Origin of the sequence: Polynucleobacter sp. 73C-SIWE (genome assembly GCF_018882465.1) — a bacterium.
GTDB lineage: Bacteria > Pseudomonadota > Gammaproteobacteria > Burkholderiales > Burkholderiaceae > Polynucleobacter.
This window is the reverse complement of the sequence record NZ_JACVOK010000001.1, coordinates 114,982-172,050: the sequence shown is the minus strand read 5'-3', so window position 1 is coordinate 172,050 and position 57,069 is coordinate 114,982. Positions and strand designations below refer to the sequence as shown.

Here is a 57,069-nt window from a genome sequence, read left to right as displayed (position 1 = left end):
GCTTGTGTAGTGCAAGATAAATTGGGCGCTCATACCGCCTGCGCTGCATTTGATGTGCAAGCGGTTTGCGCTGGCTTTACTTACGCTCTCGCTATTGCGGATGCTTTTATTCGCTCTGGTTCATTTAAAAAAGTACTGGTGATTGGTGCTGAGACTTTCTCTCGCATTTTGGATTTTCAAGATCGCGGCACTTGTGTTCTGTTTGGCGATGGTGCTGGTGCAGTAGTGCTAGAAGCCTCCAAAGAGCCTGGCATTCTTTCTACGGCTTTACATGCTGATGGCAGTCAACGCGATATTCTCTGCGTGCCTGGCCGTGCTGGTAATGGTGAAGTGCATGGCTCTCCATTCATGACGATGGATGGTCAAGCAGTATTTAAATTAGCCGTAAAAGTATTGGAGCAAGTAGCGCACGAAGCCTTAGAGAAGGCCAATCTCAAGCCCGAACAAATCGATTGGTTAGTGCCACATCAAGCCAATATTCGCATCATGGAGGGTACCGCCAAGAAGATGGGTATGTCCATGGATAAAGTGATTGTGACAGTGCATGAGCATGGTAATACTTCTGCCGCATCAATTCCATTGGCTTTAGATGCTGGCGTGCGCTCTGGTCAAATTCAACGTGGTCAACATCTTTTACTTGAGGGTGTTGGTGGTGGCTTTGCTTGGGGTGCAGCAGTTCTCAAGTACTAAGAGTTTATTTTTTAGTGAATTAACAATATGACATTTGCATTCGTATTCCCTGGCCAAGGTTCTCAATCTGTCGGTATGCTCAATTCGATTTCTGAGCGCCCTGAAGTACGTGCAACATTACAAGAAGCCTCTGAAGCTTTAGGTGAGGACGTTGCCAAATTAATTGCTGAAGGTCCTGCAGAGGCCTTGTCCTTAACAACCAATACTCAACCAGTAATGCTGACTGCTGGCGTGGCTTTTTACCGCGCTTGGCTGGCAGCGGGTGGATCAGCTCCTAAGGTAATGGCAGGTCATAGCCTCGGTGAATACTCGGCCTTGGTCGCTGCTGACGTCATTTCTTTTAAAGATGCAGTTCCGTTGGTACGTTTTCGTGCAGAAGCAATGCAAAGCGCAGTACCAGTTGGCACGGGCGGCATGGCCGCTATTTTGGGTTTAGATGATGCTACGGTAATTAAAGTCTGCGCAGAAGCCAGTGCTGCTGCTGGCGGTGTTGTAGAGGCTGTCAATTTCAATGCGCCAGGACAAGTGGTGATTGCAGGTGCAAGTGATGCTGTAACGAAGGCGTGCGAGCTATTGAAAGCTGCCGGTGCTAAACGCGCATTACCCTTGCCTGTGTCTGCACCATTTCATTCTTCTTTGCTGCAGCCTGCTTCTGAAAAGCTCAAAGGTTATCTTGCAAATATTGAATTCAAAACACCGACAATCTCCGTGATTAATAACGTTGATGTTCAAATCTTGAATGATCCTACCGCCATTAAAAACGCATTAGTGCGTCAAGCTGCAAAACCTGTGCGCTGGCAAGAAACCATTCAAGCAATGGCTGAGCAAGGTATTACACAAGTAGTGGAGTGTGGCCCTGGCAAGGTTTTAGCAGGTTTGACTAAGCGCATTAATGAGCATGTTATTGGGCTACCCATCTTCGATGAAGTCAGTCTCAATGAGGCTTTGGCTGCAGTGAAATAATTCCAATATCAAAAGACACTCAAGAAATAACGGAAAATAAATATGAATCTCGATTTAAGCGGACAAATTGCCTTAGTGACTGGTGCCTCGCGTGGCATTGGTCGGGCGATTGCAGATGAATTGGTTAAGTGTGGCGCCAAGGTGATTGGCACGGCGACATCTGCTGATGGTGCGAAAGCAATTGATGCACGCTTAAAGCCTTCGGGTGGTTGTGGTTTAGTTTTGAATGTCACCGCACCAAATGCTTGCGAAGAAATTATTGATCAGATTGTGAAAGATCATGGCGGTATCAATATTTTGGTTAATAACGCTGGCATCACTCGCGATAACTTGGCAATGCGGATGAAGTCCGAAGAGTGGACGGATGTGATTGATACCAATTTGAGTTCAGTGTTTCGTTTATCTCAGGCTGTTTTACGCCCCATGATGAAGGCACGCAGTGGTCGCATCATCAACATCACCTCCATCGTTGGTCACATGGGTAACGCAGGACAGGCAAATTACGCTGCTGCAAAAGCAGGCGTTTCTGGTATGACCCGTGCTCTGGCTCGCGAAATTGGCAGTCGGAATATCACCGTCAATTGCGTAGCCCCTGGATTTATTGATACCGATATGACCCGCGCCTTGAGCGAAGATCAGCAAAATGCCCTCAAAGTGAATATTCCACTATCCAGATTGGGTAGTCCCGAGGATGTGGCTCAGGCAGTGGCATTTTTGGCCTCTCCGGCGGCTGGCTATATTACGGGTAATACCCTACACGTCAATGGTGGACTCTATCTAGCCTAACGGCAAAGCAAGGATTTGGTCGTTTTTGGGCGAATTTGCTAATTCGGTCCACCAAACTGATAAAATCCTTTTCATCGTTTTTTACAACCCCTGGGGAAATTAATGGACAACATCGAACAACGCGTTAAGAAAATCGTCGCTGAGCAATTAGGCGTCGCTGAAGGAGATATCAAGAATGAATCTTCTTTTGTGAATGACCTGGGCGCTGACTCTCTTGACACTGTTGAGCTGGTAATGGCATTGGAAGATGAATTCGGTATCGAAATTCCTGATGAGGAAGCCGAAAAGATCACCACAGTTCAGCTCGCGATCGACTTCGCTAAATCAAAAGCTCAGGGTTAATTCCCTAGCTTAGGTATTACTGTGTCAGCATCAAATGGCCGACGCCGGGTAGTAGTCACCGGTCTTGGCCTCATCTCACCTGTTGGTAATTCAGTTGATGTAGCTTGGTCTAATTTGCTTGCGGGCAAATCAGGCATTGCTACCATCACTAAATTCGACCACGCTCCACTTAGCGTTCATTTCGCTGGAGAGGTGAAAGATTTCAATGTCGAAGAATATGTTTCTGCCAAAGAAGCTCGCCATATGGATACCTTTATCCATTACGGTATCGCTGCTGGTACGCAAGCTATTCGCGATAGTGGTTTAGAGATTACTGAGCAAAATGCCGAGCGTGTAGGCGTTATGGTGGGCTCAGGGATTGGCGGTCTGCCAATGATTGAGGAAACTGGGGCTGAGCTCTTGGCTCGCGGCCCTCGTCGCATCTCCCCATTCTTTGTGCCAGGCTCAATCATCAATATGATTTCTGGGCATCTCAGCATTTTGTTTGGCCTTAAGGGTCCAAACGTAGCTGCAGTGACTGCCTGTACAACAGGTTTGCATAGCATTGGTTTAGCTGCACGCTTAATTCAGTATGGAGATGCTGATGTGATGGTGGCTGGTGGTGCTGAGTCAACTATTTCTGCTTTGGGTGTTGGTGGTTTTGCTTCAGCAAGAGCGCTTTCAACACGCAATGATGATCCTGCAACTGCTTCACGTCCTTGGGATAAAGACCGTGATGGCTTTGTTCTAGGTGAAGGTGCTGGCGTGATCGTGCTTGAAGAGTATGAACATGCAAAGGCACGCGGCGCAAAAATTTATTGTGAGCTGCTTGGTTTTGGTATGAGTGGTGATGCGTATCACATGACTGCACCAAATATGGATGGTCCACGTCGTTGTATGGTCAATGCCATGCGCGATGCAGGGTTAAATCCCGATCAAATTCAGTATCTCAATGCGCACGGCACTTCCACACCTTTGGGTGATAAGAATGAAACTGATGCCATTAAAGCGGCTTTAGGCGATCACGCTAAAAAAGCCCTGATTAATTCCACCAAGTCGATGACTGGTCACCTCTTAGGCGGCGCAGGCGGTTTGGAGTCTGTTTTCACCATTCTGGCCCTTCATCACCAGAAATCCCCACCCACCATCAATATCTTCAATCAAGATCCTGAGTGTGACTTGGACTACTGCGCCAATACCGCCAGGGATGTGAAGATTGACCATGCAGTCAAAAACAACTTTGGCTTTGGTGGTACTAACGGCACCTTGATTTTTGGTAAGCTGACCTAATATTCTCTTTATCTCCATTTTTTGGTTTTTACCAAGTAGGTCCATAGCATCATGAAAAAGTACCTTATCGCGCTCTTGACTATTTTGAGTCTTGGGCAAACTGCATTTATTTCCACTGCTTCTGCACAAAATCCTCGGGTAACGATTCCAGATTTTGCGGATTTGGTTGAGCGTGCCAGTCCTGCCGTGGTCAATATTCGGACGACTGAAAAAGTCGCGGTGCAACAAGCTCAAGGCGGCATCCCAGGAATGCCCGAGGAGCAAGCAGAATTCTTCCGTCGTTTCTTTGGAGTGCCGATTCCAGGTATTCCAAGTACGCCTAAACAGGCGCAACCTAATTCCGGTAAACCACAAGAGGCTGATCGTGGAGTGGGCTCTGGTTTCATTATTGAATCCAATGGTTTGATTCTCACTAATGCACACGTTGTTGAAGGTGCCACTACGATTTATGTCACCTTGACTGATAAGCGCGAGTTCAAAGCTAAGCTCTTAGGGATGGATAAACGCACTGATGTAGCAGTAGTCAAAATTGATGCGCGCGACTTACCAAAACTGCCATTAGGTGATTCTTCTAAAGTGCGAGTCGGTGAGTGGGTTCTCGCAATTGGCTCACCTTTTGGTCTTGAGAACACCGTAACAGCAGGCATTGTTTCCGCGAAGAGTCGTGATACAGGTGACTACTTACCCTTTATCCAGACTGATGTGGCTGTCAATCCCGGTAACTCTGGTGGCCCGCTGTTAAACACGGCCGGCCAAGTCATCGGCATTAATTCACAAATCTTTAGTCGCTCTGGCGGTTATATGGGGATCTCTTTTGCGATTCCGATTGATGAAGCAATGCGCGTTGCTGAGCAGTTGCGCACTAACGGAAAAATGACACGAGGTCGTATTGGTGTTGCTTTAGGTGAAATGACAAAAGATGTTGCTGAGAGTTTGGGTTTAGGTAAGCCTCGTGGCGCATATGTGCGTAACGTAGAGCCTAATGGTCCTGCAGCAGTTGGCGGCATTGAGGCGGGTGATGTGATCCTGAGTTTTAATGGACGCGACATTAATAGATCTACAGATTTGCCACGTATTGTTGGTGAAACCAAACCAGGGACCACAGCTACAGTGCAAGTTTGGCGCAAGGGCAGTAATCGTGATTTAACGGTTACGGTTATTGATACTGAGTCAACCCAAGCGGCTGCTAAAAAGTCAGATGCCCCTAGTAATAATGGCAACAGTACGAATGCCTTTGGGGTGGTAGTAACGGACTTATCGGACACCAAAAAGAAGGATCTGAATATCAAGGGTGGCGTTGAGGTCACTGGTTTGGGTGATGGTCCTTTGGCTAGAGCAGGAGTCCGTCCTGGCGATGTGATCATTCGAATTGCGGATGCAGATATCACTGGGGTAAAGCAGTTTGAGAGTCTTGTTAAAGGCCTGGATACCAATAAGGCTGTTCCAGTCTTTATACGCCGTTCTGACGGTACTTTGATCATCCCTGTACGGCCAAAATAAGCCCTTTTTAGGCAAATAAATGGGGTTCGGCGCCTTTTGGGCGCCACCCATTACAATCACTTTAAGACGACTTTTTGCAGCGCATCATTGTGGTGCGTTCTGACAAGGCGTTTTTTGAATGAGCTATTAAGACGCTATGGATTTAATCCGCAATTTCTCTATCATCGCCCACATTGATCACGGCAAATCTACGCTTGCGGATCGCATTATTCAACTTTGTGGCGGTCTCTCAGATCGCGAAATGGAAGCCCAGGTTCTCGATTCGATGGATATCGAACGTGAGCGCGGTATCACTATTAAGGCCCAAACTGCAGCTCTAAATTACAAAGCTAAAGATGGCAAGATCTATAACCTGAACCTGATTGATACCCCAGGCCATGTGGATTTCTCATACGAAGTTAGTCGTTCCTTATCTGCTTGCGAAGGTGCTTTATTGGTAGTAGATGCTAGTCAGGGTGTCGAAGCACAAACGGTAGCGAATTGCTATACCGCAATTGAACTTGGCGTTGAAGTGGTACCTGTTCTCAATAAGATTGATTTGCCCCAGGCTGATCCTGAGCGCGCTATTCAAGAAATTGAAGATGTGATTGGTATCGATGCAACGGATGCGGTCACCTGTTCAGCAAAAACGGGTTTAGGTGTGCACGAAGTGATCGAAGAGATGATCCGTCGTGTGCCGCCACCGAAAGGCGATGCGAACGCCCCTCTACAGTGCCTCATTATCGATTCATGGTTTGATAATTATGTTGGTGTGGTGATGTTAGTGCGCGTTGTGAACGGCACACTCAAACCCAAAGACAAGATTACCTTGATGGCCAATGGCTCAAGCCACCTAGTTGAACATGTCGGTGTCTTCAGTCCGAAGTCAGTGGACCGCCCTGAGTTAAGTGCCGGCCAGGTGGGCTTCATCATTGCTGGTATTAAAGAATTAAAGGCGGCAAAAGTGGGTGATACCGTTACCCATACGACAGGTCAGCAAGGGCGCACTCCTGCTACAGCACCATTGCCTGGATTTAAAGAAGTGAAGTCCCAAGTGTTTGCCGGTTTGTATCCAGTTGAAGCGAGTGAGTACGATCAACTGCGTGAATCACTTGAGAAGTTAAAGCTCAATGATGCATCTCTCTTATATGAGCCAGAGGTTTCTCAGGCTTTAGGTTTTGGATTTCGATGCGGCTTCCTAGGTCTGCTCCATATGGAGATCGTGCAAGAGCGCTTAGAGCGCCAGTACGGGATGAATCTGATTACTACGGCTCCAACCGTGGTGTATCAGGTACAGCAATCTGACGGCACGATGCTAATGGTAGATAACCCATCAAAGATGCCTGAGACCAGTAAGGTCGACATTATCATGGAGCCGATTGTGACCGTGAATCTCTATATGCCTCAAGAGTATGTGGGTTCGGTGATTACCTTATGCGTTGGCAAGCGGGGCATTCAGACGGGGATGAACTATTTGGGTCGCCAAGTGCAGCTCACTTATGAATTACCGATGGCAGAGATTGTGTTGGATTTCTTTGATAGGTTGAAGTCAATCTCTCGCGGCTATGCCTCGATGGATTATGAATTCAAGGAATATCGTCCCGCTGATGTAGTCAAGGTAGACATTTTGATTAACGGTGACCGGGTTGATGCCCTATCGGTGATTGTCCATAGGAGTAATAGTCAGCACCGTGGTCGTGAGGTAGTCTCCAAGATGCGCGGGATCATTCCACGTCAAATGTTTGATGTGGCTATTCAGGCGGCTATTGGTAGCAATATTGTTGCCCGTGAAAACGTGAAAGCTTTACGTAAAAACGTATTGGCTAAATGCTATGGCGGTGATATCTCTCGTAAGCGTAAGTTATTAGAGAAGCAAAAAGAAGGTAAGAAGCGCATGAAACAAGTGGGTAATGTGGAAATTCCACAAGAAGCTTTCTTGGCTATTTTGCAGGTGGAAGATTAATGAACTTTGCTCTGATTCTGTTGATCTTGGTCGTTCTGACAGGTATTGCCTGGGTTGCTGACAAGATGTACTTTGCCCCACAAAGACGCTTGGCTGGTAACGATCGCATGCCTTTGTGGCTGGAATATACGGCTGGTTTCTTCCCGGTCATTTGTGCCGTATTTGTGTTGCGTTCTTTTATTGTCGAACCTTTTAAGATCCCATCTGGCTCGATGATCCCCACTTTACAAATTGGCGATTTCATTTTGGTAAATAAATTTACTTATGGCATTCGTCTTCCAGTGATCAATCAAAAAGTATTTGATCTCGGAACTCCTCAGCGTGGCGATGTGGTGGTATTTCGTTACCCACGTGATGAGTCTGTCGATTACATCAAGCGTGTAGTAGCTCTGCCTGGTGATGTAATTACTTATCAAGACAAGCACCTCACAGTGAATGGCCAGCTATTGCAATACAGTGGGGGCGATTCTTATCTTGATCCGGAGAATATGCGCTATGCCAAGCGCTTTAAAGAAGCTTTCCCTGCGGATTTGGGTGGTAATCGTCATGAAATCTTGAATGATCCTGATCGTCCTGCAACAGTCTTTCCGACAGAGCGTTTTCCGGGCTCAGACTTTTGCCAGTACCAGCAAACTGGGCTCACTTGCAAAGTTCCACCAGGACATTACTTTGCGATGGGCGATAACCGTGATAACAGTGCCGATTCTCGCTATTGGGGTTTTGTGCCAGATAAAAATATTGTGGGCAAAGCCTTCTTTGTCTGGCTGAACCTAGGTAACTTAGGTCGCATTGGCGGCTTTGAGTAAGAGATCATGAACGCGCGCGCCGTTATCGAAACCGCACCCTTGCAAGAGCATCTTGGCTATACCTTTAAGAAGCCTGAGCTTTTGAATCAAGCCTTGACTCACCGCAGTCATAGCAAAAAGAATAACGAGCGCTTGGAGTTCTTGGGCGACTCCATTCTCAATTGTGTAGTGGCTGATTTACTTTATGAGCGTTACTCTGATTTGGATGAGGGCGATCTCTCTCGTGTGCGCGCCAACCTTGTGAAGCAACAGGCCCTATATGAGATTGCACAAACCTTGTCTCTCTCCGACTATCTCCGTTTGGGGGAGGGTGAGCTCAAGAGCGGCGGCTTTCGCCGTCCTTCAATCCTGGCAGACACTTTAGAGGCAGTTACTGGCGCGATCTTTTTAGATGGCGGATTTGATGCAGCAAAAGCATGCTTGCGCAAACTCTATTCGGCAATCCTGGCACAAGTTGATCCAAAAACTTTAGGTAAAGACGATAAAACACTCTTGCAAGAATGTTTGCAAAGCTATCAATTACCTTTGCCGACTTATAACGTGACTGGCACCACTGGCGCAGCGCATAACCAGCAATTTGAAGTGGAATGCTTGATTCCGAGTTTGAAAGTGTCGGTAAAGGGTGAGGGCGCCTCACGTCGAGCTGCAGAGCAATCTGCTGCCAAGACTGCTTTACTAGCAGTGCTCAAAGCATTGCCACAAGAATCTCGTAAACCCAAGAAAACTCGGTCGGCTAAGAAAAAAGCAGCCAAAAAAGAAGTGACCGAAGAGCAGTTAAATCTTAAGCTGAAGGGCTAATCGTGTTTAGATGCGGCACTATCGCTATTGTTGGGCGTCCCAATATGGGCAAATCAACACTGCTAAATGCCTTGGTTGGTCAAAAGATCAGCATTACCTCTCGTAAGGCGCAAACCACTCGCCATCGTATTTTGGGGATTCAGAATCGTGAAGAGGCGCAATTTATTTTTATTGATACGCCAGGCTTTCAGACGCGTTTGATGAATACGCTGAACAAAGCACTAAACCGCACAGTGACAACTGCCCTGCAAGACGTTAATGTTGCTTGCTTTGTGGTTGAGGCGGGTTATTTTGGTGAGGACGATAAGAAAGTTTTAAAACTACTGCCCGAGGATTTGCCGGTAGTACTGGTTCTCAATAAGCTCGATCTTTTTAATAGTCGCTTTCAAACTCCTTCCGAACGCGATCAGGCATTACTCAATTTTATGAAAGACATGTCGCGACCATGGAGCGAGCTGGGCGGCCACGAGGATCAGAAGTGTGAGTTTGCAGAAATTGTGCCGATGAGTGCTAAAAGTCCTGGTGACGTACAAAGACTCTTAGATGTATTGGAGGGCTATCTGCCTGAAGCAGAGGCTGTCTACGATGGCGATACCATTACCGATCGGAGTGAGCGCTTTCTTGCTGCTGAAATTCTGCGAGAGAAGGTTTTCCGTTTTACAGGTGAAGAATTACCTTACACTTCTACAGTGGTGATTGATCAATTTAAAATGGATGGCAAGATGCGCCGCATTGCTGCAACCATTTTGGTGGATCGCGATAGCCATAAAGCCATGATTATTGGTCAAAAAGGCGAGCGTCTTAAAAAGATCTCCACGGATGCGCGGATTGATATGGAAAAGCTCTTTGACGGCAAAGTCTTTTTAGAGACTTGGGTCAAGGTGAAACGTGGTTGGGCAGATGATCGCGCTGAATTGCGGGCGCAGGGTCTGGAATAAATTCTCATGGCCTCGATTCGCGTTGCTGACGAGCCTGCTTTTGTATTGCATAGCATTCCCTATAAAGAGACTAGCTTAATTCTGGATGTCTTTACTCGGCAGTATGGCCGTATGGCTTTGATTGCTAAAGGTGCAAAGCGTCCACACTCTACTTTACGTCCTGTACTGCAACGCTTTCAACCGCTACTGGTTTCTTGGAGCGGCAAGTCAGAGTTGCGCACTCTTACAAAATCCGAGTGGGTAGGTGGCATGCCTTCCTTAGTTGGGGATGCGTTACTTTGTGGTTTCTATCTCAATGAGCTATTAGTAAAATTCTTGGCGCGTGAAGACGATTACGAAAAACTCTACGATCGCTATACAGAGACTATTAATTCCTTATCGAATCTGGAGTTTGAATCCAAGGGCCTAGAAGAAATTCTGCGCCCATTTGAGTTATCACTCTTGCAAGAGACAGGCTATGCAGCTGCCTTGGACCGCTGTGTTGAGACTAACGAGTTGCCAGACGCCAAGACTCAGTACGTCTATCAGCCTGAACGCGGTGTTCGCCCCGCACAAGGCGATGACCCCGGACATTGGCCAGTGTTGACTGGTAAATCACTGCTTGCAATTGCAGCCGGGGATTTTTCAGACCCAGAAACCTTGTCTGAGAGTAAGCAATTGATGCGCTTCCTGCTTGGTTTGCACTTACAAGATCAGGTTTTGACCACTAGACAAATTCTGATTGATCTCAAAAAAATCTAGTAATCTACAGTTATGACAACCCAAGCCCTAGAACTCGGCATCAATATCGATCACGTCGCCACCTTGCGCAACGCCCGTGGGACAGTCTATCCAGATCCGATTAGGGCTGCACTGCTAGCAGAGGAGGCGGGTGCTGATTTAATTACTCTGCATTTGCGCGAAGATCGTCGACATATTAAAGACGCTGATTTGCTGGCATTGCGCCCGCTCATTAAAACGCGGATGAACCTCGAATGTGCAGTGACTCCTGAAATGTTGAATATCGCTTGCAAAGTAAAGCCGCACGATGTGTGCCTGGTCCCCGAGAAACGGGAAGAGGTTACAACTGAAGGTGGGCTGGATGTGATCGGCCACTTTTCTGCTGTGAAAGCAGCTACTAAGCAATTGCAAGATGCGGGTATTCGGGTATCGCTGTTTATTGATCCTGAAGAAAAACAATTACAAGCCGCAAAGGATGTTGGCGCTACCGTAGTGGAATTGCATACTGGGCGCTATGCGGATTTATCTGGTCCAGATCAGATAAAGGAGTTAGAGCGTATCCGTAAAGCAGCACAATTTGGAAAGCATATTGGCTTGAGGGTGAATGCTGGTCATGGCTTGCATGAAGGTAATGTCATGCCCATCGCTGCTATTACTGAATTATCTGAGCTGAATATTGGTCATGCCATTGTTGCTGAGGCAGTATTTAAAGGTTGGCAAAAAGCAATTACTGATATGAAGACTCTGATGATTCAGGGTCGAAAAAACGCATAAAGTAAATATTACAAATGATCATTGGTATTGGTACAGATATCCTGCAGATTGAGCGCTTACAAGCCGCTTATGATCGGACCAATGGCCGCTTGGCTGAAAGAATTCTGGGGCCAGATGAGATGTTGGTCTTTAAGCATCGTCTTGCCAGAAATCACAAGCGGGGGATTGCCTTCTTAGCAACCCGCTTTGCCGCTAAAGAGGCGTTCTCCAAAGCAATTGGTTTGGGGATGCGTATGCCGATGACGTGGCGTTCATTGCAAACCTTAAATGAACCTAGCGGTAAGCCTATAACCTCGTATTTAGGCACGCTCGCCAAATTTATGGAAGAAAAGAATTGGGAAGCACACGTTACCGTGAGTGATGAGCAAGATATGGCGATCGCCCATGTCATCGTTACTCAAAAGTAATAATCAGAAATACAGAATTGATCAAGAGGAAGAGATGAGTAAAGCCACTATGAACCCAGGACCAGTGACATTGGATGTGGTTGGCCAGGCCTTAAATGCCGAAGATCGTCGTCGCATCCTTGATCCTTTGACTGGTGGCGTCATTCTGTTCGGTAGAAACTTTGCCAACCGTAAACAACTCACCAAACTTACTGCGGATATTAAAAAGTTACGTCCTGATGTTTTGATCTCCATTGATCATGAGGGTGGTCGGGTGCAGCGCTGTAAAACAGATGGCTTTACCCATCTTCCAGCAATGCGCAAGTTAGGTGAGCTATGGGGTGCTAAGAGTCATTCAACTCATGCTGCCGAGTCTGCAGCGCTTGCCATGGCGGCTGCTACTGCCTGTGGCTATGTTTTAGCTGCCGAGTTACGTGCATGCGGTGTGGACTTTAGTTTCACGCCAGTACTGGATTTGGATTTCGGTCGTAGCGGTGTGATTGGTGATCGTTCCTTTAGTCGTGATCCCCAAATTGTGTTTGCCTTGGCGAAAAGCTTGAATGAAGGTCTACGTTTAGCGGATATGGCTAACTGTGGCAAACATTTTCCAGGTCATGGTTGGGCAGAGGCGGATTCTCATGTAGCGATTCCAGTAGATGAACGTTCTCTATCTGAAATTCTGAATAATGATGCCAAGCCATATGAGTGGTTAGATCTCAGTTTGACAGCAGTGATGCCGGCCCATGTGATTTATCCGAAGGTGGATAGCAATCCCGCAGGCTTTTCTAAGATTTGGTTGCACTCTATCTTGCGTCAAGAGTTGGGGTTTCAGGGTGTAATCTTTAGTGATGATCTCTCAATGGAGGGTGCGAGTGTTGCTGGTTCTGTAGTGAAGGGTGCTGAGTTGGCTCTAGAGGCTGGTTGTGATGCCGTTCTGATTTGTAATCGCCCGGACTTAGCTGATCAATTACTGGCAAAGCTCAAAGTTACTAAGACCAAGCAATCAGAGTCTGCTAAGCGTCTAAATCGCTTGATACCAAAGTCAGCCGCTTTATCCTGGGATGAGCTACAAGGTGAAGCGGAGTATCAACATGCTAAAGGCTTGTTGAAGCAAATGAAGCTCATTTAGTAGGCTTTATTTACCTGAAACTTTTTGCCACTCTGAAATAACGTACCTCTTTACCTCTTCGCCTTGCTCTCTAGCACAAATAATTTCGTTTACATTCACAGATTGATAGATCTTTTGTAGTCGCAAAATATCTTTATGTGCTGTGTAATTGGGAATCCAAGATCCCCAAAAAAAGCCTAGCTCTTCCAATGCTGAATATGCACTTGCAGCTGCGTCTTGTTCAATGGGCAAATCTAGATAAACAGTAGCCAAGCTTAAAGCTTCAATTTTCTTCAGTTCTGCCATAACCATCGGAATTAAATCCTCTCCGATATGGCTAATACTAATATTGGCAGTTTGATCCAAAGAATCAGTCTTAGTCTTTAGCTTTGTGCTTCCTGAGCCTTTAGTGCTTGAAGTCTGAATGTCACGAGTCATATTCAAACTTTCAACCAGGTCTTTTAAATGTTCAGTATGTTGAGGAGGAGAGTAAATGGTATGGGGGTGGTCTTTTAATAGGAGGTAAAAAGCCAATAAAGACATTCGGGTGTCGCTAAAATTTTGTAAGCCTTGCATAGAAAAGCTAGCTGGAACGTCCCCAATGAAAAGACCAGTTTCTTTCGCATCAAAGGCGATCATTTCATGCTGGCTGTATGGATGATTCGTAACGCATTCAGTCCAAAATCCGGCTAGCCCTAAAGATTTGGCGATCTCAATACGTTCTTTTGCAATGGATTCTGCAATATGGTGTCCCCTATAGTTGGGGTCAACCATCATCTTCCCCGCCTCCGGAGACGTGTTGTGATGGTCGTCAAAAGTTAATGCGCAGTGTCCAATAATTTGACCATCATCGAGCTTGGCAACGACAGAGTGCAATAACTTTGCGAGTACTGCCTCTTTTAGTTGTACTGGGTCATACATCATTGGATTGGTATAGCTATCACCATAACAACGTCGTACACAATCAATTAGGCGAGGAATATCGTCCAGCTCAAGCGGTGCGACCTTAGGTGTGAAATTGGTATCCATATTGCGATCATTATGACCTTGAATCTAATAATAAAAAAGCCCGGCGAACCGGGCTTTTGTGTAATGAACGAGATACTCAGTATTTAATTAGTTAGCGCGGCTACGGTATTCACCAGTGCGAGTATCGATCTCGATCTTGTCGCCAGTATTACAGAACAAAGGAACCTGCAATTCATAGCCAGTAGCCAGTTTTGCGTTCTTCAATACTTTGCCAGAGCTGGTATCGCCCTTGACTGCTGGCTCTGTATAAATGATTTCGCGAACGAGTGAGTTTGGCATTGCGACTGATAGCGCCTTGCCTTCGTAGAACACTACTTCACAAGGCATGCTTTCTTCGAGGTAATTCAATGCATCACCCATGAACTCAGCTTCAACTTCGTATTGGTTGTAGTCACCATCCATGAATACATACATAGGATCAGCGAAGTAAGAGTAGGTGCAATCTTTTTTCTCAAGGATCACAACATCAAACTTGTCATCAGCCTTATAAACACCTTCATTGGGCGCGCTGGTTAACAAGTTCTTAAATTTCATTTTCACAACGGATGAGTTGCGGCCTGAGCGGCTGTATTCTGCTTTTAAAACGACCATGGCATCGGTGCCGATCATGACTACGTTACCAACGCGGAGTTCTTGTGCTGTTTTCATCTTGCTATTCCTGGGTGCAGAGCTATTTTTCTGCGGTTTTTATCAAAAACAAGATTGTAACCGCCCGCAGGCCTTTACTGCAGGGCTTAAGCTATAAAGCGCACTAGGCGTGCGGCTAGACCACCATCCCCCTGTGTTTTGAGGATGTGGGCGCGCCAAACCTTGGAGTGGCTATCCCACGTTTCTAGTGATTTAAGCCACTGACTGGGCATGGCCCAGGTCATTGCAGCAATCGTGGCCAATCTGAGTTCTTGATTCGCATTATCTAGATATAAATCTAAGAAAGCGGCTAATTTAATTTCATGGGCCCGATCCTCTTGAGGATAGATATGCCAAATAAATGGTTTACCAGCCAGTTGAGCACGAATAAATGAATCTTCACCGCGAACAATATTGAAATCACACTGCGACAATACCCAGTCATATTCATCTTGCGACACAAACGACATGGAAAGAAGTTGTATGTTTGAGGGTAGTGCTATGGTTTTTTCACCATAGAGATTGAGAAGCTCAGCATGGCCATGAGTCAACAGTACATCGACATTCTCACCAATGCCAGCTAAGTCCTCAAGCCATTTGCGCAAAGGAGCTCCAGGGTAGCAAAAAACGCTCATCCGTTTTGCTCCAGGTCGAAGTTTTAACCAGATGGACTTTAAGCTCTGGGGAATAAGATGGGCAACCTGCCCTCCCTCTAGCGGGATAGGATCTAAAAGCAAGCCACCAGCATCCTCCTGAAATCCTGGGAAGAAAAAATACTTAGGAATGCCGTGAGATTGTGGCGATGCCTTTGCATGAAATTCTGCGACCCATGGTTCAGCACTGAGATACTCTAAATTAATGATGATCGGTTTGATTGGGGCAATAAACAGTCCAGCAAGATAACGTTCTGGTAAATCACAGCCAAAGGCTTCAATCACGACATCTGGTGTTTCAACGGGGTGACGGGCATTGCTATAGCTAGCCTCCCAGGGTTGGATATCAATTTTGTGTCCCAGCGCTTCATCGCTGCCAGAAGCGAGTAAATTAAGGGTTGGTAAGTCATCGCAGAAAATACGGACTTGTTGGCCATGAAGACTTGATAAGCTTCGGGCTAGACGCCAGCAAACACCAGCATCACCATAGTTATCTACGATTTGGCAGAAAATATCCCAACGCATGAGCAATTCTTCTTTTGAAAACCTTCAGCAAGACGTTAAACGGCTACCCGGATTGCCGGGGGTGTATCGCTTCTTTGATGAAGCGGGGCATATTCTGTATGTTGGCAAAGCACGCAATCTCAAAAAACGCGTCTCCAGTTATTTTCAAAGCAAACAACTTTCACCGCGTATAGCACTCATGGTGGGCAAAATTGCCCGCTATGAAACAACAGTAACACGGTCCGAAACCGAAGCCCTCATTCTAGAGAACAACCTGATTAAAGAGTTGGCTCCGCCATTCAATATATTGTTTAGAGATGATAAGTCTTACCCCTATGTAATGTTGACGGGCCACCAGTTCCCAAGGTTGGCATCTTATCGAGGTAAGGTGGATAAACGTAATCATTATTTTGGGCCGTTTCCAAATTCTTGGGCGGTGCGTAATAGTGTGCAGATTTTACAAAAGGTATTTCGTCTACGTACCTGTGAAGACTCTGTATTTAAGAATCGAAGTCGGCCATGTTTACTGCATCAAATTCATCGCTGTAGCGCCCCTTGTGTTGGTAGGCTCAGCGTAGACCAGTATGGCCAGGATGTGGCTCAAGCAGCGCGCTTTCTGGAGGGTGATCACAGTCGCGTGCTATCAGAGCTCGAGATAGAAATGCACGCCCATAGTGAAGCCATGGAATTTGAAATGGCGGCAGTACTACGTGATCGCATTACTGATCTTTCAAGTGTTTTACAGCAGCAATCTATGGATACAGTCGCCGAAGGTGAGGGTGATGTAGATGTGATTGCTATCGCGCAAATGGAGGGAATGGTTTGTGTGAACCTGGCAATGATCCGTGGCGGACGTCACCTGGGTGACAGGGCTTACTTCCCTAAGGGGTTGCGGACTACTTCAGGCGAGCTTCCATCGCCTCCAGAAATTCTGGAAGCTTTTATTGCACAACATTATTTAGAAGAAAAGATTGATGAGTCAGAGCCTGGTGCAACAACGAATTTAATTCCGCCAGTATTAGTGCTAAACCATGCATTGCAATCCATTAGTGACGATGTCTCTAAGCTAAGCGATGCTCCACCGGAAGACTTGCATGAGTTATTAAATGCGCAGGCTGGTAGAAAAATTACCTTCTTGCATCAGCCGCAAGGTCAGCGTCGTCATTGGCTGGCAATGGCTGAAGGCAATGCCAAGATTGCTTTAACGAAGCGCTTGGTAGAGACTGGCGGTCAATTAGCGAGAGCGCGTGCGTTGGCAGATATTTTGGCGCTTGATATAGAAAGTCTTGAGCAATTGCGCATCGAATGTTTTGATATTAGTCATACCTCTGGTGAGGCCACTCAAGCTTCGTGCGTTGTATATGCCAAGAATGCAATGCAATCGAGCGAATATCGCCGCTTCAATATCAATGACATTACGCCGGGTGATGACTACGCAGCAATGCGCCAGGTACTGCAAAGACGTTATGCCAATTTTCAAGAGCTTCCTGTAGATAAAATTCCGCAAGTGATTTTGATTGATGGTGGCAAAGGGCAGGTCGAGATGGCAAGACAAGTTCTGACTGAATTCGGCATGGATGTGGGTTTAATTGTGGGCGTAGCTAAAGGCGAAGGTCGTAAAGTTGGCCTTGAGACGCTGATCTTTGCTGATGGACGTCCGGCCTTGGAGCTTGGTATTGATAGTGCTGCTTTATTGTTAGTTGCCCAGATTCGTGATGAGGCTCATCGTTTCGCAATTACGGGCATGCGTGCTAAACGAGCCAAGGCAAGAACCGTATCCCGTTTGGAAGAAATCGAAGGTATTGGTGCTAAAAGACGTCAAAAGCTATTAGCCCGCTTTGGCGGCCTAAAGGGTGTTGCTAATGCCAGTATTGAAGAGATAGCAAGTGTAGAGGGGGTATCACTCACTCTTGCTGAGCAGATTTATCGTCAACTGCATTAATAAACTAGTCTCTCACTTGGTTTATGCTTGACGTATGCCGTTTAATCTTCCCATTGCCCTAACCTGGTTACGTGTTGCAGCAATTCCATTGCTGGTGGCAATCTTTTATTTGCCTGGTGCCTGGTTAACCCCGTTTGAGAAGAATGTCATTGCAACCATCATCTTTGTATTTGCTGCGCTCACAGATTGGCTGGATGGATTTTTAGCCAGACGTATGCATCAAGAATCTGCCTTTGGACAATTTCTAGATCCAGTGGCGGATAAGCTCATTGTGGCAGCTGCACTGCTAGTCTTGCTGAATATGGATCGCGTTCAAGTATGGGTTGCTCTCATCATTATTGGCCGAGAAATTACGATCTCTGCTTTGCGAGAGTGGATGGCTTTATTGGGTGCCGGCAAAAGCGTTGCTGTGCACATGGTTGGAAAATTAAAAACAACCGCACAGTTGGTCGCAATTCCATTTTTGCTACTGAATGACACTTTGTTTGGTTGGTTAGATTGCGCCAGAATCGGCACTTGGCTAATTTGGGTGGCTTCATTTTTAACGCTTTGGTCCATGTTCTATTACATGAAAAAGGCCTTGCCGCAACTGGCAGGCAAAATTGATTAAATCTCAAAAAGCCCAGCTAGATAAGGTTTTAGAGCGTATTTGAATAAGGCTGTTTTTGGCTTTCAAGGCCAATAATGCTTTCTCTGGGATTGTTTGTTAAACTACTGCCCTGTTATGCGGGAATAGCTCAGCTGGTAGAGCGATACCTTGCCAAGGTATAGGTCGGGAGTTCGAACCTCCTTTCCCGCTCCAAGTTCGATGGGAAGCCCTCAAAAGCTTCCCATTTTTGATTTGAGTATCTGTGGCGCGTTGGCCGAGTGGTTAGGCAGGAGCCTGCAAAGCTTCGTACGGGGGTTCGATTCCCTCACGCGCCTCCAGTAATTTCGCTTGACGAAATGGGGGCATCCCCTAAAATACTTTCCAGTAATGTAAGCAATACTCGTTAACTACATAAAGCGAAAAATGATCAATATTCATGCCCTTAAAGTCGGAACACTTGCATTGTTCTTATCTGCTTTATTGGGCGCATGTGCTAGCTCTGGAGACTCTCCTACTGGGACTGCTAATGAGGTTCAGGAAATTCAGACTCAGTTACTAGGTGATATGCCATTACCAGCAGGCTCAAAAATTATTGGCGCAGATTCCTTAATCATTGGTCGTGGTGATAACTGGGTAGGTCGTGTAGTGTTGTCTGGCGTTCAAACACCAACAGACATTTATGCTTTCTTTCAGTCTGAGTATCCACGTGCAGGATGGACGACTGTCAGTGCAGTGAAATCTAAAACGAGTATTTTGGTTTTCACAAAAGGTGATCGTACGGCTACAGTTGAATTAAATGAGGGCTCATTGACTGGACCAAAAACGATTATTACTATTACCTCCTCGCCAAAGAATGCAAACGTAGTTGCACCAAGCCGCAAGTAACCAATTAGTCGCCGATTAAAAAAGGCCTCCACTGGAGGCCTTTTGCTTTATGTGGGTTGGCTTACAACCCTCCGGCCCGAATGAGGCCAACGGCTTGGCCTTCAATAGCAAAGTTAGGCTGACGCCCATCTACCAGAATGTTCTTGAAGTCTGGATTCTCGGCTTGTAATTCAATCACCATGCCATTCGCTGTTTTCTTTTGTTGCCAGCGCTTCACGGTTACCTCATCATCGAGACGGGCAACCACGATATCGCCATTGCGAACCTCTGTTGTTTTGCGAACAGCTAAATAGTCACCATCTAAAATTCCAGCATCACGCATGCTCATGCCAACTACTTTTAATAAGTAGTCAGCACCTTTACTAAACAAGCTCGGATCAATAGGAACTTGTTTTTCAATATGCTCTACAGCCATGATTGGTGATCCAGCAGCAACACGTCCAATGAGTGGAAGAGTGAGTTGCTGTAATGCGCCCGATGGCAATGACATCTGGCGGTATTTATTAGTGTGATGCGTTTGATTAAAACGCTGCGGAATACGAATGCCACGAGATGTGCCGGGTGTTAGTTCGATATACCCTTTTTTTGCTAATGCACGAAGGTGCTCTTCTGCCGCATTGGCAGATGCAAAGCCGAGTTGAGTAGCAATTTCTGCGCGAGTGGGTGGTGAACCGCTCTCATCGATCGCCTTGGTGATTAATTCCAAAATCTCATTCTGGCGTGAAGTGAGCTTGGGGAGGGCCGTTAGCTCCTCTGGAAAATCGACTGTATTTATGTCCATACTGGGATTGTATACAGCACTATTTGATAATTCAAGCACTTTTGCTAGGGGGATAATGGAGAAATGAGCTCCAAACTAAATTCGCTGGAAAAATCACCCCATATCTTAGTTTTGGGAATGGGCGGCACCATTGCTGGTTTAGCCCCAAACCCAGCCGATCAGCCATTGCAATATCAGACTGGACAGGTGGAGGTGGAGTCTTTACTGACGCATATCGAATCTGCAGTTCCAAAGAGCCTCAAGCTCGTATCTAAGCAAGTAGCCAATATCAACAGCCAGAACCTGACGGAGGGCTTATTAAGTAATCTTGGCGAAGTTGTTAGGGCTTCCCTTGCTAATACCGAGGTTCTAGGGTTAGTGATTACTCATGGAACAGATACGATTGAAGAGACGGGCGTCTTTTTACAGCTTACCTGCGGTAATTATGCTCAAATTTTAGGCAAACGGGTGATCTTAACCGGCGCCATGTTGCCATCAAACGCAGCTCAAGCAGATGGTCCTTCTAACCTATTGGATGCCATTCGCTGGGCATCAACCCCTTTGGATAATTGCCCTGGTGGTATTTATGCAGTGATGGATGGCAGGGGCTGCATGGCGATGGATTTAGCTAAACGACATGGCACAGCTCTGAACGCACCGATTCAAGCCTCTCCTAGTAGCTCGGTTGGCTTATTTAATCCTTCATGGCTTTGGGGTGTGAAGGCTAAACAGGCAGCCTGGACGGAAGATTTGCCTATCCCTAAGGGCGATGAATGGCCATGGGTTGAGATCTTGACGAGTCATGCGGGTGCACGTGCTGAGACGATTAATATCTGGCTCAATTCTAGGGTCAAGGGCTTAGTCCTGGCTGGATCAGGGATGGGTGGCTTGCATGATGCCTGGAAGGATTCTCTGATAGCAGCTGTAAAACAGGGTGTTGCGCTCGTGAGAACCACTCGAACCGGAGCTGGAGCTACCTTGAGTGATATTCCCGAAAAAGATCTAGAAGGATGCTTGGCATCCGGTACTCTTTCTGCCCCCAGAGCCAGAATTGCGCTTCAATTAGCTCTGAATGCTGAAAAACAGGCTCAATTAACTAGTAAATCCCTGACTTGGCAGGATTTTTTTGCTAGAATAGCGGTCTTGCCTGAGTTTAGGTAAGCGCTGAAAAGCGGCATTAAAAGTGTTGTAGCAGTACCTACAATTTGTTACTACCTTGTCACACTGGCGCTAACTTTAAAAACCATCGAAAGTTAGCAAGACGCCCAGGTGACTTCATCCTTAAGGAGTGTTAGATGCGTCATTATGAAATCGTCTTTATCGTCCATCCGGACCAAAGCGAGCAAGTGCCTGCGATGATCGATCGCTACAAAGCTACATTAGCAGCTGCGGGTGGCAAAATCCATCGTATGGAAGACTGGGGTCGTCGTCAGATGGCTTACATGATCGATAAACTTGCTAAAGCCCATTACGTTTGCATGAACATTGAGTGCGACCAGAAGACTCTGGAAGAGCTCGAGCATGCGTTCAAATTTAACGATGCTGTTTTGCGTCACCTCATCATCAAGACTAAGAAAGCAGAAACAGAGCCTTCCATCATGATGAAAGAAGTGCAACGTGAAGAAGCGCGCAAATCAGCTCAAACCGAAGCTCCTGTAGCGGCGGAATAAGTTAGAAATTTGAAGAGGAATACACAGACTAGAAAACGTATCAGAGAAGCGGAGCGGCGTTGAATCATTTCACCCTCACTGCAATCTTGGTATCTAAAGACGCGATTCGATTTACACCAGCAGGAATACCGGTGATGCATTGCCAGCTAGAACATAGCGGCCAGGCAAACGAGGTAGGAGTGGCAAGGAAAATTCAGATGAGTGTTGAAGCCATCGCAATTGGTCCAATACAAAAGGATCTAGAGCAAATGGATTTAGGAACTGAGGCAGTGTTTGAAGGGTTCTTAGCACCGAAGACTCTACGTAATCAAAGACTGGTTTTCCATATTAACCATATTCAATTGAAAAATTAAAGAGGAAATCATCATGGCGTTTGGAAAGAAACCCGATTTCAAAAAGAAACCAGCTCAGAACCCATTGTTCAAGCGTAAGCGTTATTGCCGTTTCACAGTTGGTGGCGTTGAGCAAATCGACTACAAAGATGTAGATACATTGAAGGACTTCATTGGCGAGAACGCCAAGATCACTCCTGCTCGTTTGACAGGCACAAAAGCAAAATATCAGCGTCAGTTAGACACTGCTATCAAGCGTGCTCGTTTCTTGGCTTTATTGCCATTCTCCGATCAACATAAGAAATAATTGGGAGCCCTCAATGCAAATCATTCTTTTAGAAAAAGTAACAAACTTGGGCAACCTCGGCGACGTAGTACGCGTTAAAGACGGTTTCGCTCGTAACTTCTTAATCCCACAGCGTAAAGCTCGTCGTGCAACTGAAGCAGCTATTGCTGACTTTGCGGTTCGTCGTGCTGAGTTAGAAAAATTAGCTGCTGAGAAATTGGCTGCTGCACAAGCGGTTGGCGCAAAGCTTAAGGACTTGGTTCTCGAAATCGGTCAAAAAGCAGGTGTTGACGGTCGTTTGTTTGGTTCCGTAACCAACCACGATATTGCTGATGCTCTGAAGGCTAAGGGATTTGCGATTGAGAAATCTTCAATTCGCATGCCTACTGGCCCGTTGAAAATGGTTGGTGATCACCCTGTAGCGGTTGCTGTTCATACCGATGTAGTGACTGATATCACCATTCGTGTAGTTGGCGAGCAAGCTTAAGTTTTAAATCTGTAAACTAGCCTCATGGCTGAATCCCGTTCACGTTCCGTTACGCTGAATCCCGGCATGATGGGTTCTGGGGATGCAGTCGTGCAGGCTTTAAAAGTTCCGCCGCATTCTGTAGAAGCCGAGCAATCCTTGCTCGGTGGTCTACTGATCGATAACACCGCTTGGGATCGCCTGGGTGGCGTGTTAACTGATAAAGATTTCTATCGCCCTGAGCATGCTTTGATCTACAAGGTCGTTGCGCGTTTGGTTGGCGACAATCATCCTGCTGACGTTATTACTGTTCATGATGCAATTAAATCTGAGCAGGGTGGCGATTTGGTTAGCGTTGATTACCTCAACTCATTAGCCCAAAATACTCCTAGCGCTGCCAACATTAAAGGCTATGCTGATATTGTTCGTGACCGCAGTATTTTGCGCCGCTTGATTGAAGTTTCAGACAACATTGTTAACTCAGCTTTTGTTCCAGAAGGTCGTTCCGTTAGAACACTTCTGGATGAAGCGGAGTCTCGTATCTTGCAAATTGGTGAAGAGGGTAGTCGCAAAGCAGATTACCTTGAGATCGAGCCACTCTTGCGCTCAGTTGTTGCTCGTATTGATGAGTTATACAACCGCCAAGGTGGTAGCGATATCACTGGGATTGCCACAGGCTTCATTGATCTAGATAAGCAAACGAGCGGATTACAAAAAGGTGATTTAGTGATTGTTGCTGGAAGACCTTCAATGGGTAAGGCGCAACCACTAGATGCAAAAGTGAAAACGGTGGATGGTTGGAAGTTGATGGGCGATTTGCGTTTTGGCGATCGTCTCGCTTCTGTAGATGACCAGCATTCCATGGTGACAGGTATTTACCCGCAGGGCATTAAGCAGATATACGAAGTTACTTTTGCTGATGGTCGTGTTGCTGAGTGTTGCGATGAGCACCTATGGCGTGTGATGTATCGAGATTGGTCTGAGCCACGTGTTATCAATACTGTTCGCTTAATGGAAATGCTGCAGTGTGTTCGGTATAAGAATAGATTATGGATAGACCCTGTCTCAGGTGATTTTGGTCACTCGAATGAATTGCCGATTCATCCGTGGGTTTTAGGAGCATTGCTAGGTGATGGCACTCTAGCGCTATCCCATGGTTCAGTTATGTTTTCAACTAAGTCACCTGAACTTGTAGAGCGCATGAATTTGCTTGCGAACTATGAGATGGAGCTGGTTCATGCAAATGCGTACGACTGGAGATTAGTCTCTAAAGCCAGAATCGCTGTAAATGGGGAGCGTCAAGCAGTTCCAGAGAATTATTTTAGGTCTGCGCTACAAGATATAGGTGTTCTGGGTTGCAGAAGTTTTGATAAACATATTCCCGCTACTTATCTTGAGGCCAATAAGAATTCTCGTCTCGCATTGTTCCAAGGCCTGATGGATACGGATGGCTGGATTGAAAAATGGGGTTCCATTCGCTATTGCACTGTCAGCAAACAATTGTCTGAAGACGTTGCATCTTTGGCTAGATCATTGGGTGGTTTTTGCTCAATAGCATCTAAACAGTCTAGCTATACCTATAAGGGTGAGAGGAAGCAAGGTCGTTTATCTTATGTTTTGAATATGAGCTTTAGTTCAGGGTTTGAAGCTTTCACTTTGTCTGAAAAGAAAGAAAGATTAAGGTTAAGCTGGGATCGACAACGTAGATTGACATTCAAAAGCATTGAGCCATCTAGAGTTGCTCAAGCTCAATGTATCTCAGTAAGTCATCCCGATAGAACCTATGTTACTAATGATTATGTTGTGACTCATAACACTGCATTCGCCCTAAATATTGCTGAAAATGTAGCGCTTGCAGAAGGCTTACCAGTCGTAGTGTTCTCTATGGAGATGTCAGGTGAGCAATTGGCGTCACGTCTTCTGGGTTCAGTAGGGCGCGTTGATCAATCTCGTATGCGTACTGGCAAGTTGCAAGATGATGAGTGGCCACGTGTTACTGATGCGATTGCCCGTTTAAGTAATACCCAGATTTTGATTGATGAGACTGGTTCTTTATCCAGCTTAGAGTTGCGTGCACGCGCACGTCGTATCGCCAGAAACTTTGGCGGCACTCTTGGTTTGGTAGTGATTGACTACTTGCAGTTGATGAGCGGCTCTGGTTCAGAGAATCGGGCAACGGAGATTTCTGAGATCTCTCGCTCCCTCAAATCTCTCGCAAAAGAATTGCAGTGCCCAGTCGTTGCACTCTCACAGTTAAATCGTGGTCTTGAGCAGCGTCCTAATAAACGTCCTATCATGTCTGACTTGCGTGAGTCAGGCGCGATCGAGCAAGATGCTGACTTAATCATGTTTATCTATCGTGATGAGGTATATCACCCGGATACGACAACTGATAAGGGTATGGCTGAGATCATTATCGGTAAGCAGCGTAATGGCCCAATTGGTACAGTGAGATTAAGTTGGCAAGGTCCGTATACCAAGTTCGATAACTTGGCGATGGGCTCAATTGGGTATTCTTCCGGCGGTTACGAGCCGTTCTAAGAATAGTTAAAGACAAATAAAAAGCCTCGCGATGTGAGGCTTTTTATTTGGGTCAAAGGAAATCATTTCTTTGCGTCTGCTTCACATTTCTTTATAAATGAATCTTTAGCTGCACCATATAAAGGTTTTCCATCTTTACTGAGCGCCTTAGCAGCACAGCCAGAGTCAGGAGCCGCTTCACCCATACATTTCTTTATGGAAGCCTCTTTGGCGGCGCCGTAAATAGGTTTGCCATCTTTACTGACAGCTCTTGCTTCACATTCGGCTTGAGATAGTGCAAACGCTGGCGCCGCTAGAGTCAAGGCAAGACCCAGGGCAATAATTATTTTTTTCATCTAGATTCCTTTTAGGTAAGCATTTCATTAAAAATGAATTCTCTAAATCCACTGTAATTAAATTTAGTCTCTTTGTGAATCTAGGGAAAGTGCTATGTACCCCAAGGAGAATGTTTACTTGAAACGCCTTGCCTCAGTAAATTTAGCAGCCCAATAAGGTGAGGTAATGTAATCGAGGCGAACAGTTCCGCCTGCGCTAGGGGCATGCACAAAACGTCCTTGCCCAACATAGATTCCAGCGTGTGAATACTTTTCCCCAGTGGTATTAAAGAACACTAAGTCGCCTGGAGCTGGCGGCTGACCCTCAATACTTTGACCTTTAGTGCTCATCAGTTGAGTAGTCCGCGGTAAATTGATCCCAGCCGCTTTGTTATAGACATAGACGATTAGGCCACTGCAATCAAATCCACCTTTTGGATTATTGCCACCATAGCGATAAGGGACATCCACCAAGCCAAGCGCTGCAATTGAAATATCTTCAGCGCCTACGCTCGTATCTTCCTTAAATTGTGAAACTTTATTCGCGCTTGATTTTGTGCTGATGGAGCTGCATCCGCTTATAGCTAAGGCGCAAATAAAAATGCCGCACCCGACAAGAGTGCGGCATGAGACGGATTTCTTAGAGTGCGTCAGCAGCATGATCCGCAAGACGTGAGCGCTCACCGCGCGCCAGGGTAACGTGGCCACCATGGCGCCAGCCTTTAAAGCGATCAACGACATAGGTCAGACCAGATGAGCCTTCAGTTAAGTAAGGCGTATCAATCTGCGCAATATTACCTAAGCAAACAATTTTAGTTCCTGGGCCCGCGCGGGTTACCAGGGTTTTCATTTGCTTGGGCGTTAAGTTCTGCGCTTCATCAATAATCACAAACTTACTGACAAAAGTTCTGCCGCGCATAAAGTTCATACTTTTCACTTTAATACGGGAGCGGATGAGTTCTTGGGTTGCAGCACGACCCCATTCACCAGCATCATCGTTGCGTTGCAGAACTTCGAGGTTGTCATCAAATGCACCCATCCATGGCTGCATTTTCTCTTCTTCGGTTCCTGGCAGGAAGCCAATGTCTTCCCCAACCGGAACAGTAGCGCGGGTAATGATGATCTCGTTATAGCGCTTGCTATCGAGTACTTGCTCAAGGCCTGCCGCAAGAGCCAAGAGGGTCTTGCCAGTTCCAGCTTGACCCAATAGCGTTACGAAGTCGACATCTGGATTCATGAGCAAGTTCATCGCGAAGTTTTGCTCACGGTTACGCGCTGTTACGCTCCACACATTATTTTTCTGGTGTGAGAAATCCCGTAGAGTTTGTAAGAGGGCTGTTTTGCCATTAATTTCTCTGACGTGTGCGTAAAAAGGTGTTGAACCGTCGGGATTTTCTTGATAAACAAATTGATTGACCAACATGCTTGGCACAGCAGGGCCAGTGACTCTATAAAACATCGTGCCAGACTTAGAGTCTGACCAACTTTCCATATCCTTGCCATGTTTTGGCCAGAAGTCTGCTGATAGGGCCATGACTCCGGAATACATCAAGTCACGATCTTCTAATACTTGGTCATTGAAATAATCTTCGGCAGGCAAACCTAGTGCACGCGCTTTGATGCGCATATTGATATCTTTGGATACCAGAACGACTTCTTGGCCATTACGAGTCTTTTGTAGCTCGCTCACGACTGCCAAAATCATGTTGTCGCCCTTGCCTTCAGGAAGACCTTCTGGCAAAGCTTGAGTAGATAGCTTGGTTTGGAAGAAGAGGCGACCCGAAACATCTTGGTTACCAAGCTTATTCAGTGGAATACCTTCATCTAAGGTACCGCTGGTGCCGGCAACCAATTGATCTAAAGACCGGCTGACAGTACGAGCGTTACGGGCTACCTCAGTCATCCCTTTCTTATGGTTGTCCAGCTCTTCAAGCGTAGTCATTGGTAAGAAAAGATCATGTTCTGAGAAGCGGAACAAAGAGCTAGGATCATGCATGAGCACGTTCGTATCCAATACGAATAGGCTTGGAGGTCCAGTGCGAATGACGCGCTTAGGTTTAGCTGGCGCAGCAGCCTTATGCTCATTCCGAGCAGGCTCACGATCAGCTTTAATTTTCTCAAGGGCTAGCTCTGCTGCAGACAAATCCTCTTCTGCATCATTAGCCCAATTAGAGGCTTCCATCACTACTGGTTTTGCTGGTGCGGGACGTTTCTTTAAATCTGGAGTGTCTTTGCGACTGAGTTTTACTTGATCAGCAATTTGAGTTGGGATGGGTGGCAGTGGCATGGACTCTCCTAAAAGAAAAAACCGCCAAGCGGAGTGCATTGACGGTTTATTACGAAACTAGTTGCAACTGGGACTAAAAAACGGAGGGGGTTACTCCCCGAACCTGTTCTGAAATATTCAGGTTTCTGATTCAAACGGATTGTCAGACTTTCCCGTCGTTTACGGTGCATATGACTTTACTTTACCCCAAATTTTGGGGTTTGCAAGCACCTCAGAACAAATTTTTGTAAAAATTATTTAGTTGCTTGGGCTGCCTGTAATACCTCTGTCACATGGCCTGGTACCTTAAGGCCGCGCCACTCTTTAACAAGCTTGCCAGAGGAGTCAAATAGGAAGGTGCTGCGCTCAACGCCGCGAACTTGCTTGCCGTACATATTCTTCATTTTCATGACCCCAAAGATCTGACAGAGTTTTTCTTCAGTGTCGGCAACAAGCTCAAAAGGGAGTTGTAACTTACTGCGGAAGTTGTCATGTGATTTGAGGCTATCTCGGGAAACTCCTACCACTAAAGTATTGGCTTTCGTGAATGCTTCAATGTTGTCACGAAATTCACCGGACTCGGCTGTACAGCCAGGAGTCATATCTTTTGGGTAAAAGTAAAGAACCAACTTTTTACCTTTAGCTGAAATTGGAGAAAAGGTCAGTCCCGATGTTGCGGGAATAGCGCACTGAGGCATAGATTGACCGATAGCTACTGTCATGATGATCCTTTGTTATTGTCTCTAGGTTTTATTAACTTGCTGCATGATTCTGAATAATTAATTCACCACTGCGATTGGGTATTTCACCCCAAGTCAGTGGCAGTACGGCTATTTTATCGAGTTGATTGGTGGCCTTCCAAGATTGGTGCAGCTCGCCCATGGTGACTAGGTCGTGGCCTTGGTTTAGCCATCCAGCTAATAGCTGTTCAAATGCTGGCAATAGCTTCTGGCCCTCAAGTTCTGCATGCAGAGTGAAGACTTGATCATTGGGATTGCTTTGGGTGATTTCTAGGAGTTTTTTAACTGCACCAAACTCATCTGCGCCATCAATGCCAATCAGTTCATCAAAAGTTGGCAGTGTAGTTGGGTATTGCACGTGCTTCGCTTTACTCGATGGCAAGGCCAATCGATAAGGCACTAGATTTGGCTCGGCCCTGCCATCTGAGGAATAAGTAATACCCCATTGATCGAGTTGTTCAAACGCAGCTTCATTCATTTGCCAACCAGCGGCACCATAAGTTACTGGTGCATGACCAAAAATTTCTATAAAGCGATCCCAGCTTTTTTGCATCATCGCTTTAGTCCATTGAGAATCTTGAGTGCGGACTGCGTCTTGCCAGGCAACATGGTCCCAGGTGTGAATGCCAGTTTCATGCCCGGCTTTATCAATCGCGCGCATTTCTGCTGCAGCCTTCTTGCCAATATCGGGTCCGGGGATAAGAACTCCATAGAGCAGAGTCTTAATCCCGTAGTGTTCTACAACAGAAGTACGGCTAACTTTTTTCAGAAAGCCCGGACGAAAGACTCGCTTGAGTGCCCAGCCAGTGTGGTCAGGGCCAAGACTAAATAAGAAAGTAGCCTTCAGGCCAAAACGTTCTAGGGCACGGGCTAAATTGGGTACACCTTCTTTAGTGCCGCGTAAGGTATCAACGTCTACCTTGAGAGCAATCTTAGCCATGAACCCTTGAACTTATTAACTTATTCTTTATCAACTAAAGAGCGGGCTTTTTCTACATCCTGACGGTAGGCTTCAAAAATATTCTTGAGAGCATCGCCCATCGTAGTAGTAGGCCTCCAGCTCAACTCACTCATGGTGTTGTCAATCGCTGGCACACGATTTTGCACGTCTTGATAGCCTTCGCCGTAATATGCGCCGGAAGTGGTTTCTACAATCTTCACTTCATTTGCGGTCTTTGCGTATTCAGGAATGCTGCGCGCAATCTCTAGCATTTGATTGGCTAGTTCACGAACAGAATGATTGTTCTTTGGGTTACCGATGTTATAGATCTTGCCATTGGCAACACCATCTTTGTTATCAATAATGCGCATCAATGCATCGATACCATCATCTATATAAGTGAAGGCGCGTTTCTGAGCACCGCCATCTACTAAGTTAATTGGCTCACCGCGAACAATATGCCCTAGGAATTGAGTTACCACGCGGGATGAACCTTCTTTTGGTGTGTAAATGCTATCTAAACCAGGGCCAATCCAGTTGAAAGGGCGGAAAAGGGTAAAGCGTAAACCTTCCATGCCGTAACCCCAGATCACGCGATCCATCAACTGTTTAGAACACGCATAGATCCAGCGTGGCTTATTGATGGGTCCATAGACCATATTGGATTTGGCAGGATCAAACTCGCTATCCTCGCACATGCCATAAACCTCAGAGGTTGATGGAAACACCAAATGTTTTTTATATTTAACAGCAGAGCGCACGATTGGAAGGTTCGCTTCGAAGTCGAGCTCGAATACTTTCAAGGGTTGCTGAACATAGGTTGCAGGAGTGGCGATAGCAACTAAAGGCAGGATGACATCACATTTACGAATGTGGTACTCAACCCATTCTTTATTGATAGTGATATCACCTTCAAAAAAGTGCATGCGTGGATGATTGACTAAATCGCCTAGACGATCGTTTTGCATATCCATGCCATAGACATCCCAATCGGTTGTCTCCAGAATGCGCTTAGAAAGATGGTGACCAATAAAGCCGTTAACACCAAGAATGAGTACTTTTTTCATCTTTACTGCCTCGTTTTAATCTAATGTTGTTGCTACTTATTTGTTGGCTGGGAACCATTCCAGGACTTCAACTACCTGGCGATCACCGCAAATGCCGAATACCCGATTATCAACCACTTGGATGCCTTGAACACTAAGATCCAGATTGGCCGGGAGTGGCCCTTTGAGGCTGGTTCTGGCTACCGTCATGGTTTGGCCTTGATAATCTGTGAAGGCGCCTGGATAAGGGGGTGCAACAGCTCTTACTAGGTTGTGGACCTGAATTGCCTTCTGATCCCAGTGAATTTGCCCATCCGCAGGCTTTCTGCCACCAAAATAACTGCCTTTTTGGAGCTCATTTGGTTTGCGGGGCACATTGCCCTTAATCAAGTTGGGTAGTGCCTCATGGATGACTGCTACTGCTGCTTGACTCACCTTGCTAAAGACATCGGTAGCCGTTTCGTCGGGGCCAATGCTCACCGCAGATTGACCAACGATGTCGCCGGCATCTGGTTTAGCTTCCATGATGTGTAAGGTTGCGCCAGTTTGCGTTTCTCCATGCAAAATTGCCCAGTTCACTGGAGCACGGCCGCGATACTGGGGTAGTAGTGATCCATGCATATTCAAGGCAGCAATCTTGGCGCAAGCCAAAATCGGGGCAGGAATCATGTGACGATAGTAAAAAGAAAAAATGTAGTCTGGTGCTAGTGCTTGTAGTTTGGGAGTTAAATCAACCAATTCAGTTGCGCTAGGTGTGATGTAAGGAATATTTTTTTCTTGGCACAGTTTGGCAACACTACCGAACCAAACATTCTCATTGGGGTCATCTTGATGGGTAACCACCAGATCAACTTGGATGCCTGCAGTTAATAAAGCTTTAAGGCAATTGAGGCCAACATCGTGGTAAGCGAAGACGACTGCGTGCAATTATTTTTTCTCTAAAACAGTTTGCACAACGTAACGTGGACGATTACGGATTTGTTGATAGATTCGGCCAATATATTCACCAAGAAGACCAAGGCCAAAGAGCATGACGCCAATCAGGAAAAAGGTTAAAGCGAAGAGGGTAAAGACTCCCTCAACCTCAGCACCCAAGACGAAGCGACGTACTAAGAGGTAAGCAAAGAGGCTGCCTGCAGCAAGCGATAACAACATGCCCAGAATGGAGAAAATCTGTAGAGGCATGATGGAGAAGCCAGTTACTAAATCAAAGTTCAAGCGAATGAGTTGATAGAGGCTGTACTTAGACTCACCAGCAAAACGCTCTTCGTGTTTGACAGTGATTTCAATGGGGTTCGCTGCAAAGGTATAAGCAAGCGCTGGAATAAAAGTATTGTTTTCATCGCATTGACGTACTAAGTCAACGATACGACGACTATAGCCGCGCAACATGCAACCCTGGTCCGTCATTGTGATACGGGTAATGTTTTCACGTAAGCTATTCATAGCGCGTGAAGCAAATTTTCTAAAGAAACTATCACGACGATCCGCGCGAATAGTGCCAACGTAATCGTGACCCTTTAATAGTTGCTCAGTTAGAGCATCTATTTCTTCAGGAGGGTTTTGCAAGTCCGCATCTAGAGTGATGATGTATTCACCTTTAGCGTATTCAAAACCGGCCATGATGGCCATGTGTTGACCAAAATTACTGTGGAATAAAACAGCGCGAGTAACGTCTGGGCGCAGTTCAACTTGCTTGGCTAAGATTCCTGCTGAGCGATCTTTGCTGCCGTCATTTACAAAAACGACTTCATAGGAAATATTGCGCTTGGCAGTGACGCCATCCAAAGCTGGGTAGAGGCGATCAAATAGGGCTTGTAGGCCGTCTTCCTCGTTGTAAACGGGAATAACAATACTGAGCTTTGGGTTAGCAACTAAATTTGCAGTCATGCCGCAATTTTGCCTGATTCTTGGGGCTTAGCCCAATTAGGCTAGTTTTTAGAGTGTTTCTTGAGGATTCCAAGCAATCCACTGGCTATACGGCCAATATCTTCATCTGCCATTCCTGGGAAAAGTGGGAGAGTAAGAATAGAGCGGCCAATACGTTCTGCTATTGGCGTATCACTCGTTTTATAGCCTTGATTTTTATAAAGGGTAAATCCAGTAATGGCTGGATAGTGCACCCCTGTGCCAATGCCTAGATCCTTTAACTCAGTCATGACTTGGGCGCGATCACAATTTAATTGCTCCAGTGGCAACACTACTTGAAACATATGCCAATTACTATCTGTGAAATTTTCTACCGGTAGTTCTAATTTGAGACTTTCTAATCCAGCCACTTTCAATCCCGCACGAATAAGATCAAAGTATTGGCGAGCAAGCGCTGCACGACGTGTTTGATAGGCAGGTAATTGCTTTAATTGCTGAATTCCAATCACCGCATTCACATCTGTTAAATTATCTTTGCCACCAAGCACATCAACGTCCATTCCATCCATGCCTTGACGAGTTAAACCTTGCAGACGAAATTTTTCAGCAAGTTTGGCTTCATCTGCATTGTTGAGGACTAGGCAGCCACCCTCTACAGTACTGAGATTCTTATTGGCTTGGAAGCTAAAGCTCACTAAGTCACCGAAGCTACCAATCTTCTTACCTTTCCATTGAGAGCCAAAGGCTTGAGCGGCATCTTCAATCACGCGTAGATTATGCTGCTTCGCTAGTGAGTAGAGTTGGTCCATATCAACTGGTAGGCCAGCCAAATACACGGGCATAATCGCTCGTGTATTAGGAGTGATTGCTGCCGCAACTTTATTGAGATCAATATTGCGTGTAACAGGATCAATATCAACAAAGACTGGTTTTGCACCAACCCCTAGGATGACATTAGAAGTGGCCACCCAGGAAATCGGCGTAGTAATGACTTCATCACCTGCGCCAATACCAGCAACTTGTAGTGCAATTTTCATTGTTGCTGTGCCGTTAGCAAAGCAGCGTACAGGGCGGCCGCCAAAGTATTCACTTAGGGTTGCTTCAAACTCTGCCAACTTGGGTCCCGAAGTTACCCAACCAGAGCGCAGTACTTCTGAAACAGCATCAATGGTTTCTTGATTGAAGCTGGGGCGGGTGAAGGGAATAAAGTTTGTCATGTAGACCTATATTACCGCGTCACATTCGTTGCATCGGGATGTTTCACAATCACTCTACGGGAATCACGATCTACTTCTTGCATGGGCAAATTTAATTCTTGGAGTGCCACATACTGCTCTGGGACCATCAAGGCGTAAGCGCTTGGATCCTCTTTCCAGCGGGTAATGAAGGCATCCAGGGTAGGCATCCAAAGCTCAGGCTCTTGGTTGACACCAAATCCAAGCTCATCCGGGGATTCAACCATGATCATTGTCCTGCCAAGATAAAAAGGCACAGTGTGATCTAAGAGGCGAACAGAGTAGAAGTTAACCTTCTCTGGAATGGATGATTTCACTCGATTGACAAGATCAATACCAGAAACTGCACGACCCAAGGTTTCATGACCTGTTCCAGCGATGATGGCGCAGAGAAAAAATCCACAAGCAAAACTCACAATACTTTGAATGCCATTGCGTTTGCTTTGCCAAGATGCAAATACACTAAATAGTATGAGTGCAATCAAAGCAGCAATTACCCAGTAAGTATACTGAGCGTAGGCTTCAATCTCATCAGGTCTTGCTTGTTTGCCAATATCAGACAGGAAGAAAAATCCAACACATCCCAAGATTGCAAATCCGATGGTTTGCAATTTCCAAGGAAGCTCCATGGAATTGATGTGTGCTAGCAATTGATCTAAACGATTACCGATTAATAATGCGAGTGCCGGAAAAATAGGAATGATGTAGCCCGGTAATTTAGAGCGTGAAACACTAAAGAAGGCGAAGATCACAGCAAACCAACATACCAACAACCAGCCACTGGAGAAGTCGCGACGACGCTCACCCCATGCTTGCACAATCGAGCCTGGGATTTGCAAAACCCAAGGCAGTATGCCAATCAATAGCAATGGTATGAAGTAGTAAATCGGGCCTGTTCTGCTATGGGCATCCTGAGTAAAGCGCTGTAGGTGCTCGTGAATAAAGAAGAACTCTAGAAATTCAGGATTACGCTGAGCAACCAAGATAAACCATGGCGCTGTTACTGCCAGAAACAAAATCGTGCCGCTGAACAAATGTAAGCGCGTCCAGATTTTCCAATCCCAAGTACTAATAGAGTAAGCAACAAACACCATTGCTGGAATCGCAGCACCAATTACACCCTTAGAGAGTGTTGCTAGTGCCATGAAGATCCAGCAAGCCCACATCCAATTGCGGCAACTAGATTTATTGCCTGCAGTTTGTGCCAACAATAAGCTGCAAAGCGCCGCCACTAAAAAAGAAGAGAGCCCCATGTCGAGAGAATTAAAGTGGCCGCTAATAACCCACATTGGGCTGGATGCGAGAACAACAGCAGCTAACCATCCTGCTCTAGCGCTGTAGATGCGGGCCCCAGTAAAGCCGATGAACAAAATTGTCAGAAAGCCAGTAAGGGCGGCCCAAAAGCGCGCTTGCCAATCACCAATACCAAATACTTGAAATGCTGCTGCAGTTGCCCAAGCTTGAAGGGGCGGTTTCTCAAAATACTTATAGCCGTTATAGCGCGGTGTTACCCAATCGCCAGTGACCAACATCTCTCTGGCTATTTCTGCGTAACGCCCCTCATCGGATGGAATGAGGTGGCGATAATTCAGTGTGCCAAACCATAAAAAGGCATAAATCATGAACAGCAATAAAATTTTGCCGGGATGCAGTGCTGAAGACTGTCGAATTTGTCCAAACTGCATTAGTTTGGCTCCACGATTAAGGCCAGTAGAACTTGACGTCCTTCGCCCACCAAAATGTTGTAAGTTCGGCAAGCTGCCTGAGAATCCATGATTTCAAAGCCAATTTTGGCCAAAATCAGAGATTTGAGGAGTTCAGGCTTAGGAAAGCGCTGTTTATTGCCTGTTCCAATCAGAATTAATTCAGGCTTGAGATCAACCATTTGCGCGAAATGGGATGCATCTAGGTCTTCAAATGACTGGACTGGCCATTCAGAAATTGCCCCGTCAGAGCTCAATAAGACAGCATGGGCATATGGGGTCTGGTTGATCTCGACGTAGCCATCTCCATAGCCGGTGATCGTATTGGCTCCAGAATGGGGGTCAGATTGAAGCTTCAAGTGGACTCTCTGTCATAATTATGTGGATTATAGCTAGCTGTTTTTTCCAAGATTTCAAGAACTTACCCTTTAATTTATTGTGAAGCCTATCCAAAAGTCCAAAAAACTCGATAACGTCTGTTACGACATTCGTGGGCCTGTGCTTGAGCTCGCTCAGCGCATGGAGGAAGAGGGCCACAAAATCATCAAATTAAACATCGGAAACGTAGGGGTTTTCGGTTTTGATCCTCCTGAAGAAATTCAGTTGGACATGATTCGTAATTTGAGCAATGCCTCAGCATATTCTGATTCCAAAGGTATCTTTGCTGCTCGCAAAGCGATCATGCAGTATTGCCAAGAAAAAGGTATTCAAGGTGTAGCACTGGATGACGTGTACACCGGCAATGGAGTTTCTGAACTCATTGTACTTTCAATGAATGCATTATTGAATGATGGCGATGAAGTATTGGTTCCTGCACCTGACTATCCGCTGTGGACTGCTGCAGTAAGTTTATCTAGTGGCACTCCAGTTCACTATCTTTGCGATGAGTCAAAAGACTGGGCGCCAGACTTAAATGATCTGCGTAAAAAAATTACACCGCGTACTAAAGCGATTGTGGTGATTAATCCAAACAATCCAACCGGTGCAATTTATTCAAAAGAAGTATTGCTTGAGATGGTAAAAATCGCTCGTGAGCATGGTTTAATTTTGTTTGCTGATGAGATATACGACAAGATGTTGTACGACGCAGAGAAACATATTTCTCTTGCATCCCTATCTACTGATGTGGTCACCATTACTTTCAATGGCTTATCCAAGAACTACCGTTCCTGCGGCTACCGTGCCGGCTGGATGGTAGTTTCAGGTGACAAAGAAATGGTGCGTGACTATATCGAAGGTCTCAATATGTTGGCCTCGATGCGCCTGTGTGCAAACGTGCCCGGTCAGTACGCAATTCAAACAGCACTTGGCGGTTACCAAAGTATTGACGACTTGGTAGGTGAGGGTGGTCGCTTAGCAAAGCAACGCGATCTTGCATGGAAGCTCATCACTGCTATTCCCGGGGTGACTTGCGTTAAACCAAAATCTGCTTTGTATTTATTTCCAAAGTTAGACTCTGAGGTTTATCCAATTGAGGATGATCAACAGTTTGTTGCCGATCTTCTCAAAGAAGAAAAAGTATTATTAGTACAGGGCTCTGGTTTTAACTGGGGTAAGCCTGATCACTTCCGCGTAGTGTTCTTACCTCATGAAGATGTGCTCACAGAGGCGATTGGTCGCCTTGCGCGTTTTTTAGAGCGTTATCGTAATAAGCATGGCCGTAAGGCTTCTCCAACTGCAGCAAAGGCATCATGAAACCGATTCAAGTAGGTCTATTAGGTATTGGCACCGTTGGTGGTGGCGTATTCACAGTTCTCGAGCGCAACCAAGATGAAATCACCCGTCGCGCTGGTCGCGGCATTCGCATTAATACAGTTGCTGATCTCAATGTAGAGCGTGCCAAAGAAATCGTTCAAGATCGTGCGCAAATTGTCAATGACGCTCGCGCCGTCATTAATAATCCTGAGATCGATATCGTCGTTGAGCTCATCGGTGGCTACGGTATCGCTAAAGATTTGGTTTTAGAGGCTATTGCTGCAGGTAAGCACGTTGTTACGGCTAATAAGGCCTTGATCGCCGTCCATGGCAACGAGATTTTTAAAGCCGCTCACGCTAAAGGCGTCATGGTTGCATTTGAAGCTGCAGTTGCTGGGGGTATTCCTATTATTAAGGCCTTGCGTGAAGGCTTAACGGCTAATCGTATTGAATGGATCGCCGGCATCATTAACGGTACAACCAATTTCATTCTCTCTGAGATGCGCGACAAAGGTTTGGACTTCGCAACAGTTCTCAAAGAAGCGCAACGTCTTGGTTACGCTGAAGCAGACCCAACATTTGATATTGAGGGTGTTGATGCTGCTCATAAAGCAACCATCATGAGCGCAATTGCATTTGGTATTCCAATGCAATTTGATAAAGCACATATCGAAGGTATCACTAAGTTAGCCGCAATCGATATTCGTTATGCCGAGCAATTAGGCTACCGCATCAAGTTGTTAGGTATTGCTAAGAAAACTCCAACTGGTGTTGAGTTACGCGTTCATCCAACTCTAATTCCAACGAAGCGTTTGATTGCTAACGTTGAAGGTGCTATGAATGCTGTACAAGTATTCGGTGATGCTGTAGGCACAACTTTATACTACGGTAAAGGTGCTGGTTCGGAGCCAACTGCGTCTGCCGTAATTGCTGACTTGGTCGATATCACTCGTTTGCTGAGCGCAGATCCTGAACATCGCGTGCCATACTTGGCTTTCCAGCCTGATGCTGTTCAAAATACTCCAGTACTACCTATCGGCGAGATCACTACCAGTTACTACTTGCGTATGCGCGTAGCTGACCAAGCGGGCGTATTGGCTGATATCACTAAGATCTTGGCTGCGCATGGTGTTTCAATTGATGCGCTCTTACAAAAAGAAGCTGATGAGGGTGAAAGTCAAACTGATTTAGTTGCCTTAACGCATGAGACTAAAGAGAAAAACATGCTTGCTGCTATCAAAGAGATTCAAAATCTCAAAACGGTAGATGGCGAAGTGGTGAAGATTCGTTTAGAAAATCTGTCTTAAGTAAAACTGATGCGTTACCAATCTACTCGTGGCAATAGTCCACAACAATCCTTCTTAGAAATTCTCCTGGGTGGATTAGCGCCGGACGGCGGCCTGTATTTGCCAACGCAGTATCCACAAGTCACTCCTGCACAGTTGGATTCTTGGCGTGGCCTAACTTATGCTGATCTTGCATATGAAGTCTTGAGCCTATATTGCGATGATATTCCTGAGACTGATTTACGTGCACTCTTGCGCAAAACATATACCGAGCAGGTTTACTGCAATGGTCGCCCTCAAGATAATGCCAAAGACATTACACCTTTGCATTGGTTGGGTGAAGAGCATGGCACTCGTATTGGACTTTTAAGTCTTTCAAATGGTCCCACACTGGCTTTTAAAGACATGGCCATGCAATTGTTAGGCAATCTTTTTGAATATGCCCTGAAGCGTGCTGGTCAAAAACTCAATATTTTGGGTGCCACCTCTGGTGATACTGGTAGTGCCGCCGAATATGCCATGCGCGGTAAAGAGGGCGTCAAAGTATTTATGCTGTCTCCGCGCGGCAAGATGAGTTCCTTCCAGTCAGCGCAAATGTATTCCTTGCAAGACCCTAATATTTTCAACTTAGCGGTTGCTGGAGTATTTGATGATTGCCAAGATATCGTTAAAGCGGTTAGTAATGATCACGTCTTCAAGGCCAAGAGCCAAATTGGCACCGTGAATTCCATTAATTGGGGCCGGGTAGTTGCTCAAGTGGTGTATTACTTCCAAGGTTATCTCTTGGCTACCAAGTCTAGCAATGAGAAAGTTTCATTTACTGTGCCATCAGGTAATTTTGGTAACGTTTGCGCTGGTCATATTGCTCGCATGATGGGTCTACCAATCGAGCATTTGATTGTTGCAACTAATGAGAACGATGTACTTGATGAGTTCTTCCGTACTGGTGTATATCGCGCACGCAAATCTGCTGAGACATTACATACCTCTAGCCCATCAATGGATATTTCTAAGGCAAGCAACTTTGAGCGCTTTGTATATGACTTCATGGGTCAGGATGGCAAGGCTACTGCAGCCATGTTTAAGAAGGTAGATGAGACCGGTGGCTTCGATATATCGAAGAATGCTGTCTTTAAAGAACTCGGCAAGTATGGCTTCCAGTCTGGTCGTAGCACTCATGAAAACCGCCTCGAGACTATTCGTGATATCGACAAACGCTATGGCGTAATGATTGATACTCACACTGCGGATGGTGTCAAAGTGGCGCGCGAGCATTTGCAAGCAGGTATTCCGATGCTGGTATTAGAGACTGCGCTACCAATTAAGTTTGAAGAAACCATACAAGAAGCCTTAGGCCGTCCAGCTGAGTGCCCATCTGCATTTAAAGATATTAAGTCCAAGCCACAGCGTGTAGAAAATATTGATGCTGATGTCAATCAGGTCAAAACATTCATCACAACGCATCTTAGTTAATACATAAGCTCAATGCCATGACTAAGCCTCCAATGTTGACTGCCCAGCAGGCCTTGGACCATTTGCTTTCTCATGCCAAGCCAGTATCCGAGACTGAAAGTGTTCCAATGCAGGCGACATTAGGTCGCGTTCTCGCAGAAAACGTCAATAGCCTTGTTGATGTACCTCCACTTGATAACACCTCGATGGATGGCTATGCGGTACGAACAGCTGATACTCAAACTTCCGGAAGTATTTTAAAAATTGCGCAACGTATTCCGGCGGGCTCGGTTGGAACAGAGCTCCAGGCGGGAACTGTTGCCCGTATCTTTACTGGTGCACCAGTTCCTCCGGGTACTGATGCTGTAGTGATGCAGGAAGATTGCGCCATCCCTGAGGGATCGACTGATCAGGTGCAAGTCAATGTCGTACCCACAGCAGGGCAATGGATACGTCGCAGAGGTGAAGACTTAACAAGCGGTAAAACCGCCTTAACTGCAGGAACCTTTTTGCGTCCGCAAGAGTTAGGGGTTGCTGCATCTGCTGGCTTAACTCACCTAAACGTTAAGCGCAGAGTGAAGGTAGCTGCATTCTTTACGGGTGACGAGTTAGCCCTGCCTGGTGAGCCACTGAAGCCTGGCGGAATCTATAACTCTAATCGCGACACTTTACTGGCTTGTCTTAAATCATTGGGGTGTGATGCAACGGATTTAGGAATTGTTCCTGATCGGCTAGATGCAACGAAAGCTGCATTACGCACAGCAAGCAAAGATCATGATTTGATTATTACGTCTGGCGGTGTATCGGTTGGTGAAGAGGACCACATTAAACCTGCAGTGACCGCTGAAGGTCGATTGGATTTATGGCAGATTGCCATTAAACCTGGGAAGCCTTTGGCGTTTGGTGCAGTCCGTAAATCAGAAGAGCCGAAAGATGGTGAGGCATGGTTTATTGGTTTGCCTGGTAACCCAGTCTCCAGTTTTGTAACTTTTTTGCTATTTGTAAGGCCATTCATTCTGAAGCTACAGGGTCGAAATAGTGCACCACTCCAGTCTTACACAATGCGTGCGGATTTTGATTGGTTAAAAGCCGATCGTCGCAATGAGTTCTTGCGCGTCAAGCTCAATGGCAATGGCGGCTTAGATTTATTTCCCAACCAAAGCTCTGGGGTGCTCACTAGCGCCTCTTGGGGTGATGGTTTAGTGGATTGCCCGCCAAATCAGCCCATTAAATCTGGTGAGCTAGTGAAGTACATCCCTTTTGATGCACTTCTTAAATAATCGGTTTACGATTCCTTTATGAAACTTGAATTACGATTTTTTGCCTCTTTGCGTGAAGCCCTTGGTGTTTCTCAGGAAAACATCGTCATACCTGATAGCATCAAAACGATTGCAGATCTCAGGGCTCATTTAGTTCAACGCGGTCATCCTTGGTCTGAAGTATTGGCTCAGGGCAAAGTATTGCGCTGCGCTCTGAATCAGGTGATGGTTGATGCGAGCACTCCCTTGCAAGAAAATGCAGAGGTTGCTTTTTTCCCTCCAGTGACTGGTGGCTAATATGCCAATCCGAATTCAAGAAAAAGATTTTGATATCAGCGCTGAAATAGCAGCGCTGCGTAAGGGTGATCCAAGTGTTGGCGCAGTAGTGACTTTCTTAGGTACTGTGCGTGATATGAATGACGGCAGTCAAGTGAAGGGTATGACCTTAGAGTATTACCCTGGCATGACTGAGAAAGCCTTGCAAGAAATCCTAGATCAAGCTAAGACGCGTTGGGATATCTATCAAACTTTAGTCATTCATAGGGTTGGCCCAATGCTACCGGAAGATCAAATTGTTTTAGTGGTGGTTACCAGTGCTCACAGAGGTGAGGCATTTGCAGCTTGTGAGTTCATCATGGATTACCTCAAAACCGCAGCGCCATTCTGGAAAAAAGAAGATACCCCTGAGGGTGCTCGCTGGGTCGATGCCCGCGTCACTGACGATGTTGCCATGGCACGTTGGTCGAAGAAGTCAATTTAACTACTTTTAAAAAATCCTAACTTCTCAGATCTGGGAAGTTGCTTCAATTTCGCCTCAGCTTTAGATGCCTCTGATCGATCAGGGTGCTCTTGGGTGGCCAGTAGGACAACTGGTCTACGAGCTCTTGTATAGCGAGCGCCTTGGCCCAAATTATGAGCTTCTAGACGATGTTCTAGGCGGTTGGTAATGCCGGCATAGTAAGTGCCATCTGCGCATTCGAGGAGGTAAACAAGCCAGGTCAAAATGGGGGTAAATTCCCTTAAAAAGTGGGTGTAAAAGTCTTGAAATCCATCATATTGCCCTTATATTCTATAGATAGATATATGGAGTGCAAAAATGAGAATAGATAAGTTAACTACTAAATTTCAAGAGGCCTTAAGTGAGGCCCAAAGTATCGCTTTAGCTAAAGATAATCAATATATTGAGCCGGCTCATGTGTTGCTGGCAATGTTGCGTGATTCTGATGGCGCTGCCAAGAGTTTATTAACCCGTGCCGGCGTCAATGTCTCAGGTCTTGAAAAAGGCATTGAGAAGAGCATTGCTAATTTGCCTGAAGTACAAGGTACTAGCGGTGAGGTTCAGGTCGGCCGTGATTTAAGTAATTGGCTCAATCTTTGTGAAAAAGAAGCCAATAAGCGCAATGATCAATTTATTGCTGGTGAATTATTTTTGCTAGTAGTAGCTGATGACAAGGGCGAGCTCGGTAAAGTGGCTCGTGAAAATGGATTAAATCGTAAATCGTTAGAAGCGGCTATTGATTTAGTGCGCGGAGGAGAGTCAGTGAATAGTGCAGATGCCGAAGGTCAACGTGAGGCCCTCAAAAAATACACCGTCGATTTAACTGACCGCGCTCGTATGGGCAAACTTGATCCTGTGATTGGTCGTGATGATGAGATTCGACGCACCATTCAGATTTTGCAACGACGTGGCAAGAACAACCCTGTGCTCATTGGTGAGCCTGGTGTTGGAAAGACCGCCATTGTTGAAGGTCTAGCTCAACGCATTGTGAATGGCGAAGTTCCAGAAACCCTCAAAAACAAGCGCGTTCTTGTCTTGGATATGGCCTTGCTATTGGCTGGCGCTAAGTACCGCGGTGAGTTTGAAGAACGTCTCAAAGCCGTTCTAAGTGACGTTGCTAAAGACGAAGGTCAAACCATCATCTTTATTGATGAGATTCATACGATGGTCGGTGCCGGTAAGGGTGATGGCGCAATGGATGCTGGCAATATGCTCAAGCCTGCTTTGGCTCGTGGCGAATTGCATTGTATCGGTGCAACTACTTTAGATGAATATCGTAAGTACATCGAAAAAGATCCTGCGCTAGAGCGTCGCTTCCAAAAAGTGATGGTAGAAGAGCCTAGTGTTGAGGCAACGATTGCGATCTTGCGTGGTTTGCAAGAGCGTTATGAGCTTCACCATGGTATTGAGATTACTGATCCAGCGATTGTGGCAGCTGCTGAGTTATCGCATCGCTATATTACGGATCGCTTCCTGCCAGATAAAGCTATCGACCTTATTGACGAGGCTGGGTCACGTATTCGGATGGAAATTGACTCCAAGCCAGAGGTAATGGATAAATTAGAGCGCCGTCTTATTCAGCTCAAGATTGAGCGTGAAGCTGTCAAGAAGGAAAAAGATGATGCTTCTCAAAAGCGCCTTAGCCTAATCGAAGACGAGATTAAGCGCTTAGGTGCGGAGTACGCCGACTTAGAAGAGATCTGGAAAGCAGAAAAAGGTGCCGTATTAGGTGCTGCTAATCTAAAAGAAGAGATTGAAAAAGTACGTGCTGACATCGTGAAGCTGCAGCGTGAAGGCAAGCTTGAGAAAGTTGCTGAGTTGCAATACAGCAAATTGCCGGAGCTAGAAGCTAAGCTCAAGTCTGCCGCTGCAGCTGAAGCTAAGGGTGATAAAGATGGTGTTGTGAGGAATAAACTTCTTCGTACCCAAGTTGGCGCAGAAGAAATTGCTGAAGTAGTGTCTCGTGCTACAGGTATTCCGGTATCGAAGATGATGCAAGGCGAGCGCGACAAGCTTCTGAAGATGGAAGAATTGCTACACAAGCGTGTAGTTGGTCAGGAAGAGGCTATTCGTGCGGTATCGGATGCAATTCGTCGCTCCCGTGCCGGCTTGGCTGAAGAGAATCGCCCTTATGGTTCTTTCTTATTCCTAGGTCCTACTGGTGTTGGTAAGACAGAGTTGTGTAAGGCATTGGCTGGTTTTCTCTTTGATAGCGAAGATCACCTCATTCGTATTGATATGAGTGAGTTCATGGAGAAGCATAGCGTTGCACGCTTGATTGGTGCCCCTCCAGGCTATGTTGGTTACGAAGAGGGTGGTTACTTAACTGAGCAAGTGCGTCGTCACCCCTATAGCGTGATCTTATTTGATGAAATTGAAAAGGCACACCCTGATGTCTTTAACGTTCTCTTACAAGTATTGGATGATGGCCGTTTAACGGATGGCCAAGGGCGTACCGTGGACTTTAAGAATACGGTGATTGTGATGACCAGCAATATCGGATCGCATCTGATTCAGTCGATGACTGATAAGAAGCAATCAGAAATCAAAGATGCTGTATTTGAAGAACTCAAAAATCATTTCCGTCCAGAGTTCTTGAATCGCATCGATGAGATTGTGGTATTCCATGGCTTAGATAAAGGCAATATCGCCAATATCGCTAAGATCTTGCTGAAGAACTTGTCTGATCGTTTGGCAAAAGTCGATATGCAGCTAGAAGTCAGTGATGCAGCCTTGAATAAGATTGCCGAAGTTGGCTTTGATCCTGTCTTTGGAGCAAGACCACTCAAGCGCGCTATTCAGCAACACATTGAGAACCCTGTTTCAAAGATGATTTTGGAAGGCAAGTTCGGACCTAAGGATGTGGTGCCTGTGGATGTGGATAAAAAAGGCGATTTCAGCTTCACACGCTTAGTTCATTAAGTATTGCTATGCAGTAATACAGATAGTTTTGCAGGAATCTGCCTGCGCCAGTAAACTCGGTACATGACTGTTGCGCTCACAAGTGGGCGTGCCGGTGATGTCCGGGTTATTGGTCTCATGAGTCTGGCTCACGGCAGTTCCCACTTTTTTCATTTGATTCTGCCACCCATGTTCCCATGGTTGAAGGATGCTTTCGCTCTGAGCTATGCTGAACTTGGCTTGCTCATGTCGATCTTCTTTGTTGTTTCTTGTATTGTGCAAGCAGCTTCAGGGTTTTTAGTGGATCGCATTGGTGCCAGACCAGTTTTATTTGCTGGTATTGGCTTGTTAGCACTCGCGGCATTAACGTACTCACAAAGTAATAGCTATCTTATGTTGATAGTGGGTGCAGTAATAGCGGGATGTGGTAACGGCATTTTTCATCCGGTTGATTACACCCTCATTAACCATAAAGTATCTCCACCGAATTTACCCTACGCCTATTCCATGCATGGGGTTGCAGGATACCTCGGCTGGGCTGCTGCACCAGCTTTTATGGTCGCAATTACCCAGTTGTCTGACTGGCGGATAGCTTTCTTATGTGCAGCATTATTAGAAGTTGTAATTCTCATAACTCTTTGGGTAAATAGGGAATACTTGCTTGATGATGTTAAGGGACGACACGCAGAAAGCCATGCGAGTGATCGGGCTATAAACCCCGGGGCAACGCCAGCAAGCCCGTTCGCCTTCTTAAAATTGCCTGCAGTTTGGTTGTGTTGGATTTTCTTTTTCTTCAGTATGGCCTCTACCTCTAGTTTGCAATCCTTTGCACCTAGTGCGCTTTTTGGAATTTACCAGATCCCTTTGAGCGTGGGCAGCTATTACATCACCTTATTAGCACTAGGAAGTGCTGCTGGTGTTTTGTTTGGAGGCTTCTTGGCTGCTAAGTTACAAGCACCAGAGCGCATTGTTTCAACATGTTTATCAATGACGATTGCAATGTGTTTGTTGCTTGCTACTGGATTAATGTCGCTTGCATTTATTCCCATCATTTTCTTTTTCATTGGGTTTGGTTATGGGGTTGTCGCACCCTCACGTGATCTTTTAGTAAAGCGAGTTACTCCTCAAGGTGTAGCAGGGCGAGTCTACGGAATTGTTTATTCTGGGATTGATCTTGGTGCTGCAGTTGGCCCCTTTATCTTTGGATTCTTTATGGATGCTGGACTGCCTACTGCGCTGTTCCTGGGCATTGTGTTGTTCCAACTCACCATTATTCCGACTGTCTTTAAGGTCTCCTCCAGCTCCCGACCTAAATCCGCTTGATAGTCCCATGACTTTTCATAATGTGAAAAGTCATTACGCTGCGTAAAATGCCCTGCAATAACTTGCAGCTTGCTTCATTCCAATCAGTGAACCTTAATTCCACAATATAAAAAATTGAATTTAAACCCTTGTTTTTAATGATTTAATTATTTTTATCTAGCTCTTAAATAACGCTTGCTTGCTTTTCCTAACTGTCTAAACTCTTATATAAGACATAAGACTTGAAGAAGTCTTTAAGGTCCAAAAATTTGAAGTACTTGTTTAACTTAGGGAGAAAAACATGGCAGATCGCAAAGCAGAAATTGCAGCAATTCAAAAGGATTGGGATACCAACCCACGTTGGAAAGGTATTACCCGTGGCTATACAGCGGAAGACGTTGTACGTTTGCGTGGCTCATTGAAGATTGAGCACACTCTTGCTAAACATGGCGCAGAACGTCTATGGGAGCTGGTAAACAACGAAGCTTACGTAAACTGTTTAGGTGCCTTGACTGGTGGTCAGGCAATGCAACAAGTGAAGGCTGGCGTACAGGCAATTTACTTATCTGGTTGGCAAGTAGCTGCAGATGGTAACTCCTATGCTGCTATGTATCCAGATCAATCTTTATATCCAGTTGATTCGGTTCCTAAGATGGTTGAGCGTATTAATAACTCATTCCAGCGCGCTGACGAAATTCAGACTGCTAAAGGTATTAATAAAGGTGATGCAGGTTACATCGAGTATTTTGCTCCAATTGTTGCTGATGCTGAAGCCGGTTTCGGTGGTGTATTGAATGCATTCGAATTAAGCAAAGCATTAATCAAGCAAGGTGCTGCCGGTGTTCACTTCGAAGATCAGTTATCTTCAGTAAAGAAATGCGGTCACTTGGGTGGCAAGGTATTGTTACCAACCACTGAATCTGTACAAAAATTGATCTCCGCACGTTTAGCTGCTGACGTCATGGGTGTTCCAACTATCATCTTGGCTCGTACTGATGCTGAGGCTGCTGACTTGTTGACTTCTGATTATGATGCGAATGACAAGCCGTTCTTGACGGGCGAGCGCACAGCAGAAGGCTTCTACAAAACACGTAAGGGCTTGGATCAAGCAATCTCACGTGGTTTGGCATATGCCGCTTACGCTGATATGGTTTGGTGCGAAACAGGTACGCCTGATCTCGAGTTTGCTCGTAAATTTGCTGAAGCAATTCGTGCGAAGTTCCCAGGCAAGATGTTGGCCTATAACTGCTCACCATCTTTCAACTGGAAGAAGAACTTGGATGACGCAACTATTGCGAAGTTCCAGCGTGAATTAGGTGCAATGGGTTACAAGTATCAATTCATCACATTGGCTGGCATCCACTCTATGTGGTACAACATGTTCGACTTGGCTCAAGACTATATGCAGCGTGGTATGACTGCATATATTGAAAAAGTTCAAGAGCCAGAATTTGCTGCTCGTGATCGTGGCTATACATTCGTTTCACATCAGCAAGAGGTTGGTACGGGTTACTTTGATGACGTGACTACCGTAATTCAAGGTGGTAAGTCTTCTGTAACAGCATTGACTGGCTCTACTGAAGAAGAGCAGTTCCATTAAGAATCCCTAAGTAGTTTGTAGTAGCAGCGCAGTAAAAAATAAGCCCATACTGCCGCGGCATCTAAATTACCCCACAAGGGTGACTTAGATGCCGTTTTCGTATACATTCTCCCCATGGCAAATTGCACACTTTGTAAAGAAGATCTAAAGCCCGAAGAGGGTCAGTTAATTTGGCGTGGAGATGACTGCCGTGTCATTCTCGTAAATGATTCGGACTTGCCTGGTTTTTGTAGGGTGATCTGGAATCGACATGTTCCTGAGATGACCGATCTGACTTATGGCGAGCGCGAGCATCTGATGACACTGGTCTTTGCTGTTGAAGAGGCTATACGCCATGTGATGCATCCAGACAAAATCAATCTTGCCGCCTTAGGCAATATGGTGCCGCATCTTCATTGGCATGTTATTCCTAGATATAAAGACGATGCCTTTTTCCCGGGGTCAGCTTGGTCCAAGCGGGCACAAGAAACTCCAGCATCTGTATTGCTAGAGCGCACAAGAAAAGCATCTCAATTGTCAGATGCAATCAAGGCAGAAATCGCATCCCTGATTTAAACGAGCTTTTTTAATGCCTCGAGGTATTTGTCAGGGCTGAGCTGCCCACCTTCACGTTGCGCTTCCCACATCGCTTGCCCTAAGCATTCCATGATGAGATGTTGTGCTTCATGCATGGATCCTAGTTTTTGGGATAGCTTGTCTGCAATCTCTTTAATGCCGGGCGGCTGATCGATTGATATCTGCTCGCTAATCGATAGATGCATTGACAGATGGAGGAAGGGGTTCGTCTCGCCGCGCTCAGGCGTGTAGTCTTGGGCTAATGCACCTTCAGGATCCGCAAGTAATACGTGGTATTCGGGGTGCTCCACCATCCAATCGCTAGCAAGCGTTTCCATTGGATCCAAAATCTGGCCCGCAGTTTTCTTTTTCCAGACATCGCAGAAAAAGCGACGCACTTCTTCTCGAGTTGGATTAAATATCGCCACGTACTTTCCCTTTTCCTGTTTTTTGTTTAAAGCCGCATAAAGGCTCAACAATGCATTGAGCACAATCTGGGTTCCGGGCTTTACAAGTATATCTACCGTGCAAAATAAGCCAATGATGAGCATCTAGTAGAAATTCTTTGGGAACACGCTTCAATAGCTGCTCCTCAACTTTTACAACATCTTTACCAGGGGCTAAACCGGTACGATTCGAGACTCTAAAGATGTGCGTATCAACAGCAATCGTAGGCTGCCCAAATGCAGTATTCAGAATGACGTTGGCAGTTTTTCTACCAACACCTGGCAAGGCCTCTAATTCTTCGCGGGTTTGTGGAACCTTACCGTGATGTTTTTCAAGCAAGAGGCGGCAAGTCTCTTGTATATGTCTGCCCTTAGAGTTAAATAAACCAATGTGCTGAATATATGGCTTTACCCCTTCTTCGCCCAAATCTAACAGGGCTTGAGGGGTGTTGGCAATCTTAAATAGCTTACGGGTACCCTTATTGACTGATATGTCAGTTGCTTGGGCGGATAGCAATACTGCGATCAGTAACTCAAATGGTGAGCTGTATTCAAGTTCTGTGGTCGGTTTAGGATTGTTCGCTTTGAGTTGCTCAAAGAACGCGCGCCTTTTTTCGGGGTTCATTATTTCTTTTGCTGAGCACGCGCGATTGCAGCAGCAATGATGGCGCGCTTACGTTCTTGTTCTTTTAACTGCTCATCTGATGTCGGCTTATCGGCATTCACTGCAATTAACTTAGCGGCAGCTTTTTTAGCCAAGCGTTCGTCATTATCTTTTTGCTCTCTATCGAGGCGTTGCTCTCGGTCGTGATAGCGCTGACGTGAGATATCGGCTAGATCTTGTGACCAGGCATTCCAACCGGTTTTATTATCTGTAACATCAATCATGCTGATGCAATCAACGGGGCATGGTGGAATGCAAAGATCACAACCCGTGCACCACTCAGTTAAAACAACATGCATTTGTTTTGATGCGCCCACAATGGCATCGACCGGACATGCCTGAATACAAAGGGTGCAGCCAATGCATTTTTGTGGGTCAATTAACGCTACTGGTCTGGGGCGCTCAACTCCACACTCAGAATCAACAGTGGGATTTAAATCGAATGCATCTTGTGGATAAATCGGCACCAGAATTTTACTAAGCCGTTGGATCCCCTCAATACCGCCAGGTGGGCAACGGTTTGGTAAAGCTTCACCGCTGGCCATTGCCTCAGCATAGCCTCGGCAATCTGGATAGCCGCATTTAGTACATTGGGTTTGAGGTAGGGCATCCTCCAAGCGATTAGAGAGTTCATTCGCTTGTGTGATTTTCATTGCTGGAGATTGGCTAAAAAAAGTGAGGGCCTCAGCCCTCACCCATTGATACCTAGTTAGAACCTTCTAGTTTAGGAGGTCTCGCCTTACTTTTTTTATGTACACCTTGGTGATCGCGGATAAAGTTTTTGATCTTTGGATAAACCTTATCGCGCCAACGACGACCGGCAAAGATGCCATAGTGGCCAGCGCCAGTAACTTCGTAGTGATCTTTATGTTCTTTTGGGATACCAGTACACAAGCCGTGAGCCGAACGGGTTTGACCACTTCCAGATATATCATCAAGCTCACCCTCTACAGTTAGTAGGGCAGTGTGTTTAATGTCATGTGGTTTAACAAGATCACCAGCCACTTGCCAGGTACCATTCGGCAAAGCATAGTCTTGGAAAACGGTCTTGATGGTGTCAAGGTAAAACTTCGCATCTAGATCTAGAACTGCGTTGTATTCGTCGTAGAAACGGATATGTGCATCAGTATCTTGCTCGTCACCACGCACGAGGTTTTGGAAGTAGTCCCAATGTGATTGCAGATGGTTTTGTGGGTTCATGGCAATAAAGCCAGTGTGCTGTAAGAAGCCTGGATAAACACGACGACCAGCACCAGGATAGGTTGGAGGCACTTTATAAATCACATGACTCTCAAACCATTCGTGCGATTTCTGCTCCGCTAAGTTATTCACAGCAGTAGGTGATTTGCGCGCATCAATTGGACCACCCATCATGATCATGGAGGCTGGGGTTGCTTCACCAGCACTAGCCATCAGGGAAATGGCGCCCAAGGTTGGGACAGTTGGCTGACAAACAGAAATGACGTGCAAATCTTGAGCGCCAATGACACGGATAAATTCTTGAATGTAGTGAACATAGTCGTCAAGACCAAATTCGCCATCTTCAACGGGAACATTGCGCGCATCAATCCAATCGGTAATGTACACCTTATGATCTTGCAAAAGAGTGCGCACTGTATCGCGTAACAGAGTAGCGTGGTGCCCAGACATGGGAGCTACTACTAGTACCACTGGATCATCTTTGAGGTGCTTGATGGTTTCTACATCATCAGAAAAGCGCTTGAAGCGAACCAGATTGCAAAAAGGTTTTGCAACGATAGTTCTTTCATGGATCGCCACTTCCTGACCATGTGCCTTAACAGCGCGAATACCAAATTCTGGTTTTTTATAGTCCTTGCCTAAGCGGTAAAGGAGTTCATAGCTGGCAGCTAAACGCTCAGATCCTGGAACCTTAGATGCTGGATTAGAGGCATTGATAAAAGCCTCAGATGCAGCGCGTGCCCATGAGCTCATGGGTTGAAGTAAGGCCTTTTGGAACTCGTGTAACTGATACAGCATATTACCTCCTGTAATTCTTTATAGCCGCCTATTGTGCTTTTTAGGCCAATACGCGGGCGATTGCTTTGGCCACTTTATCAATATTTTTGGTATTGAGAGCCGCGACACAAATACGTCCAGTAGAAAGTGCGTAAATGCCATCTTCCTTCTGTAAGCGTTCAACTTGCTCAGCTGTTAGACCTGAGTAAGAAAACATTCCACGTTGCTGTTCAATAAAAGCAAAGTCTTGCTTTACACCAGCAGCAGCGAGTTTTTCAACGAGACCATGACGCATTGATTTAATGCGATCACGCATTTCTGCCAACTCATCCTCCCAGAGCTTGCGCAACTCTGGAGAGTTCAAAACGGCAGCAGCAATTGCAGCGCCGTGAGTTGGAGGGTTGGAATAATTAGTACGGATGACGCGCTTTAATTGCGAGAGCACGCGAGTAGATTCATCTTTACTTTGGGTCACGATCGACAAAGCACCTACACGCTCACCATATAGTGAAAATGATTTAGAGAAAGAGCTTGATACGAAGAAGGACATGCCAGACTGAGCAAAAAGTCGAACGGCGATACCGTCTTGCTCAATCCCAGATGCAAAGCCTTGATAGGCCATATCCAAGAATGGAATTAACCCTTTGTTCTTGCAGATATCAATGACTTGATGCCACTGGGCTTCAGTAATATCTGCACCAGTTGGGTTGTGACAGCAAGCATGTAAAAGAACGGTTGTGTTCTTTGGGAAAGATTCCAGAGACTTCACCATGCCATCAAAATCAACGCCGCGGGTCTTGCCATCGAAGTAGTTGTATTCGACCACCTCAAAGCCAGCAGATTCAAAAATACCGCGATGGTTTTCCCATGTTGGATTACTAATGGCACAAGGTGCATTTAAGTTGAGGCGTTTAATGAAGTCAGCACCAACGCGCAATGCGCCCGTACCACCTAAACATTCAGCTGTTACAACGCGACCATCTTTAATCAGAGCAGAGTCTGCTCCAAACAATAAGTTTTGTACTGCGCTGTTATAGGGATTCGGACCTTCAATTGGGATGTAGCTACGAGGTGATTGCTTTGCAACTACCGCCTCTTCAGCTTTAATCACTGCTTTCAGTAAAGGCACCTTGCCTTCATCTGTGTAATACACACCAACACCGAGGTTTACTTTGTCAGGACGTTGGTCTGCAACATAGGCTTCTGTGAGGCCAAAAATAGGATCTTTAGGGGCTAGCTGGACTGAGGCAAACAGGGTCATTTGAGGTCGGAAAAGGTGGTTTAAGGATATTTTTACTATTTAATGACGTTAAATTAAGCTTAATTGTCGGTTTTGGGGGCCAGAGTCAACTATTTCTAAATAAAAACGGCAAAATCATTGTTTGTACAAAATTCGCTGTGAAGAAATCTCACAGATGAAATGATAGCCGAGATGCCCCCTAAGTCCCCCAAAATTGCCACAAATTCTGCAGTCAAAGAAGATCTAAAAAAGCCTATTGCCGACCCATTGGGCGAGGCAGGCCACGACCTAGACCCGGCTAAATTTGTCAGTTTTCCGGACTCTCCCTACCAGCTTTATCAGCCATTTACCCCTGCTGGAGACCAGCCTCAGGCGATTGAGGCCTTGGTAGAGGGTATTGAAGACGGATTAACCTTTCAAACCCTCTTGGGCGTCACGGGGTCTGGAAAGACCTTCACCATGGCCAATGTGATTGCCAGAACTGGTCGTCCGGCAATTATTTTTGCTCCAAATAAGACTCTGGCCGCTCAGCTTTACAGCGAATTTAGAGAGTTTTTCCCCAAAAATGCCGTCGAGTATTTTGTTAGTTACTACGACTATTACCAGCCTGAAGCCTATGTTCCTCAGCGCGACCTCTTTATTGAAAAAGACTCTTCGATTAATGAACATATCGAACAGATGCGTTTATCTGCTACGAAAAGTTTGTTAGAGCGTCGCGATGTGATCATCGTTGCAACAGTGTCTGCAATTTACGGTATCGGTAATCCTGGCGACTATCACAGTATGGTGATGACTCTGCGTCCTGGCGACAAGATGAGTCAGCGCGATATTTTGATGCGACTGATCGCTATGCAATACGATCGCAATGAAACTGATTTCAAGCGTGGTGTATTTCGAGTACGTGGAGATACGATTGATATTTTCCCCGCTGAGCATAATGAGTTAGCAGTGCGTGTTGAATTATTTGATGATGTGGTTGAGAGCTTGCAATTTTTTGATCCGCTCACTGGCAAGATTCGCCAAAAGATTCCACGTTTTACTGTTTACCCAAGTTCGCACTACGTCACTCCGCGAGACACTGTTCTCAAAGCAATTGAAACCATTAAGACGGAGTTACGCACTCGTTTAGATGAGTTTGTCAAAGATGGAAAACTGGTTGAGGCGCAACGCTTAGAACAGCGTACCCGTTTTGATTTAGAGATGCTCAACGAATTGGGTTTCTGTAAGGGCATTGAGAACTACTCCCGCCACCTCTCGGGGGCTGCTCCAGGCGAGGCCCCGCCGACCTTGGTCGACTATCTGCCCAATGATGCCCTGATGTTCTTGGATGAGAGCCATGTTCTGATTGGGCAGCTGAATGCCATGTATAACGGCGATAAATCGCGCAAACATACCTTAGTTGAATTTGGTTTCCGTCTGCCTTCGGCAATGGATAATCGCCCACTCAAATTTACCGAGTTTGAAACGAAGATGCGTCAAACCATTTTTGTTTCCGCTACACCAGCTGATTATGAGAATACGCATCAAGGCCAAGTGGTTGAGCAAGTTGCAAGACCTACTGGATTAGTTGATCCAGAAATTGAAGTATTACCTGCAAGTACACAGGTTGATGATTTGCTGAGTCAGATTCATGAGCGCGTCAAAGTAGGCGAGCGTGTTTTAGTGACGGTTCTGACTAAGCGTATGGCAGAGCAATTAACAGACTATCTTTCTGATAATGGTGTGAAGGTACGTTATGTGCACTCCGATATTGATACGGTAGAGCGCGTAGAAATTTTGCGCGATCTTCGTTTAGGCGTCTTCGATGTCTTGGTGGGCATCAATTTACTGCGCGAAGGTTTGGATATTCCAGAAGTTTCTTTGGTGGCAATTTTGGATGCCGACAAGGAGGGCTTCTTGCGTTCTGAACGCAGCTTGATTCAGACCATCGGACGCGCAGCACGAAATGTCCGAGGCAAAGCGATTCTGTATGCCGATCGGGTGACTGATTCCATGAAACGCGCCATGGGGGAGACGGAAAGACGTCGTACCAAGCAAATTGCCTTTAATAAGTTACATGGTATTGAGCCAAAAGGGGTTCAAAAGCGCATTAAGGACATTATTGATGGCGTCTATGACGTCAAAGAGAAGCGCCAGGAGATGCAGGTGGAGCAGGAGCGGGCTCGCTATGAGGATATGAGCGAGAAAGACCTGGTTGGTGAAATCAAGCGTCTAGAGAAGCAAATGAATGCCGAAGCCAAAAATCTGGAGTTTGAGAAGGCTGCCAGCACCCGTGATCGCCTAACAAAAGTCAAAGAAATGGCCTTTGGGGCCAGGTCTAGAGACTTTGTGGCTTAAATTTACTGGATTCCAGAAGGGTTTTCTGGGATAATTCCCGAGCAGTTTGCTAGGTTATATGGTAAAGTTGAGTGGAATGGTCGGGTATTACCCTGCCGACCATGAGCTGTCCATAACAATCCATTACCAAGGTGACATATGAGACTTACAACTAAAGGCCGTTTTGCAGTAACCGCAATGATCGATTTAGCCCTGCGCGAAGCGCATGGCCCTGTAACTTTGGCTGGAATTAGCCAAAGACAAAAAATCTCCCTTTCCTATTTAGAGCAATTGTTCGGCAAATTACGTCGCTTCAACATTGTTGAGAGCACTCGTGGGCCTGGAGGCGGGTACACACTCGCGCGCAAGCCTCATGAAATTAGTGTTGCCGACATTATTGTTGCTGTGGATGAGCCCTTAGATGCAACTCAGTGTGGCGGTAAAGGTAACTGCCATAGTGATGAAGATCAGCATGGTCACTGTATGACTCATGATCTTTGGAGTAATCTGAATTTGAAGATGGTTGAGTATCTCAGCTCAGTGAGTTTGCTTAATCTAGTTCAGCAACAAGAAGGACGTGGTGTTGTTATTCAAGATATGCGTCAAAAGAAAATCAAAGTTGAAAGTGCTAAAGCTGAAAAAACAGCGCCAGCACTTGCTGCGAAAAAAGAAGTTGCACCTAAAGCCCCATTAATTAATTCTGTATTTAATTTGGCGCGCCAAAGTTAAAAAAAGTAATTCATCAAAATAAGTCAATCATGAACGCACCACAAGACCTTCCAATTCAGCCGGTTCCGATGTTTAGTCCTGAGCACTTCCCGGTGTATATGGACTACTCAGCTACAACACCGATTGATCCACGTGTAGTCGACAAAATGTTGCCCTACTTGCGTGAGCAGTTTGGCAATGCGGCATCACGTAGCCATGCTTATGGCTGGGCTGCTGAAGAGGCGGTTGAATGGGCGCGTTCAGAAGTGGCGCAACTCGTTCATGCAGATCCAAGAGAGATTGTGTTTACCAGTGGCGCTACTGAAAGTATTAATTTGGCATTGAAGGGTGCAGCGCACTTCTATAAAGATCGTGGCAATCACATCATTACTGTTAAGACCGAGCACAAGGCTACTTTAGATACCTGTCGCGAGCTTGAGCGTGAAGGTTATGAGGTAACTTACTTAGATGTTTTGCCGAATGGCTTAATTGACTTCGCGCAGCTAGAAACGGCAATGAAGCCAGGCACGATTTTGGCATCAGTGATGTACGTCAATAATGAAATCGGTGTCGTGCAAGATATTCCAGCGATTGGTGACTTATGCCGTTCGCGCGGTGTGATTTTGCATGTGGATGCTGCTCAAGCTACGGGCAAGGTAGAAATCGATTTAGAGAAGACCAAGGTCGACCTAATGAGTTTTTCTGCTCACAAGACTTATGGCCCAAAAGGGATTGGCGCGTTGTTTGTGCGTCGCAAGCCTCGCATTCGGATTGAGGCTCAGATTCATGGTGGTGGTCATGAGCGCGGCATGCGTTCTGGAACCCTAGCGGTTCATCAAATTGTCGGCATGGGCGAGGCATTCCGCATTGCTCGCATTGAGATGGTTGAAGAAAATAAGCGTATTCGTGCGTTGCGCGATCGTCTCTTGGCAGGCTTGAAAGATATTGAAGAAGTTTATGTGAACGGTGACATGGATGATCGTGTGCCCCATAACCTCAATATCAGTTTTAACTATGTTGAGGGTGAGTCAATGTTGATGGCCCTGAAAGATTTGGCAATCTCATCTGGATCCGCTTGTACATCAGCTTCATTAGAGCCTTCTTATGTATTGCGTGCCTTAGGACGTAATGATGAACTAGCTCATAGCTCAATTCGTTTTACTCTCGGCCGTTTTACGACTGAAGAGGAGGTCGATTTCACAATCAAGCTGGTGAAAGAAAAGATTGCGAAGTTACGCGAACTCTCACCATTGTGGGAAATGTTTAAAGACGGAATCGACTTAAGCACGATTCAGTGGGCGGCACATTAAGAATTTGAAGGATTAAAGAGGAAATACCATGGCATATAGTGAAAAAGTAATCGACCATTATGAGAACCCCCGTAACGTAGGTTCTTTTGAGAAGGGTGATGAAAGTGTAGGTACCGGTATGGTTGGTGCGCCAGCTTGTGGCGACGTCATGAAATTACAAA

58 protein-coding genes and 2 tRNA genes (2 of these 60 cut by a window edge) are annotated in these 57,069 nt (G+C 45.9%); 39 read left to right on the top strand and 21 right to left on the bottom strand.

The features are described 5' to 3' along the window. From ICN17_RS00855 to nagZ, 14 genes are all read left to right on the top strand, one after another. Positions 1 to 690: the 3' portion of a beta-ketoacyl-ACP synthase III gene (locus tag ICN17_RS00855; protein ID WP_216235689.1), read on the top strand. Its footprint begins 297 nt before the window's first position; only the last 690 of its 987 coding nucleotides appear in the window; the start codon falls outside the window, past its left edge; it ends in the stop codon at positions 688 to 690. Positions 691 to 717: 27 nt separating this feature from the next. Then, on the top strand, positions 718 to 1,653 hold the full coding sequence (fabD, locus tag ICN17_RS00850) for an ACP S-malonyltransferase (RefSeq protein ID WP_216235687.1): 936 nt from the start codon (positions 718 to 720) through the stop codon (positions 1,651 to 1,653). A gap of 42 nt (positions 1,654 to 1,695) precedes the next feature. Next, positions 1,696 to 2,439 (top strand): 3-oxoacyl-ACP reductase FabG, encoded by a 744-nt coding sequence (fabG, locus tag ICN17_RS00845; RefSeq protein WP_216235685.1) that lies wholly within the window; start codon positions 1,696 to 1,698, stop codon positions 2,437 to 2,439. Positions 2,440 to 2,541: 102 nt separating this feature from the next. Then, positions 2,542 to 2,781: an acyl carrier protein gene (gene acpP / locus ICN17_RS00840; RefSeq protein WP_028819177.1), complete on the top strand. Its 240-nt coding sequence runs from the start codon at positions 2,542 to 2,544 to the stop codon at positions 2,779 to 2,781. A gap of 21 nt (positions 2,782 to 2,802) precedes the next feature. Continuing rightward, a complete protein-coding gene (gene fabF / locus ICN17_RS00835) occupies positions 2,803 to 4,050 on the top strand; it encodes a beta-ketoacyl-ACP synthase II (RefSeq protein ID WP_216235683.1) in 1,248 nt (415 codons plus the stop codon). Between the two features lie 51 nt (positions 4,051 to 4,101). Continuing rightward, on the top strand, positions 4,102 to 5,550 hold the full coding sequence (locus tag ICN17_RS00830; protein ID WP_216235681.1) for a DegQ family serine endoprotease: 1,449 nt from the start codon (positions 4,102 to 4,104) through the stop codon (positions 5,548 to 5,550). A 136-nt stretch (positions 5,551 to 5,686) separates the two neighbouring features. Continuing rightward, positions 5,687 to 7,492 (top strand): translation elongation factor 4, encoded by a 1,806-nt coding sequence (gene lepA / locus ICN17_RS00825; protein ID WP_216235679.1) that lies wholly within the window; start codon positions 5,687 to 5,689, stop codon positions 7,490 to 7,492. Further along, a complete protein-coding gene (gene lepB, locus ICN17_RS00820; RefSeq protein ID WP_216235677.1) occupies positions 7,492 to 8,298 on the top strand; it encodes a signal peptidase I in 807 nt (268 codons plus the stop codon). The genes lepA and lepB overlap by 1 nt, the downstream gene beginning before the upstream one ends. A gap of 6 nt (positions 8,299 to 8,304) precedes the next feature. Then, positions 8,305 to 9,096, top strand: coding sequence for a ribonuclease III (gene rnc / locus ICN17_RS00815; protein WP_216235675.1), 792 nt, complete (start codon positions 8,305 to 8,307; stop codon positions 9,094 to 9,096). Between the two features lie 44 nt (positions 9,097 to 9,140). Further along, the gene (era, locus tag ICN17_RS00810) at positions 9,141 to 10,034 is read left to right on the top strand and encodes a GTPase Era (RefSeq protein ID WP_216861801.1); all 894 of its coding nucleotides are present in this window, start codon (positions 9,141 to 9,143) and stop codon (positions 10,032 to 10,034) included. 6 nt (positions 10,035 to 10,040) lie between these two features. Beyond that, on the top strand, positions 10,041 to 10,775 hold the full coding sequence (recO, locus tag ICN17_RS00805; RefSeq protein WP_216235671.1) for a DNA repair protein RecO: 735 nt from the start codon (positions 10,041 to 10,043) through the stop codon (positions 10,773 to 10,775). A gap of 12 nt (positions 10,776 to 10,787) precedes the next feature. Beyond that, complete coding sequence (pdxJ, locus tag ICN17_RS00800) at positions 10,788 to 11,528, top strand: pyridoxine 5'-phosphate synthase (RefSeq protein ID WP_216235669.1); 741 nt, start codon at positions 10,788 to 10,790, stop codon at positions 11,526 to 11,528. A 14-nt stretch (positions 11,529 to 11,542) separates the two neighbouring features. Further along, positions 11,543 to 11,935 carry a holo-ACP synthase gene (gene acpS / locus ICN17_RS00795; protein WP_216235668.1) on the top strand — a complete coding sequence of 131 codons (393 nt, stop codon included), beginning with the start codon at positions 11,543 to 11,545 and terminating at the stop codon, positions 11,933 to 11,935. 34 nt (positions 11,936 to 11,969) lie between these two features. Further along, positions 11,970 to 13,043, top strand: a complete 1,074-nt coding sequence (nagZ, locus tag ICN17_RS00790; RefSeq protein WP_216236607.1) for a beta-N-acetylhexosaminidase — start codon at positions 11,970 to 11,972, stop codon at positions 13,041 to 13,043. Between the two features lie 6 nt (positions 13,044 to 13,049). Here nagZ and ICN17_RS00785 read toward each other — a convergent pair whose 3' ends face one another. The 3 genes from ICN17_RS00785 to earP form a co-directional block, all read right to left on the bottom strand. Beyond that, a complete protein-coding gene (locus ICN17_RS00785) occupies positions 13,050 to 14,051 on the bottom strand; it encodes a GNAT family N-acetyltransferase (protein WP_216235666.1) in 1,002 nt (333 codons plus the stop codon). A gap of 87 nt (positions 14,052 to 14,138) precedes the next feature. Continuing rightward, positions 14,139 to 14,699, bottom strand: a complete 561-nt coding sequence (gene efp, locus ICN17_RS00780; RefSeq protein ID WP_087909111.1) for an elongation factor P — start codon at positions 14,697 to 14,699, stop codon at positions 14,139 to 14,141. Positions 14,700 to 14,785: 86 nt separating this feature from the next. Continuing rightward, entirely contained in the window at positions 14,786 to 15,856 is a 1,071-nt protein-coding gene (earP, locus tag ICN17_RS00775; RefSeq protein WP_216235664.1) for an elongation factor P maturation arginine rhamnosyltransferase EarP, read from the bottom strand. On the opposite strand from earP, the gene uvrC reads away from it, so the two are divergent. From uvrC to ICN17_RS00750, 5 genes are all read left to right on the top strand, one after another. Further along, complete coding sequence (gene uvrC, locus ICN17_RS00770) at positions 15,855 to 17,777, top strand: excinuclease ABC subunit UvrC (RefSeq protein WP_216235662.1); 1,923 nt, start codon at positions 15,855 to 15,857, stop codon at positions 17,775 to 17,777. The two genes, earP and uvrC, sit on opposite strands and share 2 nt — an antisense overlap. A gap of 34 nt (positions 17,778 to 17,811) precedes the next feature. Then, a complete protein-coding gene (pgsA, locus tag ICN17_RS00765) occupies positions 17,812 to 18,387 on the top strand; it encodes a CDP-diacylglycerol--glycerol-3-phosphate 3-phosphatidyltransferase (protein WP_087909114.1) in 576 nt (191 codons plus the stop codon). 116 nt (positions 18,388 to 18,503) lie between these two features. Continuing rightward, positions 18,504 to 18,579, top strand: a tRNA-Gly gene (locus ICN17_RS00760). Between the two features lie 51 nt (positions 18,580 to 18,630). Then, positions 18,631 to 18,704, top strand: a tRNA-Cys gene (locus ICN17_RS00755). Between the two features lie 85 nt (positions 18,705 to 18,789). After that, positions 18,790 to 19,251 carry a hypothetical protein gene (locus ICN17_RS00750; protein WP_216235660.1) on the top strand — a complete coding sequence of 154 codons (462 nt, stop codon included), beginning with the start codon at positions 18,790 to 18,792 and terminating at the stop codon, positions 19,249 to 19,251. A gap of 61 nt (positions 19,252 to 19,312) precedes the next feature. Here ICN17_RS00750 and lexA read toward each other — a convergent pair whose 3' ends face one another. Beyond that, positions 19,313 to 20,032 (bottom strand): transcriptional repressor LexA, encoded by a 720-nt coding sequence (gene lexA, locus ICN17_RS00745; protein ID WP_087909116.1) that lies wholly within the window; start codon positions 20,030 to 20,032, stop codon positions 19,313 to 19,315. 63 nt (positions 20,033 to 20,095) lie between these two features. Here lexA and ICN17_RS00740 point away from each other — a divergent pair, with 63 nt between their 5' ends. From ICN17_RS00740 to dnaB, 6 genes are all read left to right on the top strand, one after another. Then, positions 20,096 to 21,172 carry an asparaginase gene (locus ICN17_RS00740; protein ID WP_216235658.1) on the top strand — a complete coding sequence of 359 codons (1,077 nt, stop codon included), beginning with the start codon at positions 20,096 to 20,098 and terminating at the stop codon, positions 21,170 to 21,172. Between the two features lie 134 nt (positions 21,173 to 21,306). Next, entirely contained in the window at positions 21,307 to 21,681 is a 375-nt protein-coding gene (gene rpsF / locus ICN17_RS00735; protein WP_087909118.1) for a 30S ribosomal protein S6, read from the top strand. Positions 21,682 to 21,740: 59 nt separating this feature from the next. Beyond that, a complete protein-coding gene (priB, locus tag ICN17_RS00730) occupies positions 21,741 to 22,034 on the top strand; it encodes a primosomal replication protein N (RefSeq protein ID WP_087909119.1) in 294 nt (97 codons plus the stop codon). A 13-nt stretch (positions 22,035 to 22,047) separates the two neighbouring features. After that, on the top strand, positions 22,048 to 22,320 hold the full coding sequence (gene rpsR, locus ICN17_RS00725) for a 30S ribosomal protein S18 (protein WP_028819198.1): 273 nt from the start codon (positions 22,048 to 22,050) through the stop codon (positions 22,318 to 22,320). 13 nt (positions 22,321 to 22,333) lie between these two features. After that, the gene (gene rplI, locus ICN17_RS00720; protein ID WP_216235657.1) at positions 22,334 to 22,786 is read left to right on the top strand and encodes a 50S ribosomal protein L9; all 453 of its coding nucleotides are present in this window, start codon (positions 22,334 to 22,336) and stop codon (positions 22,784 to 22,786) included. A 24-nt stretch (positions 22,787 to 22,810) separates the two neighbouring features. Continuing rightward, on the top strand, positions 22,811 to 25,306 hold the full coding sequence (gene dnaB / locus ICN17_RS00715) for a replicative DNA helicase (RefSeq protein WP_370625928.1): 2,496 nt from the start codon (positions 22,811 to 22,813) through the stop codon (positions 25,304 to 25,306). Positions 25,307 to 25,368: 62 nt separating this feature from the next. On the opposite strand, the gene ICN17_RS00710 is transcribed toward dnaB, so the two are convergent. The 11 genes from ICN17_RS00710 to ICN17_RS00660 all read right to left on the bottom strand — a co-directional run bounded on the left by ICN17_RS00710 (position 25,369) and on the right by ICN17_RS00660 (position 35,778). Continuing rightward, a complete protein-coding gene (locus ICN17_RS00710) occupies positions 25,369 to 25,641 on the bottom strand; it encodes a hypothetical protein (protein WP_216235656.1) in 273 nt (90 codons plus the stop codon). A 114-nt stretch (positions 25,642 to 25,755) separates the two neighbouring features. Continuing rightward, positions 25,756 to 26,331 (bottom strand): C40 family peptidase, encoded by a 576-nt coding sequence (locus ICN17_RS00705; protein ID WP_370625927.1) that lies wholly within the window; start codon positions 26,329 to 26,331, stop codon positions 25,756 to 25,758. Next, positions 26,261 to 27,907: a PhoH family protein gene (locus ICN17_RS00700; protein ID WP_216235655.1), complete on the bottom strand. Its 1,647-nt coding sequence runs from the start codon at positions 27,905 to 27,907 to the stop codon at positions 26,261 to 26,263. Before ICN17_RS00700 ends, ICN17_RS00705 begins: the two co-directional genes overlap by 71 nt. Positions 27,908 to 28,140: 233 nt before the next feature. Next, positions 28,141 to 28,608: a peroxiredoxin gene (locus tag ICN17_RS00695; RefSeq protein WP_216235654.1), complete on the bottom strand. Its 468-nt coding sequence runs from the start codon at positions 28,606 to 28,608 to the stop codon at positions 28,141 to 28,143. A gap of 31 nt (positions 28,609 to 28,639) precedes the next feature. Beyond that, the gene (locus ICN17_RS00690; protein ID WP_216235652.1) at positions 28,640 to 29,566 is read right to left on the bottom strand and encodes a polysaccharide deacetylase family protein; all 927 of its coding nucleotides are present in this window, start codon (positions 29,564 to 29,566) and stop codon (positions 28,640 to 28,642) included. A 20-nt stretch (positions 29,567 to 29,586) separates the two neighbouring features. Then, entirely contained in the window at positions 29,587 to 30,633 is a 1,047-nt protein-coding gene (locus ICN17_RS00685; RefSeq protein WP_216235650.1) for a bifunctional UDP-4-keto-pentose/UDP-xylose synthase, read from the bottom strand. A gap of 36 nt (positions 30,634 to 30,669) precedes the next feature. Beyond that, on the bottom strand, positions 30,670 to 31,539 hold the full coding sequence (locus ICN17_RS00680) for a formyltransferase (RefSeq protein WP_216235649.1): 870 nt from the start codon (positions 31,537 to 31,539) through the stop codon (positions 30,670 to 30,672). Beyond that, positions 31,540 to 32,502 carry a glycosyltransferase gene (locus tag ICN17_RS00675; RefSeq protein WP_216235648.1) on the bottom strand — a complete coding sequence of 321 codons (963 nt, stop codon included), beginning with the start codon at positions 32,500 to 32,502 and terminating at the stop codon, positions 31,540 to 31,542. A gap of 41 nt (positions 32,503 to 32,543) precedes the next feature. Further along, entirely contained in the window at positions 32,544 to 33,698 is a 1,155-nt protein-coding gene (locus ICN17_RS00670; RefSeq protein ID WP_216235647.1) for a DegT/DnrJ/EryC1/StrS aminotransferase family protein, read from the bottom strand. A gap of 11 nt (positions 33,699 to 33,709) precedes the next feature. Then, the gene (locus ICN17_RS00665; RefSeq protein ID WP_216235646.1) at positions 33,710 to 35,401 is read right to left on the bottom strand and encodes a glycosyltransferase family 39 protein; all 1,692 of its coding nucleotides are present in this window, start codon (positions 35,399 to 35,401) and stop codon (positions 33,710 to 33,712) included. Then, on the bottom strand, positions 35,401 to 35,778 hold the full coding sequence (locus tag ICN17_RS00660) for an Mth938-like domain-containing protein (RefSeq protein ID WP_216235645.1): 378 nt from the start codon (positions 35,776 to 35,778) through the stop codon (positions 35,401 to 35,403). Before ICN17_RS00660 ends, ICN17_RS00665 begins: the two co-directional genes overlap by 1 nt. A gap of 79 nt (positions 35,779 to 35,857) precedes the next feature. Between ICN17_RS00660 and ICN17_RS00655 the strand changes: the two genes are divergently transcribed. The 6 genes from ICN17_RS00655 to moaE are packed head-to-tail and all read left to right on the top strand — an operon-like array spanning position 35,858 to position 41,871. Next, positions 35,858 to 37,114 carry an aminotransferase class I/II-fold pyridoxal phosphate-dependent enzyme gene (locus ICN17_RS00655; protein WP_216235644.1) on the top strand — a complete coding sequence of 419 codons (1,257 nt, stop codon included), beginning with the start codon at positions 35,858 to 35,860 and terminating at the stop codon, positions 37,112 to 37,114. Further along, positions 37,111 to 38,421 carry a homoserine dehydrogenase gene (locus ICN17_RS00650; protein WP_216235643.1) on the top strand — a complete coding sequence of 437 codons (1,311 nt, stop codon included), beginning with the start codon at positions 37,111 to 37,113 and terminating at the stop codon, positions 38,419 to 38,421. Before ICN17_RS00655 ends, ICN17_RS00650 begins: the two co-directional genes overlap by 4 nt. Positions 38,422 to 38,430: 9 nt before the next feature. After that, positions 38,431 to 39,873: a threonine synthase gene (gene thrC / locus ICN17_RS00645; RefSeq protein ID WP_216235642.1), complete on the top strand. Its 1,443-nt coding sequence runs from the start codon at positions 38,431 to 38,433 to the stop codon at positions 39,871 to 39,873. A 17-nt stretch (positions 39,874 to 39,890) separates the two neighbouring features. Further along, on the top strand, positions 39,891 to 41,132 hold the full coding sequence (glp, locus tag ICN17_RS00640) for a gephyrin-like molybdotransferase Glp (RefSeq protein ID WP_255538221.1): 1,242 nt from the start codon (positions 39,891 to 39,893) through the stop codon (positions 41,130 to 41,132). 18 nt (positions 41,133 to 41,150) lie between these two features. Further along, the gene (gene moaD / locus ICN17_RS00635; RefSeq protein ID WP_216235641.1) at positions 41,151 to 41,408 is read left to right on the top strand and encodes a molybdopterin converting factor subunit 1; all 258 of its coding nucleotides are present in this window, start codon (positions 41,151 to 41,153) and stop codon (positions 41,406 to 41,408) included. Between the two features lies 1 nt (position 41,409). Then, positions 41,410 to 41,871: a molybdopterin synthase catalytic subunit MoaE gene (gene moaE / locus ICN17_RS00630; RefSeq protein ID WP_216235640.1), complete on the top strand. Its 462-nt coding sequence runs from the start codon at positions 41,410 to 41,412 to the stop codon at positions 41,869 to 41,871. Here moaE and ICN17_RS00625 read toward each other — a convergent pair. Continuing rightward, positions 41,868 to 42,113 (bottom strand): GIY-YIG nuclease family protein, encoded by a 246-nt coding sequence (locus ICN17_RS00625; RefSeq protein WP_216235639.1) that lies wholly within the window; start codon positions 42,111 to 42,113, stop codon positions 41,868 to 41,870. The two genes, moaE and ICN17_RS00625, sit on opposite strands and share 4 nt — an antisense overlap. Positions 42,114 to 42,207: 94 nt before the next feature. On the opposite strand from ICN17_RS00625, the gene clpB reads away from it, so the two are divergent. The 4 genes from clpB (at position 42,208) to ICN17_RS00605 (ending at position 48,247) form a co-directional block, all read left to right on the top strand. Further along, positions 42,208 to 44,811 carry an ATP-dependent chaperone ClpB gene (gene clpB, locus ICN17_RS00620; RefSeq protein WP_216235638.1) on the top strand — a complete coding sequence of 868 codons (2,604 nt, stop codon included), beginning with the start codon at positions 42,208 to 42,210 and terminating at the stop codon, positions 44,809 to 44,811. A gap of 63 nt (positions 44,812 to 44,874) precedes the next feature. Continuing rightward, entirely contained in the window at positions 44,875 to 46,113 is a 1,239-nt protein-coding gene (locus ICN17_RS00615) for an MFS transporter (RefSeq protein WP_216235637.1), read from the top strand. 280 nt (positions 46,114 to 46,393) lie between these two features. Further along, positions 46,394 to 47,692: an isocitrate lyase gene (gene aceA / locus ICN17_RS00610; protein WP_216235635.1), complete on the top strand. Its 1,299-nt coding sequence runs from the start codon at positions 46,394 to 46,396 to the stop codon at positions 47,690 to 47,692. Positions 47,693 to 47,806: 114 nt separating this feature from the next. Next, the gene (locus tag ICN17_RS00605; protein WP_216235634.1) at positions 47,807 to 48,247 is read left to right on the top strand and encodes an HIT family protein; all 441 of its coding nucleotides are present in this window, start codon (positions 47,807 to 47,809) and stop codon (positions 48,245 to 48,247) included. On the opposite strand, the gene ICN17_RS00600 is transcribed toward ICN17_RS00605, so the two are convergent. Genes ICN17_RS00600 through ICN17_RS00580 form a run of 5 tightly spaced genes read right to left on the bottom strand, consistent with a single transcriptional unit; the run spans position 48,244 to position 52,595 of the window. Beyond that, positions 48,244 to 48,669 (bottom strand): DUF1841 family protein, encoded by a 426-nt coding sequence (locus tag ICN17_RS00600; protein WP_216236603.1) that lies wholly within the window; start codon positions 48,667 to 48,669, stop codon positions 48,244 to 48,246. The two genes, ICN17_RS00605 and ICN17_RS00600, sit on opposite strands and share 4 nt — an antisense overlap. Next, complete coding sequence (gene nth, locus ICN17_RS00595; protein ID WP_216235632.1) at positions 48,662 to 49,318, bottom strand: endonuclease III; 657 nt, start codon at positions 49,316 to 49,318, stop codon at positions 48,662 to 48,664. Before nth ends, ICN17_RS00600 begins: the two co-directional genes overlap by 8 nt. Then, positions 49,318 to 50,010, bottom strand: a complete 693-nt coding sequence (gene rsxB / locus ICN17_RS00590; RefSeq protein WP_216235630.1) for an electron transport complex subunit RsxB — start codon at positions 50,008 to 50,010, stop codon at positions 49,318 to 49,320. Before rsxB ends, nth begins: the two co-directional genes overlap by 1 nt. A gap of 52 nt (positions 50,011 to 50,062) precedes the next feature. After that, on the bottom strand, positions 50,063 to 51,355 hold the full coding sequence (locus tag ICN17_RS00585) for a polyhydroxyalkanoate depolymerase (RefSeq protein WP_216235628.1): 1,293 nt from the start codon (positions 51,353 to 51,355) through the stop codon (positions 50,063 to 50,065). Positions 51,356 to 51,395: 40 nt separating this feature from the next. Then, complete coding sequence (locus tag ICN17_RS00580) at positions 51,396 to 52,595, bottom strand: amino acid aminotransferase (protein WP_216235625.1); 1,200 nt, start codon at positions 52,593 to 52,595, stop codon at positions 51,396 to 51,398. Positions 52,596 to 52,754: 159 nt separating this feature from the next. On the opposite strand from ICN17_RS00580, the gene uvrB reads away from it, so the two are divergent. The 4 genes from uvrB to iscU form a co-directional block, all read left to right on the top strand. Then, positions 52,755 to 54,911 (top strand): excinuclease ABC subunit UvrB, encoded by a 2,157-nt coding sequence (gene uvrB / locus ICN17_RS00575; protein ID WP_370625926.1) that lies wholly within the window; start codon positions 52,755 to 52,757, stop codon positions 54,909 to 54,911. A gap of 138 nt (positions 54,912 to 55,049) precedes the next feature. Next, positions 55,050 to 55,619, top strand: a complete 570-nt coding sequence (locus ICN17_RS00570) for a Fe-S cluster assembly transcription factor (RefSeq protein ID WP_216235623.1) — start codon at positions 55,050 to 55,052, stop codon at positions 55,617 to 55,619. Positions 55,620 to 55,648: 29 nt separating this feature from the next. Then, positions 55,649 to 56,908, top strand: a complete 1,260-nt coding sequence (locus ICN17_RS00565) for an IscS subfamily cysteine desulfurase (protein WP_370625925.1) — start codon at positions 55,649 to 55,651, stop codon at positions 56,906 to 56,908. Positions 56,909 to 56,936: 28 nt separating this feature from the next. Beyond that, a protein-coding gene (gene iscU, locus ICN17_RS00560) for a Fe-S cluster assembly scaffold IscU (RefSeq protein WP_216235621.1) crosses the window boundary here: on the top strand, positions 56,937 to 57,069 show its beginning. It continues 254 nt past the right edge of the window; only the first 133 of its 387 coding nucleotides appear in the window; its start codon is at positions 56,937 to 56,939; the stop codon falls past the right edge of the window.

Bases quoted from the DNA above. Each gene is read 5' to 3' on its own strand.
- ICN17_RS00670 (WP_216235647.1), bottom strand. From the start codon at position 33,698: ATGACAAACTTTATTCCCTTCACCCGCCCCAGCTTCAATCAAGAAACC.
- glp (WP_255538221.1), top strand. From the start codon at position 39,891: ATGACTAAGCCTCCAATGTTGACTGCCCAGCAGGCCTTGGACCATTTG.
- ICN17_RS00675 (WP_216235648.1), bottom strand. From the start codon at position 32,502: ATGACTGCAAATTTAGTTGCTAACCCAAAGCTCAGTATTGTTATTCCC.
- recO (WP_216235671.1), top strand. From the start codon at position 10,041: ATGGCCTCGATTCGCGTTGCTGACGAGCCTGCTTTTGTATTGCATAGC.
- acpP (WP_028819177.1), top strand. From the start codon at position 2,542: ATGGACAACATCGAACAACGCGTTAAGAAAATCGTCGCTGAGCAATTA.
- ICN17_RS00785 (WP_216235666.1), bottom strand. From the start codon at position 14,051: ATGGATACCAATTTCACACCTAAGGTCGCACCGCTTGAGCTGGACGAT.
- uvrB (WP_370625926.1), top strand. From the start codon at position 52,755: ATGATAGCCGAGATGCCCCCTAAGTCCCCCAAAATTGCCACAAATTCT.
- ICN17_RS00580 (WP_216235625.1), bottom strand. From the start codon at position 52,595: ATGACCCTGTTTGCCTCAGTCCAGCTAGCCCCTAAAGATCCTATTTTT.
- ICN17_RS00650 (WP_216235643.1), top strand. From the start codon at position 37,111: ATGAAACCGATTCAAGTAGGTCTATTAGGTATTGGCACCGTTGGTGGT.
- uvrC (WP_216235662.1), top strand. From the start codon at position 15,855: ATGAGCAATTCTTCTTTTGAAAACCTTCAGCAAGACGTTAAACGGCTA.
- moaE (WP_216235640.1), top strand. From the start codon at position 41,410: ATGCCAATCCGAATTCAAGAAAAAGATTTTGATATCAGCGCTGAAATA.
- lepB (WP_216235677.1), top strand. From the start codon at position 7,492: ATGAACTTTGCTCTGATTCTGTTGATCTTGGTCGTTCTGACAGGTATT.
- lexA (WP_087909116.1), bottom strand. From the start codon at position 20,032: ATGGACATAAATACAGTCGATTTTCCAGAGGAGCTAACGGCCCTCCCC.
- ICN17_RS00700 (WP_216235655.1), bottom strand. From the start codon at position 27,907: ATGCCACTGCCACCCATCCCAACTCAAATTGCTGATCAAGTAAAACTC.
- ICN17_RS00710 (WP_216235656.1), bottom strand. From the start codon at position 25,641: ATGAAAAAAATAATTATTGCCCTGGGTCTTGCCTTGACTCTAGCGGCG.
- thrC (WP_216235642.1), top strand. From the start codon at position 38,431: ATGCGTTACCAATCTACTCGTGGCAATAGTCCACAACAATCCTTCTTA.
- ICN17_RS00740 (WP_216235658.1), top strand. From the start codon at position 20,096: ATGAGCTCCAAACTAAATTCGCTGGAAAAATCACCCCATATCTTAGTT.
- era (WP_216861801.1), top strand. From the start codon at position 9,141: ATGGGCAAATCAACACTGCTAAATGCCTTGGTTGGTCAAAAGATCAGC.
- ICN17_RS00705 (WP_370625927.1), bottom strand. From the start codon at position 26,331: ATGGTGGCCACGTTACCCTGGCGCGCGGTGAGCGCTCACGTCTTGCGG.
- rplI (WP_216235657.1), top strand. From the start codon at position 22,334: ATGCAAATCATTCTTTTAGAAAAAGTAACAAACTTGGGCAACCTCGGC.
- rsxB (WP_216235630.1), bottom strand. From the start codon at position 50,010: ATGAAAATCACACAAGCGAATGAACTCTCTAATCGCTTGGAGGATGCC.
- earP (WP_216235664.1), bottom strand. From the start codon at position 15,856: ATGCGTTGGGATATTTTCTGCCAAATCGTAGATAACTATGGTGATGCT.
- moaD (WP_216235641.1), top strand. From the start codon at position 41,151: ATGAAACTTGAATTACGATTTTTTGCCTCTTTGCGTGAAGCCCTTGGT.
- fabG (WP_216235685.1), top strand. From the start codon at position 1,696: ATGAATCTCGATTTAAGCGGACAAATTGCCTTAGTGACTGGTGCCTCG.
- rpsR (WP_028819198.1), top strand. From the start codon at position 22,048: ATGGCGTTTGGAAAGAAACCCGATTTCAAAAAGAAACCAGCTCAGAAC.
- acpS (WP_216235668.1), top strand. From the start codon at position 11,543: ATGATCATTGGTATTGGTACAGATATCCTGCAGATTGAGCGCTTACAA.
- ICN17_RS00570 (WP_216235623.1), top strand. From the start codon at position 55,050: ATGAGACTTACAACTAAAGGCCGTTTTGCAGTAACCGCAATGATCGAT.
- ICN17_RS00565 (WP_370625925.1), top strand. From the start codon at position 55,649: ATGAACGCACCACAAGACCTTCCAATTCAGCCGGTTCCGATGTTTAGT.
- efp (WP_087909111.1), bottom strand. From the start codon at position 14,699: ATGAAAACAGCACAAGAACTCCGCGTTGGTAACGTAGTCATGATCGGC.
- ICN17_RS00605 (WP_216235634.1), top strand. From the start codon at position 47,807: ATGGCAAATTGCACACTTTGTAAAGAAGATCTAAAGCCCGAAGAGGGT.
- ICN17_RS00695 (WP_216235654.1), bottom strand. From the start codon at position 28,608: ATGACAGTAGCTATCGGTCAATCTATGCCTCAGTGCGCTATTCCCGCA.
- ICN17_RS00750 (WP_216235660.1), top strand. From the start codon at position 18,790: ATGATCAATATTCATGCCCTTAAAGTCGGAACACTTGCATTGTTCTTA.
- ICN17_RS00830 (WP_216235681.1), top strand. From the start codon at position 4,102: ATGAAAAAGTACCTTATCGCGCTCTTGACTATTTTGAGTCTTGGGCAA.
- rpsF (WP_087909118.1), top strand. From the start codon at position 21,307: ATGCGTCATTATGAAATCGTCTTTATCGTCCATCCGGACCAAAGCGAG.
- dnaB (WP_370625928.1), top strand. From the start codon at position 22,811: ATGGCTGAATCCCGTTCACGTTCCGTTACGCTGAATCCCGGCATGATG.
- rnc (WP_216235675.1), top strand. From the start codon at position 8,305: ATGAACGCGCGCGCCGTTATCGAAACCGCACCCTTGCAAGAGCATCTT.
- fabD (WP_216235687.1), top strand. From the start codon at position 718: ATGACATTTGCATTCGTATTCCCTGGCCAAGGTTCTCAATCTGTCGGT.
- lepA (WP_216235679.1), top strand. From the start codon at position 5,687: ATGGATTTAATCCGCAATTTCTCTATCATCGCCCACATTGATCACGGC.
- nagZ (WP_216236607.1), top strand. From the start codon at position 11,970: ATGAGTAAAGCCACTATGAACCCAGGACCAGTGACATTGGATGTGGTT.
- aceA (WP_216235635.1), top strand. From the start codon at position 46,394: ATGGCAGATCGCAAAGCAGAAATTGCAGCAATTCAAAAGGATTGGGAT.
- pdxJ (WP_216235669.1), top strand. From the start codon at position 10,788: ATGACAACCCAAGCCCTAGAACTCGGCATCAATATCGATCACGTCGCC.
- clpB (WP_216235638.1), top strand. From the start codon at position 42,208: ATGAGAATAGATAAGTTAACTACTAAATTTCAAGAGGCCTTAAGTGAG.
- pgsA (WP_087909114.1), top strand. From the start codon at position 17,812: ATGCCGTTTAATCTTCCCATTGCCCTAACCTGGTTACGTGTTGCAGCA.
- ICN17_RS00615 (WP_216235637.1), top strand. From the start codon at position 44,875: ATGACTGTTGCGCTCACAAGTGGGCGTGCCGGTGATGTCCGGGTTATT.
- nth (WP_216235632.1), bottom strand. From the start codon at position 49,318: ATGAACCCCGAAAAAAGGCGCGCGTTCTTTGAGCAACTCAAAGCGAAC.
- ICN17_RS00665 (WP_216235646.1), bottom strand. From the start codon at position 35,401: ATGCAGTTTGGACAAATTCGACAGTCTTCAGCACTGCATCCCGGCAAA.
- ICN17_RS00585 (WP_216235628.1), bottom strand. From the start codon at position 51,355: ATGCTGTATCAGTTACACGAGTTCCAAAAGGCCTTACTTCAACCCATG.
- ICN17_RS00685 (WP_216235650.1), bottom strand. From the start codon at position 30,633: ATGAAAAAAGTACTCATTCTTGGTGTTAACGGCTTTATTGGTCACCAT.
- ICN17_RS00690 (WP_216235652.1), bottom strand. From the start codon at position 29,566: ATGGCTAAGATTGCTCTCAAGGTAGACGTTGATACCTTACGCGGCACT.